Annotated in this window: 34 protein-coding genes and 2 pseudogenes (1 of these 36 cut by a window edge); 15 read left to right on the plus strand and 21 right to left on the minus strand. The window is 54.7% G+C overall.

Features of this window, described 5'->3' with window-relative positions; translation table 11 throughout:
- From bioD to JUJ53_RS09500, 3 genes are all read right to left on the minus strand, one after another.
- Nucleotides 1–21, minus strand: partial view of a dethiobiotin synthase gene (bioD, locus tag JUJ53_RS09490; RefSeq protein ID WP_343327923.1) — the beginning only. 672 nt of this gene lie to the left of the window's left edge; the window shows 21 of its 693 coding nt (coding positions 1–21); its start codon is at nt 19–21; its stop codon lies off the left edge, out of view.
- An 88-nt stretch (nt 22–109) separates the two neighbouring features.
- Complete coding sequence (locus JUJ53_RS09495; protein WP_239124918.1) at nt 110–2,128, minus strand: serine/threonine-protein kinase; 2,019 nt, start codon at nt 2,126–2,128, stop codon at nt 110–112.
- Nucleotides 2,129–2,354: 226 nt separating this feature from the next.
- On the minus strand, nt 2,355–2,744 hold the full coding sequence (locus tag JUJ53_RS09500) for a VOC family protein (RefSeq protein ID WP_204151757.1): 390 nt from the start codon (nt 2,742–2,744) through the stop codon (nt 2,355–2,357).
- A 264-nt stretch (nt 2,745–3,008) separates the two neighbouring features.
- Here JUJ53_RS09500 and clpB point away from each other — a divergent pair, with 264 nt between their 5' ends.
- On the plus strand, nt 3,009–5,636 hold the full coding sequence (clpB, locus tag JUJ53_RS09505) for an ATP-dependent chaperone ClpB (protein WP_204151758.1): 2,628 nt from the start codon (nt 3,009–3,011) through the stop codon (nt 5,634–5,636).
- An 88-nt stretch (nt 5,637–5,724) separates the two neighbouring features.
- Here clpB and puuE read toward each other — a convergent pair whose 3' ends face one another.
- Both puuE and JUJ53_RS09515 read right to left on the minus strand, forming a co-directional pair.
- Nucleotides 5,725–6,633: an allantoinase PuuE gene (gene puuE / locus JUJ53_RS09510; protein ID WP_204151759.1), complete on the minus strand. Its 909-nt coding sequence runs from the start codon at nt 6,631–6,633 to the stop codon at nt 5,725–5,727.
- A 157-nt stretch (nt 6,634–6,790) separates the two neighbouring features.
- Entirely contained in the window at nt 6,791–7,327 is a 537-nt protein-coding gene (locus tag JUJ53_RS09515; protein WP_239124919.1) for a hypothetical protein, read from the minus strand.
- A gap of 262 nt (nt 7,328–7,589) precedes the next feature.
- Between JUJ53_RS09515 and JUJ53_RS09520 the strand changes: the two genes are divergently transcribed.
- A complete protein-coding gene (locus JUJ53_RS09520) occupies nt 7,590–8,333 on the plus strand; it encodes a DUF554 domain-containing protein (protein WP_204151760.1) in 744 nt (247 codons plus the stop codon).
- Between the two features lie 59 nt (nt 8,334–8,392).
- Entirely contained in the window at nt 8,393–9,511 is a 1,119-nt protein-coding gene (cobD, locus tag JUJ53_RS09525; RefSeq protein WP_204151761.1) for a threonine-phosphate decarboxylase CobD, read from the plus strand.
- A 63-nt stretch (nt 9,512–9,574) separates the two neighbouring features.
- Here the strand turns inward: cobD and JUJ53_RS09530 are convergent, their stop codons facing one another.
- Both JUJ53_RS09530 and JUJ53_RS09535 read right to left on the minus strand, forming a co-directional pair.
- Nucleotides 9,575–11,641, minus strand: a complete 2,067-nt coding sequence (locus tag JUJ53_RS09530; RefSeq protein WP_204151762.1) for a thioredoxin domain-containing protein — start codon at nt 11,639–11,641, stop codon at nt 9,575–9,577.
- 105 nt (nt 11,642–11,746) lie between these two features.
- Nucleotides 11,747–12,256: a TIGR02652 family protein gene (locus JUJ53_RS09535; protein ID WP_204151801.1), complete on the minus strand. Its 510-nt coding sequence runs from the start codon at nt 12,254–12,256 to the stop codon at nt 11,747–11,749.
- A gap of 306 nt (nt 12,257–12,562) precedes the next feature.
- Between JUJ53_RS09535 and JUJ53_RS09540 the strand changes: the two genes are divergently transcribed.
- A complete protein-coding gene (locus tag JUJ53_RS09540) occupies nt 12,563–13,105 on the plus strand; it encodes a gamma carbonic anhydrase family protein (protein ID WP_204151763.1) in 543 nt (180 codons plus the stop codon).
- A gap of 169 nt (nt 13,106–13,274) precedes the next feature.
- Here JUJ53_RS09540 and JUJ53_RS09545 read toward each other — a convergent pair whose 3' ends face one another.
- Entirely contained in the window at nt 13,275–14,201 is a 927-nt protein-coding gene (locus tag JUJ53_RS09545; RefSeq protein WP_204151764.1) for a retropepsin-like aspartic protease, read from the minus strand.
- A 143-nt stretch (nt 14,202–14,344) separates the two neighbouring features.
- Between JUJ53_RS09545 and carA the strand changes: the two genes are divergently transcribed.
- The gene (gene carA / locus JUJ53_RS09550; protein WP_204151765.1) at nt 14,345–15,499 is read left to right on the plus strand and encodes a glutamine-hydrolyzing carbamoyl-phosphate synthase small subunit; all 1,155 of its coding nucleotides are present in this window, start codon (nt 14,345–14,347) and stop codon (nt 15,497–15,499) included.
- On the opposite strand, the gene JUJ53_RS09555 is transcribed toward carA, so the two are convergent.
- Nucleotides 15,496–16,008, minus strand: a complete 513-nt coding sequence (locus tag JUJ53_RS09555; RefSeq protein WP_204151766.1) for an RNA methyltransferase — start codon at nt 16,006–16,008, stop codon at nt 15,496–15,498. The two genes, carA and JUJ53_RS09555, sit on opposite strands and share 4 nt — an antisense overlap.
- A 117-nt stretch (nt 16,009–16,125) precedes the next feature.
- On the minus strand, nt 16,126–17,067 hold the full coding sequence (locus tag JUJ53_RS09560; protein ID WP_204151767.1) for a threonine/serine dehydratase: 942 nt from the start codon (nt 17,065–17,067) through the stop codon (nt 16,126–16,128).
- 152 nt (nt 17,068–17,219) lie between these two features.
- Here JUJ53_RS09560 and JUJ53_RS09565 point away from each other — a divergent pair, with 152 nt between their 5' ends.
- Both JUJ53_RS09565 and JUJ53_RS09570 read left to right on the plus strand, forming a co-directional pair.
- The gene (locus JUJ53_RS09565) at nt 17,220–18,656 is read left to right on the plus strand and encodes an FAD-binding domain-containing protein (RefSeq protein ID WP_204151768.1); all 1,437 of its coding nucleotides are present in this window, start codon (nt 17,220–17,222) and stop codon (nt 18,654–18,656) included.
- Nucleotides 18,657–18,910: 254 nt separating this feature from the next.
- On the plus strand, nt 18,911–20,725 hold the full coding sequence (locus tag JUJ53_RS09570; RefSeq protein ID WP_204151769.1) for an ABC transporter ATP-binding protein: 1,815 nt from the start codon (nt 18,911–18,913) through the stop codon (nt 20,723–20,725).
- Here JUJ53_RS09570 and JUJ53_RS09575 read toward each other — a convergent pair.
- From JUJ53_RS09575 to purL, 4 genes are all read right to left on the minus strand, one after another.
- On the minus strand, nt 20,714–22,105 hold the full coding sequence (locus JUJ53_RS09575) for a diguanylate cyclase (protein ID WP_204151770.1): 1,392 nt from the start codon (nt 22,103–22,105) through the stop codon (nt 20,714–20,716). The genes JUJ53_RS09570 and JUJ53_RS09575 overlap by 12 nt on opposite strands.
- Nucleotides 22,092–25,094 carry an ATP-binding protein gene (locus JUJ53_RS09580; protein WP_204151771.1) on the minus strand — a complete coding sequence of 1,001 codons (3,003 nt, stop codon included), beginning with the start codon at nt 25,092–25,094 and terminating at the stop codon, nt 22,092–22,094. The genes JUJ53_RS09575 and JUJ53_RS09580 overlap by 14 nt, the downstream gene beginning before the upstream one ends.
- An 18-nt stretch (nt 25,095–25,112) precedes the next feature.
- Entirely contained in the window at nt 25,113–26,618 is a 1,506-nt protein-coding gene (gene purF / locus JUJ53_RS09585) for an amidophosphoribosyltransferase (RefSeq protein ID WP_239124920.1), read from the minus strand.
- A 267-nt stretch (nt 26,619–26,885) separates the two neighbouring features.
- Nucleotides 26,886–29,225 carry a phosphoribosylformylglycinamidine synthase subunit PurL gene (purL, locus tag JUJ53_RS09590; RefSeq protein WP_204151773.1) on the minus strand — a complete coding sequence of 780 codons (2,340 nt, stop codon included), beginning with the start codon at nt 29,223–29,225 and terminating at the stop codon, nt 26,886–26,888.
- 209 nt (nt 29,226–29,434) lie between these two features.
- On the opposite strand from purL, the gene purN reads away from it, so the two are divergent.
- On the plus strand, nt 29,435–30,052 hold the full coding sequence (gene purN, locus JUJ53_RS09595; RefSeq protein ID WP_204151802.1) for a phosphoribosylglycinamide formyltransferase: 618 nt from the start codon (nt 29,435–29,437) through the stop codon (nt 30,050–30,052).
- A gap of 219 nt (nt 30,053–30,271) precedes the next feature.
- Here purN and map read toward each other — a convergent pair whose 3' ends face one another.
- Nucleotides 30,272–31,096 carry a type I methionyl aminopeptidase gene (map, locus tag JUJ53_RS09600; RefSeq protein WP_204151774.1) on the minus strand — a complete coding sequence of 275 codons (825 nt, stop codon included), beginning with the start codon at nt 31,094–31,096 and terminating at the stop codon, nt 30,272–30,274.
- 255 nt (nt 31,097–31,351) lie between these two features.
- On the opposite strand from map, the gene JUJ53_RS09605 reads away from it, so the two are divergent.
- Both JUJ53_RS09605 and JUJ53_RS09610 read left to right on the plus strand, forming a co-directional pair.
- Nucleotides 31,352–31,789 carry a peroxiredoxin gene (locus tag JUJ53_RS09605; protein WP_204151775.1) on the plus strand — a complete coding sequence of 146 codons (438 nt, stop codon included), beginning with the start codon at nt 31,352–31,354 and terminating at the stop codon, nt 31,787–31,789.
- Nucleotides 31,790–31,990: 201 nt separating this feature from the next.
- Nucleotides 31,991–32,686 (plus strand): hypothetical protein, encoded by a 696-nt coding sequence (locus JUJ53_RS09610; protein WP_204151776.1) that lies wholly within the window; start codon nt 31,991–31,993, stop codon nt 32,684–32,686.
- 328 nt (nt 32,687–33,014) lie between these two features.
- Here JUJ53_RS09610 and JUJ53_RS09615 read toward each other — a convergent pair whose 3' ends face one another.
- From JUJ53_RS09615 to JUJ53_RS09635, 6 genes and pseudogenes are all read right to left on the minus strand, one after another.
- On the minus strand, nt 33,015–34,058 hold the full coding sequence (locus JUJ53_RS09615) for a hypothetical protein (protein WP_204151777.1): 1,044 nt from the start codon (nt 34,056–34,058) through the stop codon (nt 33,015–33,017).
- A gap of 183 nt (nt 34,059–34,241) precedes the next feature.
- A pseudogene (locus JUJ53_RS25460) lies at nt 34,242–34,337 on the minus strand (type 1 glutamine amidotransferase domain-containing protein); the annotation flags it as partial.
- A 71-nt stretch (nt 34,338–34,408) separates the two neighbouring features.
- Nucleotides 34,409–35,008 (minus strand): rhomboid family intramembrane serine protease, encoded by a 600-nt coding sequence (locus JUJ53_RS09620; RefSeq protein ID WP_204151778.1) that lies wholly within the window; start codon nt 35,006–35,008, stop codon nt 34,409–34,411.
- Nucleotides 35,009–35,016: 8 nt separating this feature from the next.
- On the minus strand, nt 35,017–36,786 hold the full coding sequence (locus JUJ53_RS09625) for an N-acetylmuramoyl-L-alanine amidase (RefSeq protein ID WP_204151779.1): 1,770 nt from the start codon (nt 36,784–36,786) through the stop codon (nt 35,017–35,019).
- Nucleotides 36,787–36,789: 3 nt separating this feature from the next.
- The gene (locus tag JUJ53_RS09630) at nt 36,790–37,914 is read right to left on the minus strand and encodes a mechanosensitive ion channel family protein (protein ID WP_204151780.1); all 1,125 of its coding nucleotides are present in this window, start codon (nt 37,912–37,914) and stop codon (nt 36,790–36,792) included.
- Between the two features lie 80 nt (nt 37,915–37,994).
- Nucleotides 37,995–39,797, minus strand: coding sequence for a penicillin-binding protein 1A (locus JUJ53_RS09635; RefSeq protein ID WP_204151781.1), 1,803 nt, complete (start codon nt 39,795–39,797; stop codon nt 37,995–37,997).
- A gap of 500 nt (nt 39,798–40,297) precedes the next feature.
- On the opposite strand from JUJ53_RS09635, the gene tyrS reads away from it, so the two are divergent.
- The 5 genes and pseudogenes from tyrS to JUJ53_RS09660 form a co-directional block, all read left to right on the plus strand.
- Entirely contained in the window at nt 40,298–41,527 is a 1,230-nt protein-coding gene (gene tyrS, locus JUJ53_RS09640) for a tyrosine--tRNA ligase (RefSeq protein WP_204151782.1), read from the plus strand.
- Nucleotides 41,528–41,537: 10 nt separating this feature from the next.
- Complete coding sequence (pyrF, locus tag JUJ53_RS09645; protein ID WP_204151783.1) at nt 41,538–42,254, plus strand: orotidine-5'-phosphate decarboxylase; 717 nt, start codon at nt 41,538–41,540, stop codon at nt 42,252–42,254.
- Between the two features lie 60 nt (nt 42,255–42,314).
- Nucleotides 42,315–42,917 carry a hypothetical protein gene (locus JUJ53_RS09650; protein ID WP_204151784.1) on the plus strand — a complete coding sequence of 201 codons (603 nt, stop codon included), beginning with the start codon at nt 42,315–42,317 and terminating at the stop codon, nt 42,915–42,917.
- A gap of 230 nt (nt 42,918–43,147) precedes the next feature.
- Complete coding sequence (locus JUJ53_RS09655) at nt 43,148–43,489, plus strand: histidine triad nucleotide-binding protein (RefSeq protein WP_204151785.1); 342 nt, start codon at nt 43,148–43,150, stop codon at nt 43,487–43,489.
- A gap of 339 nt (nt 43,490–43,828) precedes the next feature.
- Nucleotides 43,829–44,012 (plus strand): annotated as a pseudogene (locus JUJ53_RS09660) (photosystem II q(b) protein); the annotation flags it as partial.

Here is a 44,012-nt window from a genome sequence, read left to right on the forward strand (position 1 = left end):
TGTTTTTGCCGTACTGCTCACGACTTGCTCCTCACTTGTCCTGATAGATCATGCACCTTTGGATCATGCACATGTCAACCCTGTGGCTATAGCGTTAGCCATAGCGTGATTACTCGGGATTTACAACGCGTACATCAACACTGTAGCCAGTGTCACTCCCTGCGACCACATCAATCTGAAATAATCCACTGCGGTCGAGCTGTCCTTCCCAAAACAGCAGTTCGGCGGCATCTGCGATCAACCGTCCATTGGGGAGGCGAATATCTAACCTCACATCGCCACTGGCTACTTCTGCTTGCAGAATCTGACCAGCCTCCGCGCGGACTAAATAGCGACGAATCTCGCTAGGGTCGCTACGCCCTTGAATTAAGGTGCCATCAGAACCTGGTTCAAACTGTAGGGGCACGGAAATAATCTCGGGCCCGGGTTCCGGCTCCGGCTCGGGTTCTGGCTCGGGTTCCGGTTCTGGCTCGGGTTCTGGCTCGGGTTCTGGCTCGGGCGCTGCCTCCAGATCGACCGTGAGGGTATAGTCGCTTTCGACCACACCCCGCACAGGACTCAACTGCACGGTGTAATCCCCTGTGAAGTCCAGTTCTCCCTGCCAGCTCAATACGCGCTCTGCCTGATCATCAGCCGGTTGGCGATTGGGCCCGAGAACAGATAGCAACATCCCTTCCTCTGCTACATCAACCGTGAGGGTTTGCCCTTGTTCCACTGAAATGATGTAGTTGACGGTTTCATTTTGCTGGAGACTGCCTTCGATGGTTTCGGTTCGACCAGGCCGCAGCGCTAGGCGTTGGCTAAACTCGATCGGCTCAGTGGGAATGGGCTCGGGCTCGGGCTCCGGCTCGGGTTCCGGCTCTTCTTGGGCAGGAGGTTCGTTGACGACCGGATGCTCCACCGGCGTCAGCAAGGCTCCGACGATCGCCCAGGATAATGCTCCGATCACGATCGCCGCCGCGACAAAAATCATAAACACCGCAAAGGGATTGTCCCACACCGAGCTTTGTTCTTCGACCTGAGGGACAATGGGCGGACGGTAGGCGCGATCGGGGGTGCGGGATGGTACGGCCTGGGTGGGCTCGTAGGGACGGCCCACGGCCATGGTCGGCATCTGGGATAGATCGGGCGGTGCGGGCGGTGCGGGTGGTGCGGGTGCCGGTGCGGGGGGCGCAGGGCTCGGGTTGGGGCTGGGGGCTGGCTTGGCTCCAGCTTGGGGAACGTTCGCCTGGAGCGCTTGCACCACATCCCGGACAGACTGGTAGCGATCGCCTGGCCGATAGCTAAGCATGGTGTTGATCACCTGGGCAAACCCCGGACTCACATTCACCCAACGCTGCCAAAACCAGGTGAGGGTGCGATCGTCGTAGAGTTCCTGGGGCTCTTTGCCTGTCAGCAGCACCACCACGGTCACAGCCAAGGCGTAGAGATCGCTGTTGGGATAGGCTTGACCGCTCTGCATTTGTTCCCCCGGCGCATAGCCTAGCTTGCCCACGGTGGTATATTGCGGCGTAGTTTCCGGCGACTGGACTCGGGTGGCCAGTTCTTTGACGACCCCAAAATCAATCAACACCGGCAGGGAGTCGCCTTGGCGATGAATGATGTTATCTGGCGCGATGTCGCGGTGGATGATGCCCTTGCTGTGGATATGGGCGAGCACCGGCAGTAGTTGCCGCATCAGTTGCGTGACTTCTGCTTCGGAGAAGGCCAGCCCTTGGGTTTGGCGATCGGTGAGCAAGGCCCGATAGGTTTTCCCTTCTACATAGTCCTGCACCAGAAATAGGCGTTGATCTTCCTCAAAGGTCGCCCGAAACTGGGGAATTTGGGGATGCTGGATTTGGTACAAGATCGACGCTTCCCGCTGGAAGAGCTCGCGGGATTTGTCCATCATGCCGATGGCACCTTGGAGGGGAATAAATTCTTTTAAGGCACAGCGTTCGTTAAACCGCCCCTGATCTTCCGCCAGGTAGGTGCGCCCAAAGCCCCCTTGCCCAAGGATGCTCAACATGCGGTAGCGATTTTGCAGGATGGTTCCAGGTTGAATAGGTGGTTGCATCAGACTTGTGCGCCCTTTGGATTGCCGATGGTGAACAGCCAGGGCGATCGCCCCAGACGAGTCATATAACATGTGGATGCTCCCCGATGCTTGCCTAGGAGATAGGTGGCTATTGGTAGGTCTAGCTTAATAGTTGCTTAACCAATAGATGCCTAGAGTAGGTGCCTAGGGCTGGGCTGCAGGTTGACCCAGCCGATGCTTGGGGGATCCAGATGTTAGACGTTAGTTTAGACGGTGAGATCAGGTGATGATGGAGCCAGCGAATGGGAAACGATCTGCGATCGCAGGTCAACTTCGATTATGCCCCATAGAGTTCTAAGGGAAGACCATCGGGGTCTTGAAAGAAGGTAAACCGTCGCTGGGTGAGGCTATCAAGGCGGATGGGTTCGACGGCAATGCCCTGGGCCGTGAGGTGAGCGATCGCCCCCTCCAAGTCCGCCACAGCAAAGGATAGATGCCGCAGTCCACAGGCTTCCGGACGGCTAGGTCGCGGTGGTGGATCGGGGAAGGAAAAGAGTTCGATCTGATCGCGATCGCCCACGCGTAGGTCTAGCTTATAGGAGTCTCGCTCCGCTCGGTAGGTTTCTTGAATCACCTGAAAGCCCAGCACCTCAACGTAAAATCGCTTAGAGGTTGGGTAGTCGGAACAAATGATGGCAATGTGATGGAAGCCGTGGGTGTTCAGCATAACGCCGTTGGGAATCTACAATCGTGCCAGGTCGGCTATCTTAGGCCATCTTCAACATCAAGATGCCTTGATCAGACGAATTTGGCGTTTTTGCCACCTGAGGACGGCAATACCTATTCTAAGAGGCGTGAACACCGATCCTAGCGATCGCCGTTGCTTTTCTACAATTGCCATAGTACATGTCTCATTGGGTGAGTTAGCCATCGGCCGTCGTTCAGCACGGATGCAACCCAAGGAGGACAGCAGACGCTACGGAGGTCTACGATGCAACCCAATAATCCCAACCAGTTTACGGAAAAAGCCTGGGCAGCGATCGCCCGCACCCCTGACATTGTCAAACAGGCTCGCCATCAGCAACTGGAGCCAGAACACCTGTTCTTATCCCTGCTGGAGGATGAAGGTCTTGTTGCCAGCATTTTTAGTAAGCTAGGCGCAAGTCCTCAGCGGCTGCGGGACTATACCCAGCAGTTTATTGACCGACAGCCGAAGGTGAGTGGCGATAACAGCTCCGTTTATGTGGGGCGATCGCTGGATAGCCTGCTGGATCGGGCAGATGAGTTGCGAAAGCAGTATGATGACGACTACATTTCCACTGAGCATCTGCTGCTGCCCTACGCCCGTGACGGCCGTTTTGGCAAGGCGCTCTTTCAAGAATTTGGTCTCACTGAAGCCAAACTTAAGGACACGATTGATCAAATCCGAGGAAATCAAAAAGTGACGGATCAAAACCCCGAAGGCAAATACCAATCCCTGGAAAAATATGGCCGCGATCTGACGGAAGCTGCCCGCAGCGGCAAGCTGGATCCGGTCATTGGTCGTGATGGCGAAATTCGGCGCACGATCCAAATTTTGTCGCGGCGCACCAAAAATAATCCGGTGCTGATTGGGGAGCCGGGAGTGGGTAAAACAGCGATCGCCGAGGGCCTGGCCCAGCGTATCGTCAGCGGTGATGTACCTCAGTCCCTCAAAGATCGGCAGTTGATTTCGTTGGATATGGGGGCACTGATTGCCGGCGCTAAGTATCGCGGGGAATTTGAAGAACGTCTGAAGGCGGTGCTGAAGGAAGTTACCGATTCTGAAGGGCAAGTTGTCCTGTTCATCGACGAGATCCACACCGTGGTGGGGGCTGGAGCCACCCAAGGAGCCATGGATGCAGGTAACTTACTCAAGCCGATGCTGGCTCGGGGTGAACTGCGCTGTATTGGCGCGACTACCCTAGATGAGTATCGTAAATACATTGAAAAAGATGCGGCCCTAGAGCGTCGCTTCCAGCAGGTCTACGTCGATCAGCCCACTATTGAAGATACGGTCTCCATTCTCCGGGGGCTCAAGGAACGCTATGAAGTCCACCATGGGGTGAAGATTTCTGACAGCGCCTTGGTGGCGGCCGCTAGCTTATCCACGCGCTACATCAGCGATCGCTTCCTTCCCGACAAGGCCATTGACCTCGTCGATGAGGCTGCTGCTAAGCTAAAAATGGAAATCACCTCCAAGCCTGAGGAACTGGATCGGGTTGATCGGGAAATTATCCAGGCAGAAATGGAGCGTTTATCGCTTCAGAAGGAAAGCAATCCTGCCTCGCAAGAACGCTTAGCGCGACTGGAGAAAGATCTAGCTGATCTTAAAGAACAGCAGCGGGGCTTAAATGCTCAGTGGCAGTCGGAAAAAGGTGTGATCGACTCGATTCAAAAGCTTAAGGAAGAAATCGATCGGGTCAACGTAGAAATTCAGCAGGCTGAGCGAGACTATGACCTGAATAAGGCAGCGGAGCTGAAGTATGGCAAATTGATTGAACTGCAGCGTCAGGTGCAGGAAGCGGAAACCCAGCTTGCGGAAACCCAAACGGACGGCAAATCCCTGCTGCGAGAGGAGGTAACTGAATCGGATATTGCGGAAATTATCTCGAAATGGACGGGCATTCCCATCAGTCGCTTGGTGGAATCGGAAATGCAAAAGCTGCTTCACCTCGACGATGAACTGCACCGGCGAGTCATTGGGCAAGAAGAAGCGGTTACCGCTGTGGCAGACTCCATTCAGCGATCGCGGGCTGGACTTTCTGACCCCAACCGTCCCATAGCCAGCTTTATCTTTCTCGGCCCCACCGGGGTCGGTAAAACAGAGCTGGGCAAAGCCCTCGCTGCTTACCTATTCGACACCGAAGATGCTATGGTGCGCATCGACATGTCGGAATATATGGAGAAACATGCCGTTTCGCGGCTGATTGGCGCACCGCCAGGATATGTGGGCTATGAGGAAGGCGGGCAGTTGACCGAAGCCGTGCGCCGTCGTCCTTACTCAGTGATTCTATTTGACGAGATCGAAAAAGCTCACCCGGATGCCTTTAACGTTCTCCTGCAAATTCTGGATGATGGACGAGTGACTGACTCCCAAGGGCGGACGGTGGACTTCAAAAATTCCATCATCATCATGACCAGCAACATCGGCTCTCAGTACATCCTGGATGTGTCGGGTGATGACGAACAGTATGACGTGATGCGATCGCGGGTGATGGACGCTATGCGCAGCCAATTCCGCCCTGAATTCCTGAACCGTATTGATGAAATCATTATCTTCCATGCGCTCAAGCAAAACCAACTGCGGGAGATTGTGAAAATTCAGGTGCAGCGTTTGGCCCAACGGTTGAGCGATCGCAAGATTGCTCTGAAGTTATCTGAAGCGGCTCTCGATTTCCTGGCTGCTGTAGGTTACGATCCTGTCTATGGAGCACGACCTCTGAAGCGGGCCATTCAGCGAGAACTGGAAACTCAGATTGCTAAGTCCATTCTGCGGGGTGATTTCAGCGAAAACGACACCATCTTTGTGGATGTGGAAAACGAACGCCTGGCCTTCAAGCGTCTGCCATCCGATTTGCTCAATGTGGGTAACACATGATGGATTAAGTAGGTTATCGTGAGGCGATCGCGGCGTTGCTGTACCAGGGATCAACGATTTGTTGAGCAACGCCGATCGCTACCCTATCTTAGTCCACTAGCGGCTGATGATACTCGTGCCAGTGGCGGGCGATATCTATCCGGCGACATATCCAGACGCGATCGCGGCTTTGAATATAGTCTAGAAAACGAGCTAAGGCAGCGGTACGTCCTGGACGTCCTGACAGACGGCAGTGGAGACCAATATTCAGCATCTTGGGAGCTGTTTCGCCCTCCGCATAGAGGACATCAAAGGCGTCTTTGAGATAGGTAAAAAACTGATCGCCGCTGTTAAACCCTTGGGCTGTGGCGAAGCGCATGTCATTGGTATCTAGGGTGTAGGGAATCACCAGATGGGGCTTGCCGTAGTCCATCACCCAATAGGGTAAGTCATCGGCATAACTATCAGAATCGTAAAGAAATCCACCTTCCTCTACGGCAATGCGGCGACTGTTGGGACTGGTGCGGCCGGTATACCAACCTAGGGGACGACTGCCAATGACGTCCGTGTGGATCGCGATCGCTTTCCTGAGATGCTCCCGCTCGGCCTCTTCGCCCATATACTGATAGTCAATCCAGCGATAGCCGTGGCTGGCCACTTCCCAACCCGCTTCCACCATGGCTTTCCCTGCATCCGGATTGTAGTGTAGCGCTAGGGCAACGGCGTAGACAGTAACCGGTAGGTTTCGAGAGGTAAACAACCGATGCAGTCGCCAAAAACCAGCCCGACTGCCGTATTCATAGATGGATTCCATATTCATGTGGCGTACACCGGTGAGCGGTGCTGCGCCGACGATTTCAGATAAGAATGCTTCTGAAGCAACATCGCCATTCAAAATGCAGTTCTCGCCACCCTCTTCATAGTTGATCACAAACTGTACGGCAAGTCTTGCACCGTTGGGCCATTGAGGATCAGGGGTATGGCGACCATAGCCAATGAAATCACGCGGAGTAGACATACTTGTTCTCACACAACAGGTCTAAACCAGAGGCGATCGCCCCTAGGTTTGCCCCATCATACCGGAATCGTATGCCCTCAAGCGTGGGTGATTGAACAGTACGAACAGATATCAACAGACAGATGTCAACAGATAACTATATCTCCGCCCCAAAGTCTCATTCTGGAGCGATCGCCTCCGTGATAGCCTGATCAATCACTTGGCGCTGTTCGTCATCATAGCCCCAGCGATCGAGGAAATTGCTATACACACCGTCGCCGTTGATGCTGTCCTGAAGCTGCTGGGCTTTTTCGGTAATTAACGGCAGATCGAGCTGCTGGATCAGATGATGGGTACGCGATCGCACGCGATCCGATCCTTGGGCTAAGTCATCATGATGGTTGCGACGGTGGGCCACCGCCATGGCGGACGACATGGCTAGATTTTTCACCAACAGTTCTGCCACGATATCTGGGGAAGTCTGGAGGGCTTGGATGACGCTCTGGGAAGCCTGGTCGGCCAGGGGACGATCATCCGTGAGATAGGTGACGAAAAAGCCTCGGGCACCGTTTTGGGTCGCCACCAACTGAGCGATCGCCTCTTGAATGTGCTCCTCGGAGATCTGATGGTTTTCCATGGCCGCCATCAGGTTTTGGGTGAGGGCGATCGCCGCTTCAAAGCTCACGGTATCGGGGATTTTTAAGGGCTGAGTCATAGTGGTTGGGTCGAAGGCTGATGGGGCTAGTCTAGAGGTGGGCGGCTTAGCCATAGTTTAGCAGGGCGGTTTTGCTACGTATATCCAGGAGGGCGATCGCTCCCTAATTATCCAGCAAGATAGTCCTGGTTCCCAAAACAGCCATGTACTCCATCGCAGACTTTATGGCACAATCATGAATTCCCTCAAGGGCGATCGCTCTCTCGACGATTTGTGCTGTTCTTGACTCAATCCTCTCCACCTCTGTCTGAGATAAAGATTCATGGTAGTTGACTTTTGGCTAAAAACGAGCGGCACTTGGATTAATGTATTTACTATTCTCATCGGCACTGCCCTCGGTCTGCTGCTGGGCAGTCGTCTTCCCAAACGGATGCAGCAAATCATTACCCAAGCTCTAGGACTCATGACGTTGTGGATTGGTATTTCCATGGCCGGTCGCCTAGCCGATGCCCAAGGGGGAGCGATCGACGGGGCGGTTTTGGGACTGTTGTCTATGGTGGGCGGTGGCTTCCTGGGCGAGTGGTGGCAATTGGAAGATCGTCTGGCAGGATTGGGAGATTGGCTCAAGAAACACCTGCGAGGACAAGGTAAGTTTACTGAAGGCTTTGTCGCCACCAGTTTACTGTTCTGCATTGGCCCCATGGCGCTGATCGGCAGTCTCAATAACGGATTGTCGAATGACAATACCCTGTTAGTCATCAAAGCCATGATGGATGGACTGGCCTCTATTCCCTTTGCTAGCACCTATGGTCTGGGTGTCGGTTTTTCTACCTTACCTTTGCTGATCTACCAAGGTAGCTTATCGCTGCTAGCAGCCGTTTTTTCTAATTTATTGCCCAATCCTGAAGCCGATCCACGGATATTTTTGCTGACCGGCATTGGTGGACTCATGATTATGGGCATCAGCTTTAACTTACTTGAGTTGCTGCGTGTCCGGGTTGGCTCGTTCCTGCCGGCGCTGATCATCGCCCCACTGCTCTTTGAGCTAGCCCAATGGCTCACCTAGCTCCCAAAGTCCAAGACCACTGGTACAGTACAAACAGTAGCCAGTACCGTTGATCCACCATGGTTCACTCTCCACCGCAGCGCCCTGCCCACGGCGGCAATCTTGCCTGGGCCGCCGCGATCGCCCTCTGCCACCCTCAAGACATCCTCGACTTTTCCGCTAGCATCAATCCCCTCGGGCCACCTGCATCGGCGATCGCTGCCCTGCAATCGGGCATGGCCACCCTGCGGGACTACCCCGACCCTAGCTACAGCCAGCTTCGCGCCGCTCTGGGACAAGCCCACCAGCTTTCCCCGGACTGGATTCTGCCGGGAAATGGCGCGGCGGAAGTGTTGACCTGGGCGGGCTATGAGCTGACGTCCTGCAAAGCTGTGGTGCTGCCAACGCCGGCTTTTGGCGACTATGGGCGATCGCTGCATACCTTTGGCGTTTTGGTCTTGCCCCAGTCGCTGGATCTAGAGGCGATCGCCCTCGGTCAGTCGCCATCCTTAGTGGATCTATCGACCTTGCCCTATGCACCGGAAGACTGCGGTTTGCTGATCAACAATCCCCACAATCCCACCGGGCATCTATGGACAGCAGAGGCGCTCTTGCCCTACCTGCAGGCGTTCAAGCAGGTGGTGATTGACGAAGCCTTCATGGACTTTTTGCCCGAGGACGAGCAGCAAAGTCTGGTGCCCTGGATAGCGGATTATCCTAACCTGGTGATCCTGCGATCGCTCACCAAGTTCTACAGCTTGCCGGGGCTGCGGCTGGGCTATGCGATCACCCATCCCGATCGCGTTCAGCGCTGGCAGTCGTGGCGCGATCCTTGGACGGTGAATGCTCTGGCTGATCTGGCTGGACAGGCCGTGGTGGGCGATCGCCTCTTTCAGCAGCAAACCCGGCAATGGCTGCCGCCCGCGCGCCAATCCTTGATGGCAGGTCTGGCCGCCTTGCCCGGCCTTCGCCCCTACCCCGGCGCGGCGAACTATTTACTGGTTCAAACCGAAGCCTCCAGCACGGCTCTGCAACAGCGGTTGCTCACCCGCCATCGCATTCTGGTGCGAGACTGTATCAGTTTTCCAGACCTGGGCGATCGCTTTTTTCGCATTGCCGTACGCCGCCCTGAGGAAAATCAGCGTCTGCTGGAGGGTCTCGCTGATTGCACGTCGGTGGACTCCATTCAATGCAGCTAGGTTACCGGATTGAGCGATGTCGAAACCCTTGTCTCCTAAGGGCTCTGTTCACCTACCTCAGAGCTAGGGCGATCGCCGTTCGATCTGCTGGAGCTGGTCGAGTAACATCTGAACATCGCTGGCTGGGGCTTTGCAGCTCAGACCTTGGCAGACCATGCCCACGGCTCCCTCAGGGAGATGAGGGGCGACTTGATAGATGGTGGTGGGATGGTAGGCGGCGGCGAGGGCGGGAATTAACTCTGGCTGGGTGCGCACTAGGGTGGGGTTGCGGAACCAGTCGAGAGCGGCAAATAGGGTGGGGCAAGCGCGCGGAGCCTGCACCATGGCGGGGGCGAAGGCGGTGAGTCCCTGTTCTGCCCGGTCGAGGTAATCGAGGTTTTCCGTTAGCAGGAACAGGCGCATCAGGTTGGCGATCGCAATCCCGTTGGCTGAGGGCGTAGCATTGTCTTCAAAGCTGCGTTCTCGCACCACGAGGTCATTCCGGGCGTCGGTATTGTAGTACCCTCCGAGTTCAATGCTCCACAGAAATTCGTCAAATTCTGCCTGCACAGCGATCGCCCGCTCTAGCCAGGATGGTGCCGCTGTTGGATCTAGGGCGATCGCCCCTTGGTGAACATCAATCAGCGCTTTAATGAACAGTGCATAGTCTTCCGACTGAGCCAGCACCGCTGCTTGTCCCTCGTAGTTGAGACGATGGAAGCGATCGCCCACCCATTGATGATCCAGGATGAACTGAGCCGTTTGGCTGGCCAGGGTGAGGTAGTCTGGCTGCTGGAACACCGCTGCCGCTCGGGCCAGACCGGAGATCATCAGACTATTCCAGGCGGCGATCATCTTGGTATCGGTCACTGGGGGAATGCGTCCGGGCCAAGCCGTTTGGGTGGCGTCTTGGCGATCGCGGGCTGGGGCAAAGCGGGAAACCTGCTCCGGCGGCGCACCATAGCGCACGGTGAACAGTTTACCCAGAGCGGTTTTGGCTGCGGGCAAGAGCGCCCCTGGCGTGAGGCGCTGCAAAACATTCTGCCCTTCAAAGTTGCCGGGTGGAGAAATGGTAAACGGCTGGGATTCGAGGGCGTCTAAGTCGTCGGGTGCCAGAAACTGGGCTAGCTCCTCGTAGCTCCACACGTAAAAAGCCCCTTCCTCCGGCTCAACTTGCTCCGGGGTGACAAAGCTATCGGCATCCTGAGCCGCATAGAAAAAGCCTGGCTCGGCAAGCATCTCCCGTTTCAGCCAGTCCACGGTGCCAGCGATCGCCTGTTCAAAGGCTGGCTCTTGTAAACCCGCCGCCCAGAGATCGGCCAGATATTCCACAATCTGCCCATTGTCGTAGAGCATTTTTTCAAAGTGGGGCACTGTCCAGGTGGCATCGACGGTGTAGCGATGGAAACCACCGGCGACGTGGTCATAAATGCCGCCCAGGGCCAGGCTCAAACCCCGCTGATAGCACAGTTCCCGCGCATCATACTCCGTGTCATCTCCGGAGAGGCGATCGCCCCGGAGTGCCGCTAAGGCGTAGGGAATCATGGGAAAGCTGGGCCCCGTATCGCGACTGCTGAGGATGCCCGCACTGTAGTCGAGACCCTGACGAAGCTGACTATCTTCTAAACTGCCGGAAGCCTGCAAACGAGATACCTGCTGCAGTTGAGCCAGGATCTTTTCCTTCACCGTGCTCAGCTTTTCAGTTTCCGTATCAAAAAAGTTGCGAATCGCCTGCAGCACCTGAAAGAAACCCGGCCGGCCGTAGCGCGGCTCTAGGGGAAAATAGGTGCCGCCATAGAAGGGCAGCAGATCGTCGGGGGAGAGAAATACATTCAGCGGCCAGCCTCCCTGCCCGGTCATCATTTGCAGGGTTTGCATATAAATGCTGTCAATATCTGGGCGCTCTTCCCGATCAACCTTAATCGGCAGGAAGTGCTCGTTCATATAATCAGCGATCGCCCCATCGGAGAAGGCTTCCCCCTCCATGACCGTACACCAGTGGCAGCTTGAATAGCCAATGGATAGAAAAATGGGGCGATGGGTGGCGCGGGCGGTGGCGATCGCCTCATCACACCAAGGCCACCAATCGATGGGATTCTCTGCGTGTTTCCGCAGATAGAGGCTTTGGGACTGGGCAAGTCGATTCGTCATAACTATCCTGACAACTATCCTGACAACTCCTGACAACTACAGCATGTCTATGATCACGGCTAGCCCCACAGACCACCGTAATGACCCGTAGCCAAGAGTCTTGACCTATTCAAACAAGCGAAAATAGGGATAGAGTACCGGCGCGCCGGGCTCTTTCTCTAGGGAAAAATTGATCACATCCCAGCAGGGATCCTCCTGGGGGTCGGGGCTAAATTCCACCGGTAGCCCATAGAGACGCGGCGCTGTAGACTCCCCCTGACCTCGCCATGGAGCATTGCGCTCTAGGTAGCTACTCACCAAGTCCTGATAGCGCTTGGCAATGATCACGCGGGTGGCGCGATAGCCTTGGGTATAGAGGCGATCGAGGGCTTCATGAATTTCAAAGCGAATGCCGTCGGGATGGGTATGCTGCCGATACCAGTCGTCATCCCAGCGTCGCCAATGCCGTCCTGATTGCAGATGCACCAATTCCTCTGTTTTGGGATCCGCCTCAAAGGCTCCATGACGCGGACAGAGATAGGTGTCTGTCAAGGTGAGGGCGGGAATCGTTTGCCGACAGTGGGGGCATTGGATTTCCGGGCCAAAAATTGGATATTGTAAAGCTGGGTTCATCATGAAGTCGTTGCCAGCATAGTCTCCATTCACCAAGGCTATCCTTAGACGTGTTGAGGGCAGAGCTACAACAGAATGCCGTTTACAAGCAGCGGGATTGAATGACGCACAGAGGGCTGAGGGATGGGCGTTGGGATCTACTGAGATTGACCCGGATGATCTACTTTAGACGAGGACTGCGATCGCTATCAGTGCGATCGCCATCGGCATGGATGAATCCCTTAACTATGGGTTCATGCCCTCAGCAGACCGAATGAACCAGCCTACGTCATGGGTATTTGTTGATAACCTTAGCAGAAATCATCGTCTATGAGCAGTGAGTTTTCCCTATCTTCCCCATTCCCCTTCGGACGATCGCCTGATATGTCTGCTGCGGCCTTTGTGGCTGGTAATGCCACGGTCATCGGTCGGGTAGCGATCGCCACCGGGGTGAGTATTTGGTATGGCGCTGTGGTGCGGGGGGACGTGGAAGACATTCGCCTCGGCAGCTACAGCAATGTGCAGGATGGTGCGGTGCTGCATGGCGATCCGGGCCAGCCGACGGTGCTGGAGGATTACGTCACCATCGGCCACCGGGCGGTGGTGCATAGCGCCTATATTGAAACCGGCTGTCTGATTGGTATTGGGGCGATTGTCCTGGACGGCGTGCGGGTGGGGGCAGGCAGCATCATCGGTGCGGGCTGTGTGGTCACCAAAGATGTACCGCCGCGATCGCTAATGGTGGGCGTTCCTGCCAAGCAACTGCGGCAGGTGTCGGAGGATGAGGCCAAAGATCTGATCGACCATGCCAAGCGCTATTACACCCTGGCGCTGGCCCATGCCGGTCGGGGCAGTGATTTAGGATTTTGCTAGTCAGCTCAGCGAGAGCCCACGGGCATAACAGGATAAGCTGCGAACAACCCTATCGGACTCTTGGATGTAGGGTTCGCGAAGCGCAACGCACCGCCAACCCTCAGCCGTAACGCGTTATACTGTCGCCCACGCATCCTGTGATCATGGGGCTTTTCAAATCACTGGGGGATTAGCGTTCGCGAAATTCCACGTAATCTTGCCCAAGCACAACGTCATAGTCGCCAAAAAAGTCATGTCCTAGCAGACCTAGATCGAGTTCTGGCGTTGAGACGGCCACCAAGACATTGTTGGCGATCGCCCCCCCGGCTTCCATGGAGTTCACATAGCCCAGCCCAAAGGACACATTGCGGGCGCTGGCAGTTGAGACAGTGGTTTCGCCCACTCGCACCACGCCGAGAGCATTGGCCATGGCTGGCGTAATCACCGTGCCGCTGGCCCCCGTATCCACAATCATCGGAAAAGACTGCCGACCGTTGAACGTGACATTCACCACCGGCGTACCGCCTGCTCGGCTGACAATGGGAGTGCGGAAAACGCTAGAACTAACGGGGGCAGGTGATGGCTGCGTTGCTGTTCCTAGGCTACTTGTAGGAGGTGTAGCTTGGGGCGTGACCACGACGACCCCATCGGAACTGGCGGCAACGGGGCGGTTAGCCTGCTGCTCGGCATAGCTGAGATTTTGCTGATACTCGGTAATTTTGGTCTGGGCCTGGGGATAGTTGGCGCTGGATTGGGGCACGGCTTGCAGGAGGGCGATCGCCTGCTGCCACCGGTTGATTGCCAATCGCCAATCATCTTGGGACTGGGCCCGCTGGGTGATATTGACGGCACTTGTGGCCCGCTCAATCGCTTCCTGGAAATAGTCAGTAGCGGCGGGCTCTGGCTCCGGCTCTGGCTCCGCTTCAATCGGTTCAGTTTCCACCACAGCATCCATCGGTGGCACTGGGGCGGTTTCGGTGGACGCAGGCCGACAGGATAAACTCCCAATCAGTAATCCTCCTAGCAAGAGAGGAAGTCCGGGTTTGAGGTGCTGCATCATGAGGTGCAAGGCTCCAATCGGTGAAGGTCTAACGCGATCGAGATCAGGCGGGTGCAAGCTGGATAGCCTACCGAGGGTGGCAAAACTTTGTCAACGAATGCTGAAGGGCGGGGCAGCTCTTTGGGGTCTTTTAACTTAATATGCCCCAATCCAAGCGTAAGATGAATGAGGCAAATTTAAAGATGTGCTGAGAGGACGTTATGGTGCTTGCCCAAGCTAAACCTGCACTACTAGTGCTATCCGATGGAACGGTTTACCATGGTTGGTCGTTTGGCGCGACAGGCACCACCATCGGCGAGGTGGTGTTTAACACCGGTATGACTGGCTACCAAGAGGTGTTGACCGATCCCAGCTACTGTGGACAGATCGTTACATTCACCTACCCAGAACTGGGCAATACGGGGGTCAATCCCGAGGATGATGAATCTAGCCATCCCCAAGTGGCAGGGGCGATCGCTCGCAATATTTGCCACCGTCCCAGCAACTGGCGATCCACCCAGTCTCTTCCAGCCTACCTTGATCAGCACCACATTCCCGGCATTTTTGGCATTGATACTCGGGCGCTCACCCGCAAAATTCGTTCCTCTGGCTCCATGAACGGGGCGATCTCCACTGAAATTTTGGATCCGGGTGAACTGTTGCTCAAGGTGCAGGCAGCTCCCAGCATGGCCGGGTTGAACCTTGTGAAACAGGTCACTACTCCAGACACCTATGAATGGTCGGAACCTACGGATACCAACTGGGAATTTAACCTCGATACCGCACCGGCCAGCCAGCCCGAATTCACCGTCGTCGCCATAGACTTTGGCATCAAACGCAATATTCTGCGCCGCCTGACCCGCTACGGCTGTCGGGTGATTGTGGTGCCTGCCCATACCCCCGCCGCCGAGATTTTGGCCCATAACCCCGACGGTATTTTCCTGTCCAATGGCCCTGGCGATCCGTCGGCGGTCACCGATGGCATCGAGACCATGAAGACGCTGCTCTCGGCCCAAAAGCCGGTGTTTGGCATTTGCATGGGGCACCAAATCCTCGGTCTATCCCTGGGGGCGGAAACGTTTAAGCTCAAGTTTGGCCACCGAGGCTTGAACCAGCCCGCAGGTCTATCCCAGCAGGTAGAGATTACCAGCCAGAACCACGGTTTCGCCATCACCGCCGAGTCCTTAGATGATGCCCAAGTGGACATCACCCATCTCAACCTCAACGATCAAACCGTGGCCGGCATTCGCCATAAAACCCTGCCCCTGTTCTCCGTGCAGTATCACCCGGAAGCTAGCCCCGGCCCCCACGATGCCGACTATCTGTTTGAACAGTTTGTGACCACCATGCGCCAACAGCGATCGCTGGCTAGCTAACCCGGCGCACCCCACTGCCGCACATATTCATAGATGGCGATCGCTGCTGCTGTTTGTACATTCAGCGATTCCACCAAACCAAATTGGGGAATGGTGACCGTTTGGCTACAGCAGCGGCGCACATGCTGGGGAATGCCCGTCAGCTCTTTCCCCAGCACCAAAATAGACCGCTGGGGGTAGCTAAAGTCGGGTAGCGGTTGTGCCTGGGTATCTAGATCGAGGGCGATCGCGGTATAGCCTTGCTGAGCCTGGTGTCGTAGCCAATCCGGCAGGTGCTCGACGGGACAGTCCTGCAGGGGTTGCCATTGGTGGCTTGAGGCAGCCAGACCCCGAAACGCTGAGTTATGGGCGATCGCGCCATTGTTGACGACGAGAGACTGCAGGCGAAAGGCCTCCACTGTGCGGCACAGTGCCCCTAGATTAGCGGGATGGCCCACCAACGAAGCACACACCATCAAGGGATGACGAGGGGCCGTGGGATAGGTGTGACGACTGAGACGCTCGACCATAACGCAAGCAGCACAACACTCTTTTGGATATAGCGGTCACCAATTTACTAGGGTGGGCACTGCCCACCATCTACAGGGGGTTTACCCTATTTTCCCACTAACGTTATCCTGAAAACGTTAATAGATGCCGTCGGTGCCAGCTCCACATACTAAGGCACAGATGCGATCGCCCTTGGAGATGGGGACTCTCTGCTGCAAAATCGCTGCCATGGCCGCTGCGCCACTGAGTTCCGCCGCAATGCCACATTCAAACCATAGCCAATGGGCCGCCTCGCGCATCTCTTCATCGGTGACTAGGACAATCTCTTCCACATTTTGCTGCACTAAGGATAAATTGAGCCGGGTACTTTGGCAGGGGGCAAGGGTGTTGGCTGTGGTTGTGATTTTAGGTAAGGTAATCACCTGATTGGCCTTCACACTTTCGTAAAGCGTTGGCGCACCGGTCGGTTCTACACCGATGATGCGAATAGCGGGATTGATTAACTTAGCCGCTGCTGCTACACCGCTGATTAATCCACCGCCCCCGATCGCCACGATGATTTTATCAAGCTGGGGTGCTTGCACGGCCAATTCCAACGCTAAGGTACCCTGACCAGCAATCACCATCGGATCGGCAAAGGGATGAATGTAGGCCATTCCCGTTTGCTCGGCCATGGCTAGGGCAGCATGGTTGGCATCGTCCCACACCTCTCCATGGCGAATGACCTCAGCACCCCAGCGCTGAAGTTTGATCGCCTTGCTTTCAGGAACATTGGCGGGCAGAAAGATTTTGGCGGGCACGTGGGCTGTCCAGGCTGCATAGGCCACGGCTAGCCCATGGTTCCCCCCCGAAGCCGTGATTACCCCGCGCTCCAGATCGTCTGGTACCAGGCTGAGTAACTTATTCAAGGCTCCCCTTGCCTTGAAGGCTCCGGTCACCTGTAGGTTTTCCAGCTTCAGCAGCAGATGGGCATCCAGACAGGGCGACTGTTGTAATCCTACGAGTTCAAGAACAGGCGTCTGCCGAATATAGGGGGCGATGCGAGCTTGGGCAGACTGAAAATCGGACAGGGTGACCATACGACCATCTCAAACAAAACAATGGTAGATATTCTAGGTGGTTCCTGTCCCAGGAATCTGATCAGGAGGGGGCAATTCTCCGCAAAGGCGATCGCCCTTGGCCAAGCTTCGTAATAATAGTAGGCGACTGGTATTCAACAACGGGCAGGATTATGACAGAGTTGGGTTTATTTTGGCATCGCCGCGATCTGCGTCTCAGCGATAATCTGGGACTGGCAACCCTGGCGCAGCGTAGTCTGCGCTTGGTGGGATTGTTCTGCCTCGATCCGGCGTTGCTCGATCCCCAGGAAGTGGCGGCGGCGCGGGTGGTCTATCTCCTGGGCAGTTTGGCAGATCTACAGCAGCGCTATGCCCAGGTGGGCAGTCAGTTGCTGATCCTCCAGGGGCAACCGGCGATGATGCTACCCCGTCTGGCCCAAGCGTTGGGTGCTACCCAGGTGGCGTGGAATCTGGATGTGGAACCCTATGCCCAGGAGCGCGATCGCCAGGTCACGGAAGCTCTACAGGAGTCGGGTCTCACGGTGCAAACCACCTGGGATCACCTGCTCCATGAGCCGGGAGCTGTGAAAACCGGCAGCGGCACTCCCTATACGGTCTACACGCCCTTTTGGCGCAATTGGCGATCGCAAGCCAAGCTGCCCCCTGCACCTACGCCAGACCAGCTAGCGGGCTTGACCGATGCAGAACAGGCGATCGCCCATGACCACACCATCGCCCTACCCTCAGCCAACCAGTTAGGATTCACCTGGGACACCGACCTGCTGCTGCCCCCCGGTGAAAAGGCTGCCCACGATCGCCTCTATGACTTTTGTGACCGCGAGCAAGCGATCGCCACCTACAACGACCAGCGCAACATTCCCTTTTTGCCCGGCACCTCTCGCCTGAGTGCAGCGCTGAAATTTGGTACCCTGGGCATCCGCACCCTCTGGGTCGCCGCCGATGCCGCCTACCAACGCAGCCGCAGTGACGAAACTCGCACCCATGTGGAAACCTGGCAGCAGGAAATTGCCTGGCGAGAATTCTACCACCATGCCCTTTATTTCTTCCCTGAACTGGCGGATGGCCCCTACCGCGATCCCTTTAAGGACTTTCCTTGGGATAATCACCCCGACCAGTTCCAAGCTTGGTGTGAGGGGCGTACCGGCTATCCCATCGTCGATGCCGCCATGCGCCAGCTCAACGAAACCGGCTGGATGCATAACCGCTGTCGCATGATTGTCGCGAGTTTTCTCACCAAGGATCTGATCATCAACTGGCAGTGGGGCGAACGCTACTTTATGCAGCGCTTGGTGGACGGCGATTTGGCGTCTAATAACGGCGGCTGGCAGTGGAGCGCTTCCAGCGGTATGGATCCGAAACCCTTGCGGATTTTTAACCCAGCCAGCCAGGCCAAGAAGTTTGATCCTGAGGCGGACTACATTCGCCAGTGGTTGCCGGAGTTGCGCAGTGTAGATACCCAGCCCCTAGTGACCGGCGATATTCCTTTTTGGGAGCGCGATCGCTGCGGCTATCCTGCCCCCATCGTTGATCATAAGGTACAGCAAAATCGCTTCAAAGCACTCTATAAAGCCCAGAAAGACAAGGGTTAGAGTCACCCCAGCTTCCCAAGACTTCACCTGGCCGGGGGTATCGGACTAGCCCAAGAATCGGCAAACTAGGAAAAGCGATCGCTCTATGGGGCACCGATGAGTCACACAACGCAGGTCGTGACCTGGATCCCAATGCGGATAACTCAATCTATCCCACTGCCATACGAGTTGTCTCCTTTTGTGCTACAACTATGCTACAAATGTAATATGCTGCCTTGGTGCAGCGTAACCGTTGGCTAAACCGAGAACAGGGTATGGCAAACTTTCGCGACATCCTACGTTATTTCAAAGACTATCGAGCGATCGCCATTTACAGCATTGCGATTACCAGTCTTTTTGAAGTTATTGATCTTGTAGTGCCCTATATCGTTGGGCAGGTGATTAACATTCTGTCGGGGCAGCCCATTGATGCCATTCTGAACGGGATGGTGCAAGCTCTGGCGACGCTGCTCCAGACCACGCCGGGGCAGGAGTTTACCCTGGGTAGTTTATTGGTCATGGTGTTTTTGGTGACGGTGGTGCGATCGCCCATTCAGCCATGGGTGGGTCTTTGGTTTCACTGGGATATTCCCCTGCGGGCTCGCCGCGACCAAACCCAGCGCACCATTCAAAAAATTCTCACCCTGCCCCTAGAGTTCTATGACGAACATAACCCTGGCCGCATTGCCGGTCGCCTGGCGCGGGGATTAAGCAATCACACCTGGGGCTACCCAGAAGTGGCGGGTCAGTTTATTCCCAAGCTGGTGCGGGTGATGGCGATCATTGTCTTCATTGCCCTGCTCAACTGGCCCATTGCCTTGCTGATCTTGGCATCCTTTGTAGGGATGTTAAGTTATCTCTACCTAAAACTGCGGCAGTTGATTCGCCGAGAAGAAGCCCTCGATCGCTATATGGAAAGCACGGAGAGCCGCACCTCTGAGATCATCACCAATATCAAAACGGTGAAGGCCTTTGCCACGGAGCAGGATGAACTGCAGCGCCAAACCCAGCGGCTCAACCGTGAGTTGAAGGTGGTGATCCATCGCATTCACAAGGGCTATGTGGTGCTCTATACCCAACAGCGTTTGGTGGTGCAGGCAAGTACCTTTGCGGTCTTCGTCCTCACCCTCTGGGCTACCCTGAACGGGCGTATGTCCATTGGGCATTTCATCACCACCTACACCGTCGCCAGTATGGCCTACGCGGAACTGGAGCCTTTGAGTATGCTGGCGGAGGTGTTTGCCCGCCGCTATGCCTCGCTGATGCGGTTCCATGAGTTTATGAAGCTGCCCAGTGGCAGTGATGCCGCTAGCTTGGAGCATGGGGCTGGCATTCGTCAGTATCAGTTTACAGGTAAGGTTGATCTATCCCATGTCACCTTTGGCTATGAGCGCGATCGCCCTGTCCTCAATGACATTAACCTGTTGATTGAACCCTACCAAACGGTGGCCCTCGTGGGGCGATCGGGATCGGGTAAGTCTACCTTGGTGAAGCTGTTGTTCCGCTATTTCGAACCCCAAAGCGGCCGGATTTTGATGGATGGGCAAGATATTCGCCAGTTGGACGTGTCGGGCTATCGCAAGCGATTAGCCATTGTTCACCAAGAGGTCGATGTGTTCAACGGTACCCTGCTGGATAACCTTACCTACGGCAACGGCAAGGCCAGCTTTCCGCAGGTGGAAGAAGCCTGTCGCATTGCGCGGGTGGATGAATTTATCCATCTATTGCCCGATGGCTATTTCACCATCGTGGGGGAACGGGGTGTGCGGCTTTCTGGCGGACAGCGGCAGCGGTTGGGCATTGCGCGGGCGTTGCTGATGGATCCGGATGTGCTGGTGTTTGATGAAGCTACGTCCAGTCTCGACTATGAGTCGGAGCGTTCCATTCAGCTCGCCATGCGCAGTATCCTAGGCACCCGCACCACGCTGATCATTGCCCACCGCTTAAGTACGGTGCGGGAAGCCGACAAAATCGTCGTGCTCGACCAAGGGCAGATTGTAGAAGTGGGCAATCACGAGGAACTCCTGCAGCGGGGTGGTCTCTACCATCGTCTGCATACGCTACAGGAAACTGGGGAATTACTGGCTTAGGCAGTTGGGTGAACTGATCACAGAGCGATCGCGTCCTTCTTTTTTGGCAAGATACAGGGCGCGATCGGCTTGTCTGAGCAATGTGCTAGCATCACCGTCTACATGAGGAATGGCGCAGGCGATCCCCAAACTGACGGTGACTACGGTACTAACCTGGGAGCGATCGTGGGGGATGGCTAGCGATCGCACCACCTGCTGGATCTGATTGGCAATCCATTGCCCGCCGCTCACATCGGTATTGGGTAAGATGACGGCAAACTCTTCTCCACCGTAGCGAGCCAGCAGATCGGCGGGGCGCTTCATAATCGTCTGCACGGCCTGGGCAATGCGAATCAGACAATCATCCCCGCACTGATGGCCATAGTGGTCATTGTAGGGTTTGAAATAATCAACATCGAACAGAATCAAGGTCAGCGGTTGCTGCTCTCGGGCCAGCCGTAGCCATTCATGCTGCATTTGTTGATCAAAGCGGCGGCGGTTGGCCACTTGGGTCAAGCCATCTAAATAGGCGAGGGCATCTAGGGTTTTATTGGCCTCTTCCAGCTCTAGCTCAATGGTTTTCCGGGTGGTGATGTCCCGCACGGTGATGGCGAAGCCATCTCCCAGCTTCACCGCCACAAAATGATACCAAGCATCGATCGGCTGCCGCTGGTAGTAAAAATCCTGTTCGAGGGGTGTTCCTGTTTCCACCACCTGCACAAAGTCGTCAAATAGGGTATCGCTAACCTTCTGGAGAAACTGCCGGATGCACGACTTGCCGATCAAATCGTCTTGGCGGCGGTTGAGAATCTGGCTGAGGACAGGATTCAGGGTCAAACATTGAAAATCGCAGATGACACTGGTGGCCGGATCCCGCACGGCCTGCAGGGCGGCAATGCCATCCAGCGAACTGTTGAGGATACTTGATAGCAGAGCCCGAGACTGATATAAAATTTCTTCTGTCTCCGATCGCTTACGAATTTCCTGCTGGAGCTGGAGCTGCTGACGGCGGATGGTGAGCTGGTTTTCTAAACGGGCGATGACTTCACCGAGCTGAAAAGGCTTGGTAATATAGTCCACTCCGCCCACGTCAAAGGCGCGCACTTTATCAATCACTTCATCTAAGGCACTGATGAAAATAATTGGAATATCTTGGGTGCGGACATTGGCCTGCAGGGCTTCACACACCTCATAGCCATCCATATCTGGCATACGAATATCCAGTAGAATGACGTCCGGAGGCTTGGCCTGGGCGGTTTTGAGCGCCATCCGTCCGGTGGAGACACTGCGTACCTGATAGCCACGCTCCGATAGTAAGTCGGTTAAAAGGCGCAGGTTCTCGGGAATGTCGTCCACGATTAGCACAGAGCCTTGATTAGGATCATAGTTAGGAGTGTTCATCCTGGATTTGAGACTCTAAAAACAACAGGATGGCTTCAAACTGAAATTGATTGACCATCGTAGCTAGGGGTTGGGCGATCGCGTCTTGCTCCGCTGGTAGTTGCTCAATCAGGGCGATCGCTGTATGGACATCTGCTTCTAAGACGGTTTGATAGAAGGTTTCTAACCAATCCCGAGGCAGTTCTGCGAGGCGATCGCTCCAGGTTTGATCCAATGATGATGAACCCGATGGTTCAGCCGGCTCTTCAGCATAGCGGTACTGAACGCCTAGATGGTGGGCGATCGCCTCAAAGATCGTGCTTTCTTTAAATGGCTTGCGGAGAAAGTCATCGCAGCCGGCGGAAAGGATCACGGCCTGTTCTTCTTCTAACACACTAGCCGTGAGGGCAATAATCACCGTGGATTCACCTTGGGGGGTGGCTTTGATCCTGCGGGTCGCCTCATAGCCATCCATCACGGGCATTCGTACATCCATCCAGATTAAGTGGGGCTGCCAATCTTGCCAGGAAGCGATCGCCTCTTGACCATTGCTGGCCTCACGCACGTCAAAGCCAATGGGCAGCAGCAGCTTCATCAACAGTTGTCGATTAGCATCCTTGTCATCTACGACTAATAGGCGATAGGTGGGTTGTCCTTCTACTAAACCTATCACCCGCGACGGCTGCACCGCATCGGGAATCACCGCAGTTTGGGCCGGTTCCACCTGGATCGAAAACCGTACGGTTGTCCCCACATTGGGCTGACTTTCCACCTGAATATCGCCGCCCATCAAGCGCACAAACTTACGGCTAATGTGCAATCCTAGACCGGTGCCCTCCTGCAGCATCCGGCCGCTTTGGGTTTGGTTAAAGGCGCTGAATAGAGTCGGGATCTCCTCTTCGGCAATGCCTACCCCCGTATCGGCTACCGCAAAGGTGAGGGTATAGCCAGTAACCGGTTGATGGTTGATGGGTTGCTCCTTGACCGGTTGATCGTTGCCTGATTGATCCTCAACTGATTGATTGTTGCCCGATTGATTGTTGCCCGATTGATTGTTGACCAATTGCTCCCCAACCGATTGCTCGTTGATGGGTTGCTTCTTGACCGGTTGATCGTTGCCCGACTGATCCTCAACAAGATGATTAACCGGGCTATCAACTGGTCTATCAACTGGTCTATCAACTGGTTCATGAACCGATTGATCTTGAACCGTCACCGTCAGGCGTACGGAACCCTGGTTGGTGAACTTAATGGCATTACTCAGGAGGTTGATCAACACCTGCTGCAGTTTGACATCATCGCCATGAATATAGCGCGGGAGCGAATCGGGATAGTCAACAACCAGTTTTATCCCCTTATACTCAGCTCGCAGGAATAGCATATCTTCCAGATCATTCAGCAAACGATGCAGATCGACATCTCGGGTCGTTAGGATGACCTTATTGGCTTCAATTTTCGACAGGTCTAAAATATTGTTAATCAAAGTCAGCAAGTAGTCGCCGCTGCGGTAGATAATACCGGCATTATCTAGTTGCGCCTTGGGCATGGCATCGGCCCGCATCATCAACTGGGAAAAGCCAATGATGGCATTCAGGGGCGATCGCAGCTCATGGCTCATGTTGGCAATAAAGGCACTTTTGGCCCGGTTAGCACTTTCCGCCCGTTCTTTTTCGAGTTCTAGGTTTTGGTTACTGTCTTCTAAATCCGCCGTGCGTTCTGCTACCCGCTGTTCTAGGGTGGCGATCGCTTCCTGCAGCCGCTGGGCCATTTGGTTAAAAGACGTGCCCAATTGCTCTAGCTCATCAATGCCACTCACTTCCACGGTTTGGTCAAGCTCTCCACTGGTGATGGCTTTGGAGGCGCGGTTCAGCTTCAGAATTGGTTGGGCAATATATCGACTGGTGATTAAACCCACGGTAATGGCGATGGTCAGGGCTACGAGGCTCAAAGCCGCCGTCTGCCAAGTGCTAGCGTAGATTTGATCCATGAAGTCTCGCTCAGGAATCACCACCACCACCAGCCAATCTAGACCCCGCTCGTCGCGAAAGGGTTCGACCCGGACAAAATGCCGGCCGCGATCGCCTAACCCTAGGGTAAACGACTGGCCTGCCTGGAGAGTTTGGAAATCACCAAAGCGATCCACCAGTTCCCGCGATGTTGCTCGGATCAGTTCATTATTAACATCGACGGCTTTGAGGCGTTCGGGGGCATTGGTTTCATCCAAAATAAGAATGTCATCATCGGGAATGGAGCTGGCTACCAAGTTGCCGGTATGCTCAATAATAAATGTTTCGCCAGACTGACCCACCTGTAGCTCATTGAGAAAGGTATCGAGCTCAACGGTCAACAAAAAGTCTGTCGCACAGATCCCCAGGAGTTGTTGCGTGTTGGGATCATAGACGGGGGTGCTGGCCGTAATCACCGGCACAAAGGCATCAAAGTCTAAATAAACGTCGCTCCACGTTGGCATCCGTTGCTGCTGGGTAAGCTGGTACCAAGGGCGCACCCGTGGGTCGTAGGGGCGATCGCCCCGTCGTTTATAGCGAGCACGGCTGCCATAGGGATCCAGCTCATAGTAATCAAATAGCCATTCTGTATTAGCGTTAGATACCTGCAGTTGGATGGACTGATCCTCATTGGAATAGCCCACGCCCATGAAGGCTCCATCTTCTGTGGCACAGTAGACGAGGTTGGTGGTGGGAAAAGCCTGGAACTGCTGCCAGAGCAGATACTCTCCTTGCACATCTGCAACCTGGATGTCTTCCTGCAGGAGAGCGATCGCATTCACGCTGTTGATTAAAAACGGCATCTCTACATAGAGCTGCGTTTCTTGGCGAATACGCAAGGTAAGCTCACTCATCAACTGAGTAGCTAGGTTATAGACGGCAGATTGGCTATTGCGGAACGATAAATAGCCCACCACCCCCACCGTTCCAACGACCTGCAGCATAAACGGCAACACTAGTGCCACATACAGACGTACCTTAAACCGGCGAGGGTGGCTACCCATGGGGCTTTCGTCTCCGTTCTAGACCGACGCTGGGGTTGGCGGAACAGGTTCAAGCAGCAGCTTGGTGCGCTTGATTGGTTCAGATAAGGGAGTGGGATAGTTTCCTGTGAAGCAAGCTGAACAGAAGCTGGTGGTATCTTCCCTTGTTTCCTCTAACATTCCTTCCCAACTGAGATAGGCAAGAGAGTCTACGCCAATCTGCTCCTTGATGGCTGCAACGGAGTGGGTGGCAGCAATCAGTTGGTTTTGGCTATCGGTGTCAATGCCGTAGAAACAAGGATGGGTCACCGGCGGCGAGGAAATGCGCATATGGACTTCCGTCGCGCCTGCATCCCGCAGTGCTTTGACGATCTTGCGGCTGGTGGTGCCTCGCACGATGGAATCATCGACCATCAGCACCCGCTTGCCTTCTAACACATCCCGCAGGGGGTTGAGCTTCATGCGAATGCCGGACTCTCGCATCGACTGAGTTGGCTGAATGAACGTGCGACCCACGTAACGGTTTTTGATCAGCCCTTCTGCATAGGGAATCTCCGACTGCTGCGAGAAGCCGATCGCTGCCGGGATACCCGAATCTGGCACGCCAATCACAATATCAACATCCGCTGGCGATTCTAGGGCTAAGCGCTTACCCAGACGCATCCGGTAGCTATAGAGCGACTCATCATGCATGATGCTATCGGGGCGGGCAAAGTAAATCATCTCGAATACGCAGAGCTTGCGTGAGGATTGGGGTGCCCAATGGAAGGACGCCATTCCTTCTTCATTCAGCCACACCACTTCCCCTGGCTCTACATCGCGGATGTATTCTGCGCCAATAATATCGAGCCCGCAGGTTTCCGAGGCCAGCACATACCGACGGGGTTTATCCACGTCATCGCTAGGCAAGAGCCCAATCACCAACGGACGAATGCCGTTGAGATCCCGCACGCCCATGACGCCATCCGGGGTGGCGATCGTCAAACTAAAGGCACCCTGGCAACGGCCAAAGGCACTGATGCTGCCCTCTAGCCAAGTCTTGCCTTGGTTCACTTCTTGGGCGATCGCTAGGGCAATCAGCTCCGAGTCGGTGGTGGTGAGGATGTCAAACTCCGAATCGGTGAGTTCGTCTCGCAGGTCACCGGTATTCACCAAGTTGCCGTTGTGGGCGAGGGCGAGGGTGCCTAGGCGCGTTTCCACGAGGGCTGGCTGTGCATTGGAAATGCGGCTCGACCCTGTTGTGGAGTAGCGGGTGTGCCCTACGGCTAAATGTCCCGGCAGCTTGTTCAAAATGCCTTCGTTGAAGACCTGGGATACGAGACCCATGTCTTTGTGGCTATAGACCTGGGAACCATCAAAGGTGGCAATGCCTGCCGACTCTTGCCCTCGATGTTGTAATGCGTAGAGCCCAAAATAGGTTAGCTTGGCCACATCTTCTCCCGGTGCATAGATGCCAAACACACCACAGGCTTCTTCGGGTTTATCCAATGGCAAGTCGTCATCCCAATGGAGATCAGAGGAGAAACAGTCAGCAGAGTTAGGCATCATGAGAGGTTGGGTGCTCTTTTTGCTCAAGGGTTTAGGGGTCGAAGCAGGTTGCTGGCTAACCTAGATCGAACTCAACGACACCAAATCACTAAGCGTTGCCCCTCAAAGGGCGTCTAGTCCTAGGCTGTTGATTAGGTGGGTGAGCCTGACAAGAGTTAACGAAACCTTAACGACATCTCCTTCACGATAACAGTAAAGTTACCGCAATTCCCCGAGGGAATACATCGGACAACCTACGGATTTCTCGCCCTAGCAATGCGCCATTTACTGGAGGCGGCGGGCGATCGCGGTTGACCAACAGTCATCCATCGTCGCGAGATCTGCTGCAATCACCGTGGTTCCTTGCTCCGTAGCGATCGCCAACTGCTGCTGCTCAGTCACCTTGCCCAAAACCTGCCAGTGGCCGGCAAGCTGTTCCTGTAGGTAGGCTTCCCATGCCAGCACCTGATCGCTGGTCACCGAGACTAGAATGCGAGCACCTCCCTCGGCAAACAGGATGTGATCCCAGCGTTGCTCTGGCTCATCACCCACCGGGAGCTGGATCTCTGCGCCCCGCTGCCCGCTGATGCAAGCCTCAGCAAGGGCGATCGCCAACCCACCTTCCGCACAGTCATGGGCGGAGCTTACCCAACCTTGGTGAATTCCTGTGCGACAGGCTTGCTGTACCCGTTTTTCGAGCTCCATGTCCACCACTGGCGGGCAGCCGGCCACGGTTTGATGCACCACGGCCAGATACTCAGAGCCACCTAGGGTGAGGCTATCTGCAGCGGCACCCACGCCAAGACCGAGCAGATAAATGCGATCGCCCCCCTGCCGCCAACCCTGACCGCAGATGCGACTCAAATCCTCCACCAGCCCCACCATGCCGACCACCGGGGTGGGATAGATGGCTTGGGGTTGCCCTTGCGAATCTAAGGTTTCGTTGTAGAGGGAGACGTTGCCGCCGGTGACCGGCGTAGAAAAGACGCGACAGGCTTCAGCTAAACCGCGACAGGCCTCAGCCAGTTGCCAGTAGCCAATGGGCTTTTCGGGACTGCCAAAGTTCAGGTTATCGGTGACTGCTAGGGGCTCAGCTCCCACACAGCTCAAATTGCGGGCCGCCTCGGCCACCGCCGCCTTTGCGCCTTCGTAGGGATGGAGATACACATAGCGGGCATTGCAGTCCACCGTCGCTGCCACGCCTTTGGTGTAGGTGGAGGGCGATCGCTCTGCCCCTTGCGGACGCAGACGCACCACTGCCGCATCCGCCCCGCCGGGCATCAGCACCGTATTGTTTTGCACTTGGTGGTCATACTGTCGGTAGACCCAGTTCTTGGAGGCGATCGTCGGTGCATCGAGCAGGGTGAGCAGCACCGATGTCCAAGAGGATGGGGAGTCGGTCTGCAAACCCTGGACGGTGCAGGCAGGCAGGGTAGACTCTTGCCATGCCCAGGCCGTGCGGGCGTAGTCTGGCGGCGTCGCCAGCAGTTCCCGATGATAAATGGGGGTATTGTCCGACAGCGCCGTAGCGGGAATTTCCGCCGCCACACCACCCTGGAAGAGAATGCGCACGATCGGCTCCGCAATCACCGAGCCCGCCACCACCGCCTGCAGTTCCCAGCGATGGAAAATATCGATGAGTTCCTGCTCTCGCCCCTTCGCTGCCACAAACAACATGCGTTCCTGGGATTCCGACAGCAGATATTCGTAGGGCACCATGCCGGTTTCGCGCACCGGAATCAGATCCAAATCTAGCTCAATGCCCACACCGCCCTTGGCGGCCATTTCCGCCGTGGAACAGGTGAGCCCCGCTGCTCCCATATCCTGAGCTGCCACCACCGCACCGGTTTTGAACGCTTCTAAACAAGCTTCAATCAGGGATTTTTCCAGAAATGGATCGCCTACCTGCACCGCTGGGCGATCGCGCTCCGATTCATCACTCAGTTCGGCACTGGCAAAGCTGGCACCGCCCATGCCATCCCGTCCCGTCGTGGATCCCACATACAGCACCGGATTGCCCACACCGATGGCTCCCGATTTGACAATCTCCACCGTTTCCATCAAGCCCAGGGCCATGGCATTCACCAAGGGATTGCCGGCATAGGCAGGGTCAAAGCAGACTTCCCCGCCCACCGTGGGCACCCCGACACAGTTGCCGTAGTGGGCAATACCCGCCACCACGCCATGCATCAACCGCTGGGTGCGGGCATCCTTGAGATCACCAAAGCGCAGGGAGTTCAAAATCGCCAGCGGACGAGCGCCCATGGTGAAAATATCCCGCAAAATGCCGCCCACACCGGTGGCTGCTCCCTGGAACGGTTCCACTGCCGAGGGATGGTTATGGGACTCGATCTTAAACGCCAGATGCAGGCCATCTCCGAGGTCAACCACCCCAGCATTTTCGCCCGGGCCCACCAAAATGCGATCGCCCGTGGTGGGAAACTGGGACAGCAGCGGCCGCGAATTTTTGTAGCAGCAGTGTTCCGACCACATGACGCCAAACATGCCCAGTTCAGCCTTATTGGGATGCCGACCCAGGCGGCTGACAATGTCGTCATACTCAGTGGGGGTGATGCCTTCGGCGGCAATTTCTTCAGGGGAAAACGGAGCGGAGGACACTGACATAGGAGATTTGGCGATCGCAACAGTCTCCCATTTTATAAGCATTCGGCAGTGTCGTTAGAGATTCTTCGGATGTTCCAATCTTGACCGCCCAGCGTGGTAATCTAAGCTGCAATTTCGATGACTCCTGCACCCGTCCCATGTTCAACGACGCGATCCAATCCGACAGCCTCGCCCAGGCCAGCCTCCTCTCCCCAGCCCTGACCACCGAGATGCTCGATGGGCTACGTCAGCATCCCCCCATTAAGCTGGGCATCCTCGCCTCCGGCAGCGGCAGTAATTTTGAAGCGATCGCCCAAGCCATTGCCGACCAGCACCTCAACGCCCACATTCAAGTGGTGGTGTACAACAATCCCGGAGCCAAGGCCGCCGACCGCGCCGCCAAATTTGGCATTCCCGCCGTTCTGCACAACCATCGCGACTATGCCCAGCGGGAAGACCTAGATCGCGCCATTATTCAAACCTTTCAAGACTACGACGCCACCTGGCTGATTATGGCGGGCTGGATGCGTCGCGTCACCCAAGTGTTGATTGACGCCTTCCCCCAGCGCTGCCTGAACATTCACCCCAGTCTGTTGCCGAGCTTTCCCGGCACCCATGCCGTGGAACAGGCCCTAGCTGCTGGAGTGGCGATCGCTGGCTGTACGGTGCATCGGGTGGAGTTAAAAGTAGACAGCGGCCCAATCATTATGCAGGCCGCCGTGCCGATCCTTCCTGGCGACAGCGCCGACACTCTTCACCCTCGCGTGCAGGTGCAGGAACATCGACTCTATCCAGCAGCGATCGCTCTGACGGCCTGGCAAAATTTGCAGCATGGTCACAAAATCTAAGCCACGCTTCTTCTTGTCCTCGTTGAGTCCCTACCGTTTGAATCCGTGGCCTAGAGGATCTAGTCTGGTTGACGGACACCCCTCGAAGACCCTCACCCCAAACCCCTCTCCCAGGGCGGACGAGGGGCTTTGAAAACCTTCCTTGCTCCCCTTCTCCCCTTGTGGGAGAAGGGGCTGGGGGATGAGGGGAAACGAGGGGGCAGTCCATCAGGGATCTGGTTAAACCCGAGTGCGATCGGTGAGGATCTCGTAGCCGTTCTCGGTGACCAGCACCGTATGTTCAAACTGGGCCGATAGGCTGCGATCCACCGTCACCACTGTCCAGCGATCGGCGAGGGTGCGGGTAAACTTCGAGCCAGCATTCAAAATCGGCTCGATCGCCAGGGTCATCCCGGCTTTTAATTTCACATTGGGCAAATCATGGGTGCGCACGTTAAACACCGACGGTTCCTCGTGGAGATTGCGCCCTACTCCATGCCCCGTGAAGTTTTCCACCACCTTGAAGCCCTCAGCTTCAGCATGATCCTGAATTGCGCCAGCAATATCCAGCAAGGAGTTGCCCGGCTTCACCTGCTCAATGCCCTTGTAGAGCGTTTCTTCCGCCACCCGAATCAGCTTGGCGGCCGCCGGCGACACCTGCTGCACACCGATGGTAATACAGGAATCGCCATGGAAACCCTGGAAATAAGCGCCCGTATCTACCTTCAGCACATCCCCTGCCCGAATCACCTGCTTGCGGCTGGGAATACCATGCACCACTTCATCGTTGATGCAGGCACAGATCGATGCGGGAAAGCCGTAGTATCCCTTAAAACTTGGCGTTGCGCCCATCTCCCGAATCCGTGCCTCTGCATAGGCATCCAAATCCGCCGTGGTCATTCCCGGCTGCACCCGTTCCGAAATTTCCTTGAGCACCGTGGCAACAATGGTTGCTGATTGGCGCATGATGGCGATTTCACTGGATGACTTGATGATGGCACCCCGCTGCTTACGAACACGTGGGGTAGGATCGGGCTTGGGCAAAAGGTCGGTGAGAAAATTCATGGGCGATCGCAGGATAGGTTCAGCACAATTAAGACAAGCAGCAAGCTGGGGAAAGGGTTTTGTCAGACGCCATCTGCCCCCAACTCGCAGGAGCAGGACTCTTCCCAGAATGCGCTTCTCCTAAGGTATCGCACCGCTGCCCCAGTCGCACAGGATGAGCACAAGACCAGGCATCCGCCCTCACGAGCCGACCAATACACGTTACAATCTGTTACAAATACAAGTTGAAACCTACGTCGTTTATTGAGTCGTTTTATGGCATTACAAGAAGGCGTCAAAGCTCCAGATTTCACCGTGAAAGACACCCACGGCAACACGATTACCCTGGCAGACTATGCCGGTAAGCATGTGGTGCTCTACTTCTATCCTAAGGATGATACCCCTGGCTGCACCAAGGAAGCCTGTAGCTTCCGCGATAACTATACGGCTTATCAAGGTAAGAATATTGCTGTATTTGGTGTGAGCACGGATAATGAAGCCTCCCACCAAGCCTTTACCAGTAAGTTTGACCTTCCCTTCCCACTCCTTGCTGATACCGAGGGTACTATCACCAAGGCCTATGATGTAGACGGCGGCGGCTATGCTAAGCGGGTCACCTATGTGATCGGCACAGATGGCATGATCACCAAGGTTTACACCAGCGTTAAGACCGATACCCACGCCACAGATATTTTGGCTGATTTGGGTCTATAGATCTCAGTCTATCTGAACAACAACTGATAAGACAGATGTGGGGGCGATTGGCTAAGTAGCGATCGCCCCTTCTTGTTTAACAGGAACACTATTTATTAAATTATTGTACCAAGACATGATGTCAGACTCACTTCACCCACATGGCTTGTCAGTTTGCTAAATTGGTTCTGGCAGTATAGTCAGACATTATTTCTTAAGAACATGAGCGACAACAAGGATAATCAAGCAAACGGTGATTCATTAGTTAAGCTATTGGTAGTGCCAATACTGGTAACTCTTATAGCTGGTGGGACATCTCCTTGGTGGATTCATTTCTTTCAAGGTGATCGAAATGCGAATGAAGTGACCACAGCCGTAGAAGGAAGAAGTACAGGTGTGCCTCAGTTGTCAGAAGAATTTCAAGACAATGATTCTTCAAGGATTCAGGGAACAGATAATACGTTGAATGACCAGTCAGTCAATGTTCAGGGCAGTGGTAGCCAAAGCGTTGTGCAGGGAACGGGTAATACTATAGTTCAAGGAGAAGGCAATCAACTTACTATCCGGCAGGAATCAGATGCTAGATCACGCGGTGAAGCTAATATTCCTGCAATCTACGGTTTATCTTACCATGAGGCTCGGGCGATTCTTCTAGAAGAAGGATGGATACCTTCTAGTCACAGACACACTTACTACCAAGAAGAAATACGTCTCCAGTATGGAAATAGCAAAAGATTTTGGGATTTAGGTTATTGGGAAATTGTGACTTGTTCTGGAACCGGAGAAGGATTCTGCAGTTTTGAGTTCTCGGATCCTAGCGGTCGTAGGCTAGTTATCACCACGGCAGGCATGGAAGAGCCTAGTATTCCAGCACAAGCAGGAGTTGTGGGTGTTTCTTTAGTTTCTGAGTCTGAGTAAGATGTGTAAGGATTTTTGGAAACCTTGAAGAGCATGATCTTCTAAAACTTCATGTTTTATATGTTCGATAAAAGGCAGTTGTAGAGTAGAGGAACTGTTCAACTGATCACGTATAGCTAAGTTTTGGGCGATCGCTCCCTACTGACGTACCATTGAGATTTTGCTGGACAACCCAATACACCATCCCAGTCTATGAACTCATGGAATGATGCCCCCTTGAGCAACCGCTGGATTTTGTTCTGCTACCAAGCGGTGTACTCAACCTCTTCCCAAAAAATAGAGTGTGTCAAATAGCAAGAGTGCCTGGATGGTGCTATGCTGACACAGATCAAGAAGTCTTTGAAATTTGAAGTAAAAATTTTTCCATGCTTAAAGCTACAGCTTTGGGGCTGCAATAATTTTGCCACCAATCCAGAGCTTTATGATGAAGATCGAGCAAGCGCTTTTCATCGGATAACAAGTCCTCAATCACCGCTGGCAAATCATTCCAGTTGGCGAGATAAATTGCTGGAGAATCTTCATAGAACCAATGATTAGGAACAGGTTCGGAAATTAAGACACATCCGTAACGAAGTGATTCAAAGTACCGAAACGTTTCTAACGATGTTCCACGCGGGGCAAGACATATCTTAGCATTCATTAGCTTTTCGGAATAATCTAGAAGCTCCGAAGATTCATCCGCGTGGGGGAAACGAGCAGTTTGAGAAACATCAATAGTATAATTCTCAGGGTTATCCCATTGAGAAATACACGAGATCATTGAAAGCCGCGATATAGTTTTAGGGCTTCTAACGAGTCCTTTGAGCTTAGCAAGTAACGTTGCTTTGGATGAATTTTTAATACTTCCAGCAAAGAAAACATCGCATGTTCTCTCGGACATGGCTTTAACAGGTAGATCGAGTTGCCGATAGTAGCCCAGGGGAATTGGGTAGACATTGCGTTTTGAAACACGCCGCCTCATTACATTGTTGCAGGCAATTCTAAGGTGCTGGAACAGTATGACTGAGTTAAGATAGAGGTCTGTTTTATGAAAAGAAAGATTTAGGTTTGAACCATAGCACTTGAATACAGCTAACACGCTTGGTGCATAACTAGGTACTCGGCACCATTCATCTCCCAACGAAAAAACAATCATCTTTTTTAATGTGCTCGAACAGACGTCTGGAAGTTGATCGACTCTGCGAGTGATCAGAAAATGATACGATCTATAATCTGTATTCAACGCAATAAATGAGTTAATAATGTTGTGAAAGTAGATCAAGTTAAAATCTAACGTATGTGGAGAGGTTTCTATAACCGTTGTCAGAGGAGAAACTTCGCCACTTGGCAAGTGAACGTGAATGTTACTGGCTGTGTCAACGTTGGTATCCATCAATAACCTCCTGGTATAGCAATTAGGTTTGATGTGTGAAAAGTATGCTGAATCACGATAGGAATGTCTACTAACGAACCGGGAGTGAGATGCCCACACTTGCTACTTCATTCAAATCAAGGTAGTGTGAGCATCTTGCGCCCATTTCGATTTCATATCGTCATGCAGCACCGCCAAATTTGGCTAACCAGACATTTTCTGCAACAGGGCCACCATTTCTTCACCGACCCCTTGAGCAGAAGCTGGATTTTGCCCTGTCACCAAGCGATCGCTCACTAGCTTAGATGTATTGAACTAGATACTGTTGGGTTGTGCAGGGCCTGTCTTAACCTGTAGATGACCTGCAAGGATTAAGATTTAGGCGATCGCCCCTTGGTAACTTGGTATAACCCGACGATTAATGCCACGCCGACAGCCGCACCACCGAGGTGGGCGATGCGATTCACCCCATCTTGGGCATTGAGGTTTTGTACCTGACTCACCACCTGGCTGATGACAAACTGTCCAAGAATTAAGACCTCAATAATTCTGCGCCAGCTCCAGCTTATCTTGACTAGTACACTGATCGCGAATAAGCCAAAGACTGCCCCTGATGCGCCTAGGGATACTACATTGGATGGTAATAATAGCCAGCTCAGTAGGTTGGCACCGAGTCCTGTGATCAAATAACTGGCAACGATTCCCAAAACACCCTCTTCTTCCTCAACAATTTTGCCGAAGACATAGAGGGAAAACATATTGCCCGACAGGTGTGCCCAGTTGGCATGGCAGAACATGGACGTAATGAACTGGAACCATGCGGGATTACTGTGGTTTAGGTACAGAAACTGGAGAGGTAGTCCCAGAAGGTTAATCAACACAAACAGCGCCAAGTTGATGCCCAACAGGACAAAGACGCCGTTATAGACCTGCTGTTCGGGGCGGGATGGTTTAGCGGGGGTGTCGATCATAGCAATCCTCAGGGGGTTGTTGGTTGAAACCAGATGACTAGGGCATCGGCGAGGGCGATCGCTAGCTCTTGCTGGGCGGCTGGATCGATAATCCATTCAAACTCATAGGGATTAATCATAAACCCTAGTTCGAGTAAGACCGATGGGGTTACGGTAGGACGGGTGAGAGCTAAGTTATTCCAGAACACACCGTAGGAGGGGCGATCGAGGGCTTCTGCCAGATAATCGTGGAGGAACACCGATAGGTCGTGGGCTTGGGCGTGATACCAGAAGGTGCCGATGCCCGCCGTATTCAGCGCATCTCCCGCATCAGGTAAGGCGTTGTAGTGTAAGCTGAGGGCGATCGCTGGCTCTTGGGCAAGAATTTGATCGACGCGATCCTGAGGGAACAGATCATCATCCCCTTCCCGAGTCATGAGCACCGTTGCGCCCCTTGCTTCTAACTCATCTCGTACCAGTTGAGATATGATCAGCGCCACATCTTTCTCAGGATAGCCGGTCGGCCCCCTTGCTCCTAAATCCTCGTCGCTGCCGTGGCCAGGGTCAAGTAAGATCGATATGCCAGCTAGGGGGCGATCGCTGGTTGCTTGGCTACGATCGGGAGGATGGCGCAGAGATAAGACAAGGCTGCTGCCCTGATACTCTAGCTTATAGCCCCAGGATTGATCAGATTTGAGGGTGAAGGTATAGTCCACCTGACCGGGCTGGGTTTGATACCAATCAAGCCGTTCCACCACCGGATCATCGTCGAGATAAATCGTATCGGTTTGAGCGGTGGTGTGGTGTAGGGTGAGGGTCAAGGTGCGATCGCTCTGCTGTACCGTGACCGGCACGGGTACCTCCAACGGAAAAATGACCTCCGTCCAGCCGTCGAGCGATCGCGACTGGAGACCACGAATCTGCGATCGCACCGGCCCAGCACTAGGACGAATGACCACGTCGCTGTCCCGAATCCAAGCGCCATACTCCAATCGCGCCCAGTCTCCCTGCCGTCCGGTCACTACCGATTGGCTGCCGCGCGGCAACGGGGTTAGGCGAGAATAATTGGTGCTGGGGCCAGTGCGGGCGGTGCCAGAATCAACGATGACCTCCGCGATGTTAAACGAGGTTGGCGCTAGGCTAGTAATCTGCCCCGCTGCTGCCTCCGTATGTATCTCATCTCCCTGAACAATCTCATAGGTGGGCGCACCTAGGGCACCGGGAGCTGGCATGGTTGTACAGCCCCGATGGGCGATCGCTTCTTGGTGGGGCAGGGGTTGGGTGTCGCCGGTCAGCACTGCGAAATTGGAGGGTAGGGTCACCCCATCGCTCAGGGGCTGGAGGGCAATGGACTGCCCTGCCCAGTCTACCGACACCCTGCTGGTACGAGCAGCGATCGCTTCAAAACACAGGAGTTCCCCCGGCTGTAGGGCCAGATCCGCTGTCGGGGTGAGGGAACCGGGCATCACCAGCTCACCCGCCCCTAGGGTTGGCACCGCCGAGAGACGATGAATGGAAAAGGTGAGGGAGCGATCGCCCTGCTGCAGGGTCACCGTGTTGACGCCTAGCTCTAGGGGAATGGACGGCGCAAAATGGCCAGCGGGGCTCCGTTCCACTACCTCGCCGTTTAGGGTCACCGGTTGATCGGGGTCGGCCGTGCCAATAAAAAAGAGGCGATCGGCGGTTGTCTCGTGGTTTTCCGGGGGATAGACCACGGATAGGGCCCAAGCTGATGGCGTCAGAGCCATACCCACTAAACTAGCGGCGACACTGAATGTAGCAAGGGTGGGGATGTGCATAGACTATTCGTCTCCAGAACTCTCGATTCCAGAACTCTCGATGCTATCAGTGGTTTCACTCAAGCCCGAGGCGTTTGCTCCGCTGAGGTAGGTCACTTGGGTGGGGTAGGCAAATTCAATACCCCGTTTCTCAAAGGCCTGCTTGATCTCTAGGTTAATCGCCTGCTGAGCATCCATATAGGTAGCATAGTCCCCAGTTGTCACGTTATACACCACCTCAAAGTTGAGGCTGAAGTCACCGTAGGAGGCAAAGTGGGCGCGATCGAAGGCGACCTGTTCAACCTGGTCAATAATGGCCTGAATAATGCCTGGAATTTCCTTTAGATGCTCCAACCCGGTTTCATAGGTGACGCCAATGCGAAACACAATGCGGCGGGTGGTCATCCGCTTAAAGTTGCGAATCCGGGATGCCGTCAGGTCAGTATTAGCAATCACCAACTGTTCACCGTCGATGCTGCGCATGCGGGTGGTTTTAATGCCAATATGCTCCACCGTGCCCACGCTGTCGCCCACGATAATAAAGTCCCCCAGTTCGAAGGGCACATCCAGCAGAATCGAAAAGTAGCTAAACAAATCTTGCAGGACACCCTGGGCGGCTAGGGCAACGGCAATGCCCCCAATTCCTAAACCAGCAACGATCGCTGCAATATCAAACCCAAAATTATCCAGCAAAAACACCACGCCTATACCCCAGAGGGCAATACGAATAGCTGGCACGAGGGCATGTAAGCTGGCTTCAAAGGCGGGGCTGCTAGGGCGGCGAGTCACGGCGTAGAGTCGAATGCCGTATTCCACGAGGGCTCCTAGGAGCTGGACTGCGCAGAGGGTACCCAGTACTACCCAGATGATATTCACGATCTGCGCCAGAATGGGATGCAGCTCTAGAACATTAATGGCTAAGTAGGAGACGCCTAGGAAGGCGATCGGGATGAGAAATCGCTCGAAGAGCTGAATGAGGTCATTATCGAGCGGTGTACTGGTGCGGCGGGCAAACTCTTTCAGCCGTCCCACCACCACCACTTGAAGAAGCTTGATGGCGATCGCCCCCAGCACCCCAGTTCCTATAGCAACCAAGTAATCGGTGACGGTATTATTCAACACCGTCGTATCTAAAATATCTTGCAACATACCGTCGTCTTGCTGGGATTATACTGCACGCAGCGGTGACAGGCTTGTCCCGCTTGCGTCCGTGAACCATCCTAAAGGTCTTAGGGACGCACAAAATCCGTCGCAGGGCGGAAATTTTCCACAGGCTCACCCTGCAGCGCCCTCAGCATGAAGTCTCGCCAAATGGGAGCCACAAAACTGCCCCCCGTTGCTCCTCCCCACAGCGGTCGATAGTCATCATTGCCCATCCAGACGGCCACGGAAAGCTGGGGCACATAGCCCACAAACCAAATATCCCGTTCTGATGAGGTGGTTCCGGTCTTACCGGCGGCGGGGCGATCGAGGCGGGCAGAGGTGCCTGTGCCGCTATCAATCACGCTGCGCAACATGCTATTCAAAGACGCTGCTGCCCAAGGATCGAGCACCAACTGCGGGCGCGGTGTGTTGTCTAGCAGCACATTGCCGGCACTATCGGTGACCTGCACAATTAAGGTGGTCTCCGACTGCCAGCCATTGCTAGCAAACGTGGCATAGGCAGAGGCCATTTCTAAGGGCGTCAAATCGACGGAACCCAAAGGCAGCGAGGTCACGGGCTCAATGGGACTCGAAATCCCCAAAATTCGAGACACTTCAATAATGCGATTAATGCCCACCTCTTGCCCTAGTTTCACGGCGGGCACATTGCGAGACATCGATAATGCCTGCCGCAGGCTCATGGTGCCGCCAAAGCTGCCATCATAATTCTGGGGGCTATACAGTTCGTTACCGTCGGGATAGCTGACCGGGCTGTCGTTAATCGTGGAATCTGGGCTGTACTTACCGGACGCTAGAGCAGCGTAGTAAACGATCGGCTTGAAGGCAGATCCAGGCTGCCGCAGAGCCTGGGTAGCGCGATTATACTGACTTTCTCCATAATCTACTCCGCCCACGATCGCTTTCACATAATGGGTGCGGGGATCAACGGCAGCCAGAGCAATTTGATCGGGGTAGAGACCTTGGGCCTGGAGGCGGCGGTGGTTGTCGCGGACGACCTGCTCCGCCATCGCCTGAAACTCTAGATCCACCGTGGTCTGGATGCGCATGCCGCCCCGCAGCAGTTCGTCTGAGCCAAAGCGATCGCTTAATTCTTGTACTACCGCCTCTGTGACATAGGGCGATAGACTGCGCTGGAAGGAGGTTACCTGCCCGAGGACAATAGGCTGGCTACGGGCTGCAGCTTCCTCTGCCGGGGTAATCCAGCCCAGTTGGCGCATCCGCATCAACACCACGGACTGCCGTTCCTTGGCCAACTGATAATCCACAAACGGACTATAGTCCTCGGGCGCTTGGATCAGCCCTGCCATCATCGCCGCTTCCGCCAGGGTGAGTTCAGAGGCAGATTTGTTGAAATAGCTGCGGGCTGCGGTTTCTGCCCCGTAGGAGTTATGCCCCCAATAGACCTGGTTGAGATACATCTCAAATACCTGGTCTTTCTCAAAAATTTGCTCCAGTCGCATGGCCAGCACTGCTTCCGCCAGCTTACGGCTCATGGTGCGTTCTGGGGTGAGGAAGAGGTTTTTCACCAACTGCATGGTTAGGGTTGAAGCCCCTTCCACGGTGCGCCCCTCTTCTAGGTTGCTCAAAAATGCCCGGGCCACACTGGTGGGGTTAATGCCATGGTGCTGAAAAAAGTGGCTGTCTTCAATGGCTAGCACGGCCCGTTTCAGATCGGGTGAAATGTCATTGAGGGTGACGACATCCCGGTTGGCCTCATCGTGGAGACTGTAGAGCAGGGTGCCGTTGATGTCGTAGATATAGGTGGTTTCTGCGGGAATATAGTTGCGCAGCACCCGCACATCGGGCAAGTTCCGAAAGCTCACAGCCAGCCCCACCAGCCCGCCTGCTACCACAGAACTCGTGAGCATGGTGATCCCCAAGAGGGTACCCGTTGTCACTTTCAAGACTGATCCAATGAAATCAGCCGTAGCAAGAAGCGCTGAACTGGAGCGTTTACGTCTGGCAGCCTTTCGGACAGTGTTTGAAGCCACAGGAGTTCTAGCCGTTAACGACACAAGAGGTGGACGGGGGCGGAAGCTCGGAGCGCAGAAGGACTCAGAGCACGGTTGCTGCAGTCCATCAGCCGGAGGAGGAGATGGAGTTCGCAGACAGAGATGTGACGTTCCTTGATCGAAGGGGTATCACTTGCTTCTCATGGTAGCCCGCGCAGTCGGATACAAGACAGGTGAGTTGCAGAATAAGACGATGGCGGAGAAAAATTGGTGTGATGGTCGGAGTTTTGCAATTATAGTAACTTGGCTGAGCAGTTAGGGCATTCTCCCAAAGAATTCGCACGATACTCCATCGCCTAGCCACTCCACGGGGCTCCCCCCGCCATCTGCATGGATTTTGCACCAGGACAAGAAGTATGACGACCGAGCAATCACCCAACGAAACAGAGTCCCTGCCGTGGCTATATCGCGGCACCAGCGAAATTTTTCCAGACCAACCGGCGTCGAAGAATCCGGATGAGTCCTTGGTACAACGTCTGCGGGAGAGCGATCGCCCCCTGCGAGTCAAGCTAGGTATTGATCCCACCGGAGCCGATATCCATCTAGGGCACAGCATTCCCGTGCGCAAACTGCGGGCTTTTCAGGATGCTGGACACACCGCTGTGTTGATCATTGGAGACTTTACCGCCCGCATTGGCGACCCATCCGGAAAATCTGACGTGCGCAAGCAGCTCACCGAGGCGGATGTGGCCCAACATGCTGCCACCTATCTCGATCAGGTGCGCCCCATTCTTGATTTTGAAACCCCTGGTCGTCTAGAAATTCGCTACAACTCTGAATGGCTGGCAGGGCTGGATCTCTCCAAGATCCTCAACCTGCTGACCACCATGACTGTGGGGCAAATGCTGGCCAAGGAAGGCTTTGCTGAACGTTACAAAAACGCTAGTCCCATTTATCTCCATGAATTTCTCTACCCGCTGATGCAGGGCTACGATTCCGTGGCGGTGCAGGCTGATGTGGAGCTAGGCGGCACTGACCAAAAGTTCAATATTGCTGTGGGACGAGATCTGCAGCGCCATTTTGGCATGAGACCTCAGTTTGGCCTGCTGCTGCCCATTTTGCTGGGCACCGATGGCGTGCAAAAAATGTCCAAATCTCTCAATAACTATGTGGGTTTGCAGGAGGACGCCCTGTCCATGTATTCCAAGCTGGAAAAAACACCGGACGCGCTGATTGCCAACTATTTTGAATTGCTTACCCATCTGCCGCTGGATCAACTGCCGGAGAATCCTCGCGATCGCCAAAAATTGCTGGCGCTGGATGTGGTGCAGCAATACCACGGCGAAGCAGCGGCCCTCGATGCCCAGAAAGCCGCTCTGACCCTGGTGCAAGGGCAGGCTGCCCAAGCGGAAGCGGTGCCGGAATTTTCCTTGGCGGATGTGCAGTTTCCCGCGAAGCTGTTCTACATTCTTGGGGTCACGGGCCTGTGCAAAAGCAGCGGCGATGGTCGGCGGCAAATGCAGGGCGGTGCGGTGCGTCTCGATGGCGATCGCATTCAAGATGTCGATCTAGACTTTTCCGCCGAGGAGCTGGTGGGCAAGGTGCTGCAGGTGGGCAAAAAGCGGTTTATGCGGCTGGTGCCCTAGGAGAATGACCATGACCCTATCGCCCCAAGAGCGTGTGATTGTTGCCTTGGATGTATCCACCGAACAGGAGGCGATCGCTTGGCTGGATCGCTTGCCGGATGTCACCTTTTGGAAGGTCGGTCTGGAGCTATTCGTGAGCTGTGGCCCTGCCATTCTGGCGGAACTCAAGGCTCGCCAAAAGCGCATCTTTCTAGACCTGAAGTTTCACGATATTCCCAACACCATGGCCGGAGCCTGTCGGGCCGCTGGTCGCTACGGTGTCGATCTGATGACCGTCCATGCGCCGGCTGGTAAAGTTGCCCTAGAACAAGCGGTGCAGGCTGCCCAGGAGGGAGCGATCGCCGCTGGATACCCCGCACCCCAGCTTTTGGCGGTAACGGTGTTAACCAGCATCGACTCCCGCACCCTAGCGTTTGAACTGAAGGTGCCTCTAGAATTGCCGGACTATGTTCTGCAACTCACCCTGCTAGCCCAAGCAGCGGGCATTTCCGGCATCGTTTGTTCGCCCCAAGAAGTGGAACCCCTGCGGCGATCGCTCGGTCAAGAGGTTCTACTGGTATGCCCTGGTGTCCGCCCCACGTGGGCGATCGCTGGCGACCAGCGGCGGGTGTTTACTCCCGAAGCCACGGTGCAGGCTGGAGCCGATTACCTGGTGATTGGCCGACCGATTACCGCTGCGGAGGATCCCGTTGCAGCGTTTCAGCGCATTTGTGACGATCTAGGTTGACGATGGCTGACGATCGGCATGAACGACTCGCTCTAGTCCAAGGTTTATCCGAGGTTACCCATGGGACGTTACCTGCATACTACCCTCATCGCTTGCCTGGCGATCGCCCTCACGGGATGGCCAGCGAGATCACCCGCGATCGCTAACCCTATGCCGGATGAACCAACCGATACGTTTATCCGGCCCGACATGGCCTGCCCCGCCGACCTCGACACCTTGACCACCCTGCTGCTGCGCGACCTGCCTAGCTATGCCAACCGCACCAGCCAACGGGCCGCTAGTTTATTGGAGAGCGATCGCCAACAGTCCTACGTGCTGCTGGCAGAAAAACCCGACTTTGCTCCCCTCACCCTCGGCCCCGGACAGTACAATCCCACCACGGGAGCAGCGCCGCCCCAAGTCTTTTTTGTCACCCTCGAACGCCAATACACCGCTACGGAAGCCCGTCTCTTGGAGCATTATCACTGGGTATTTCTCACCGAAACGCCTAGCGGTTGGCGCTTCGTCATGATGTTCTCCCGATTGGCAAACTATCCTGATGGGCAGCCGATCACGCCGCCCCGCGACACCAGCTACGGCGTTCTGGCTGAGGCTACTCGCCAATGGCTCAATGATTGCCGCACCGAGAATATTGCGCCCCTAGATGAGAGCGATCCGCCCTAATCGCCTGTCTTGCCAATCAGAACTATGAGAATCTCGGTGGGATCGGTCGCAAAGATGAGACGTTGGCTGATCGCCAGGCTCTGCCCATGCGTCCTTCTATGAACAGGCCGTAGCCCATACAATAACAACAGTTCTGGTCTGGTCAAGTCTTCTTGTCCTTCACCCGGATGAAGACAAGGCGCAAAACGTCCAGATCCCCAGCCTGACCTAACCTTTCAATCTCACGACCTATGAGTGAAACCCTGTTCAGCAAAATTATTAACCGCGAGATCCCTGCCGATATCGTCTACGAAGACAATCTGGTACTAGCATTCCGAGACATTGCCCCCCAAGCCCCTGTCCATATTCTGGTGATCCCTAAGAAACCTATCCCGAAGCTGGCCGATGCGGAATCCCAAGACCATGCCCTCATGGGACACCTGCTGCTAACCGTCAAGCGGGTGGCAGAACAAGAGGGATTAACCAACGGCTACCGGGTGGTGATCAATACAGGATCTGATGGCGGACAAACTGTTGATCATCTCCACCTCCACATTTTGGGCGGACGGTCGATGACCTGGCCCCCCGGCTGATGCGTCAGGCACAACCCTACTCACACCTAGAAAGTCGCTATCCGACCTCCTAGGCATTTTGTAACAAAAACGAAACAAACTACCCCCTGCCGCCAGCCTGATGAAACCTAGGTTCAGCGGTTTTTTCATGTCTGAACTCAAAAGCCTTGTGGAGCAAGCGCTCTGTTGTCCTGAGTCGTCCTGCTATTCTGAAGAAAAACTCAACAAACTGCCAAGAAACTTAAACCATCAACCAAGAATTATGAAGTCAACCCTTTACAAAACTCAATAATTGTCGTAATCTTAACTCATGCACTTAAACGTGCGTAACACTTTAGATACATCTAAGCACTGATAAATATGACCACAACTCTACAGCAGCGCGAAAGCGCCAATCTGTGGGAGCAGTTTTGTAACTGGGTCACCAGCACCGAAAACCGCCTCTATGTAGGCTGGTTCGGCGTTCTGATGATCCCCACCCTGCTCACCGCCACCATCTGTTTCATCATTGCCTTCGTGGCAGCCCCTCCCGTTGACATCGACG

The sequence above is a fragment of the Leptolyngbya sp. CCY15150 genome (genome assembly GCF_016888135.1).
GTDB lineage: Bacteria > Cyanobacteriota > Cyanobacteriia > RECH01 > RECH01 > RECH01.

What these genes read in the sequence shown, in the direction of transcription:
- JUJ53_RS09495 (WP_239124918.1), bottom strand. Translation starts at nt 2,128, where the DNA reads ATGTTATATGACTCGTCTGGGGCGATCGCCCTGGCTGTTCACCATCGG.
- JUJ53_RS09500 (WP_204151757.1), bottom strand. Translation starts at nt 2,744, where the DNA reads ATGCTGAACACCCACGGCTTCCATCACATTGCCATCATTTGTTCCGAC.
- clpB (WP_204151758.1), top strand. Translation starts at nt 3,009, where the DNA reads ATGCAACCCAATAATCCCAACCAGTTTACGGAAAAAGCCTGGGCAGCG.
- puuE (WP_204151759.1), bottom strand. Translation starts at nt 6,633, where the DNA reads ATGTCTACTCCGCGTGATTTCATTGGCTATGGTCGCCATACCCCTGAT.
- JUJ53_RS09515 (WP_239124919.1), bottom strand. Translation starts at nt 7,327, where the DNA reads ATGACTCAGCCCTTAAAAATCCCCGATACCGTGAGCTTTGAAGCGGCG.
- JUJ53_RS09520 (WP_204151760.1), top strand. Translation starts at nt 7,590, where the DNA reads ATGGTAGTTGACTTTTGGCTAAAAACGAGCGGCACTTGGATTAATGTA.
- cobD (WP_204151761.1), top strand. Translation starts at nt 8,393, where the DNA reads ATGGTTCACTCTCCACCGCAGCGCCCTGCCCACGGCGGCAATCTTGCC.
- JUJ53_RS09530 (WP_204151762.1), bottom strand. Translation starts at nt 11,641, where the DNA reads ATGACGAATCGACTTGCCCAGTCCCAAAGCCTCTATCTGCGGAAACAC.
- JUJ53_RS09535 (WP_204151801.1), bottom strand. Translation starts at nt 12,256, where the DNA reads ATGATGAACCCAGCTTTACAATATCCAATTTTTGGCCCGGAAATCCAA.
- JUJ53_RS09540 (WP_204151763.1), top strand. Translation starts at nt 12,563, where the DNA reads ATGAGCAGTGAGTTTTCCCTATCTTCCCCATTCCCCTTCGGACGATCG.
- carA (WP_204151765.1), top strand. Translation starts at nt 14,345, where the DNA reads ATGGTGCTTGCCCAAGCTAAACCTGCACTACTAGTGCTATCCGATGGA.
- JUJ53_RS09555 (WP_204151766.1), bottom strand. Translation starts at nt 16,008, where the DNA reads ATGGTCGAGCGTCTCAGTCGTCACACCTATCCCACGGCCCCTCGTCAT.
- JUJ53_RS09560 (WP_204151767.1), bottom strand. Translation starts at nt 17,067, where the DNA reads ATGGTCACCCTGTCCGATTTTCAGTCTGCCCAAGCTCGCATCGCCCCC.
- JUJ53_RS09565 (WP_204151768.1), top strand. Translation starts at nt 17,220, where the DNA reads ATGACAGAGTTGGGTTTATTTTGGCATCGCCGCGATCTGCGTCTCAGC.
- JUJ53_RS09570 (WP_204151769.1), top strand. Translation starts at nt 18,911, where the DNA reads ATGGCAAACTTTCGCGACATCCTACGTTATTTCAAAGACTATCGAGCG.
- JUJ53_RS09575 (WP_204151770.1), bottom strand. Translation starts at nt 22,105, where the DNA reads ATGAACACTCCTAACTATGATCCTAATCAAGGCTCTGTGCTAATCGTG.
- JUJ53_RS09580 (WP_204151771.1), bottom strand. Translation starts at nt 25,094, where the DNA reads ATGGGTAGCCACCCTCGCCGGTTTAAGGTACGTCTGTATGTGGCACTA.
- purF (WP_239124920.1), bottom strand. Translation starts at nt 26,618, where the DNA reads ATGCCTAACTCTGCTGACTGTTTCTCCTCTGATCTCCATTGGGATGAC.
- purL (WP_204151773.1), bottom strand. Translation starts at nt 29,225, where the DNA reads ATGTCAGTGTCCTCCGCTCCGTTTTCCCCTGAAGAAATTGCCGCCGAA.
- purN (WP_204151802.1), top strand. Translation starts at nt 29,435, where the DNA reads ATGCTCGATGGGCTACGTCAGCATCCCCCCATTAAGCTGGGCATCCTC.
- map (WP_204151774.1), bottom strand. Translation starts at nt 31,096, where the DNA reads ATGAATTTTCTCACCGACCTTTTGCCCAAGCCCGATCCTACCCCACGT.
- JUJ53_RS09605 (WP_204151775.1), top strand. Translation starts at nt 31,352, where the DNA reads ATGGCATTACAAGAAGGCGTCAAAGCTCCAGATTTCACCGTGAAAGAC.
- JUJ53_RS09610 (WP_204151776.1), top strand. Translation starts at nt 31,991, where the DNA reads ATGAGCGACAACAAGGATAATCAAGCAAACGGTGATTCATTAGTTAAG.
- JUJ53_RS09615 (WP_204151777.1), bottom strand. Translation starts at nt 34,058, where the DNA reads ATGGATACCAACGTTGACACAGCCAGTAACATTCACGTTCACTTGCCA.
- JUJ53_RS09620 (WP_204151778.1), bottom strand. Translation starts at nt 35,008, where the DNA reads ATGATCGACACCCCCGCTAAACCATCCCGCCCCGAACAGCAGGTCTAT.
- JUJ53_RS09625 (WP_204151779.1), bottom strand. Translation starts at nt 36,786, where the DNA reads ATGCACATCCCCACCCTTGCTACATTCAGTGTCGCCGCTAGTTTAGTG.
- JUJ53_RS09630 (WP_204151780.1), bottom strand. Translation starts at nt 37,914, where the DNA reads ATGTTGCAAGATATTTTAGATACGACGGTGTTGAATAATACCGTCACC.
- JUJ53_RS09635 (WP_204151781.1), bottom strand. Translation starts at nt 39,797, where the DNA reads ATGCTCACGAGTTCTGTGGTAGCAGGCGGGCTGGTGGGGCTGGCTGTG.
- tyrS (WP_204151782.1), top strand. Translation starts at nt 40,298, where the DNA reads ATGACGACCGAGCAATCACCCAACGAAACAGAGTCCCTGCCGTGGCTA.
- pyrF (WP_204151783.1), top strand. Translation starts at nt 41,538, where the DNA reads ATGACCCTATCGCCCCAAGAGCGTGTGATTGTTGCCTTGGATGTATCC.
- JUJ53_RS09650 (WP_204151784.1), top strand. Translation starts at nt 42,315, where the DNA reads ATGGGACGTTACCTGCATACTACCCTCATCGCTTGCCTGGCGATCGCC.
- JUJ53_RS09655 (WP_204151785.1), top strand. Translation starts at nt 43,148, where the DNA reads ATGAGTGAAACCCTGTTCAGCAAAATTATTAACCGCGAGATCCCTGCC.